We start from the raw sequence: 54,466 nt of genomic DNA, 5'->3' as shown, positions 1-54,466 counted from the left end.
TTCGCCCTCGTCTTCATGCCGCCGGGGTCGGAGCCTGCATCGGGCTCGGTCAAGCCGAAGCAGCCGACCCATTCGCCGGTGGCGAGCTTGGGCAGGTACTTCTTCTTCTGCGCGTCGGTGCCATAGGCCTCGATGGGGTGCATGACGAGCGAGTTCTGCACGCTCATGGCAGAGCGATAACCGCTATCGACGCGCTCGACCTCGCGCGCCACCAGGCCATAAGCGACGTAGCCGAGGCCGGAGCCGCCGAACTCTGTCGACGTCATGACGCCGAGGAAGCCCATCTCGCCCATTTCGTTCATGATCTCGCGGTCGAAGCGCTCGTCGCGGAAGGCGGATTTGACGCGTGGGCTTAGCTTGTCCTGCGCGAAGGCGCGGGCAGCGTCACGGATCATGCGTTCTTCGTCGGTGAGCTGGGATTCGAGGTCGAGCGGGTCTTCCCAGTTGAATTCGGCAGCGGCCATGAAAAACTCCCTTGGATTGGCGCCTAATGAGCAACGCCGGACGGACTTGTCAATTCGGCGAAATGTCGTATCGCCTTGCACTCAGCGCACAAGTGCCGAAAGCGCCTTGAATTCCGCCGTCCCGGCCCTGCCCAGCAGCTCGAATACGACCATTTCGGTATTGACCACCGCCACGCCGTGCTGGCGCATCCGCTCCATGGCGAGCGCATGGGAGGCAGGTGCGCGCGACGCCATGGCATCCGCCACCGCGAAGACGCCGAAGCCTGCGTCGGACAGGTCCGCCGCCGTCTGCATGACGCAGACGTGGGATTCGATCCCGGCGAGGATGACCAGCGGACGGCCCGCCTCATGGTGGGCGATCAGGTGGTCCTTGATCGCCTTGTCCTTCCAGCAGGAGAAGGCGAGCTTCTCGAACACCGGCGCATTGCCGATCTCGGCAGCGAGGCCCGGTACCGTGTGGCCCAGCCCCTTGGGATATTGCTCGGAGACGGTGACGGGCACCTCCAGCGCCCTGGCCGCCTTGAGCAGGATGGCGCAGCGGGACTCCGCCTCCGCGCCCCCCGTCATTGCGGGGAGAAGGCGCTCCTGCATGTCGACGAGGAGCAGGGTGGATTTCGAGGCGTCAACCAGCATCGGCCAGCCCTGCCACCTTGAGCCCGAAGGCATAGACGAAGGCCACTTCCTTCAGCCGGTCAAAACGGCCAGAGGCGCCGCCGTGCCCGGCACCCATGTTGGTCTTGAAAAGCAGGAGGTTGTCATCGGTCTTCAGTTCACGGAGTTTCGCCACCCATTTGGCGGGCTCCCAGTAGGTGACGCGGGGGTCAGTGAGGCCGCCAACAGCGAGAATGTTCGGGTAGGCCTTGGCCTCCACCCGGTCATAGGGCGAGTAGGCCATGATGTTTTCATAGGCCTGCTTCGACTCGATCGGGTTGCCCCATTCGGGCCATTCGGGAGGCGTCAGCGGCAGCGTGTCATCGAGCATGGTGGTGAGCACGTCGACGAAGGGCACCTTCGCCACGACGCCGCGGAACAGGTCAGGGGCCATGTTGGTGACAGCCCCCATCAGCATGCCGCCGGCGGACCCGCCCTGCGCCACGATGTTGCCCTTCTTCGTGTAGCCCTTGTCGATCAGGAACTGCCCGCAGGAGATGAAGTCGCGGAATGTGTTCTGCTTCTTCTCCATCTTGCCGTCGGTGTACCAGCGGCGGCCCTTCTCCTGGCCGCCGCGGATATGCGCGGTGGCATAGATGAAGCCGCGGTTCACCAGCGACAGGATGTTCGTGTTGAAGCCGGCGGGGATCGAGATGCCATAGGAGCCATAGCCATAGAGCCAGACAGGCTCGGAGCCATCGAGCTTCGCATCCTTCCTGTAGAGCAGGGTGACGGGGATCATCTCGCCGTCGTGTGCCGGTGCCATCAGGCGGCGCGTCACGTAATGCGACGGATCATGGCCGCTCGGCACCTCTTGCGTCTTGCGCAGCACGCGGGCGCGGGTGCGCATGTCATAGTCATAGACCTGCGCGGGCGTCGTGGGCGAGGAATAGGTAAAGCGCAGCGTGTCGGTGGCGAACTCGCGCATCTCGCCGAAGCCCAGCGAATAGGCCTCTTCATCGAAGGCGATGGCGTGTTCCTCTCCGCTCGTCATGTTGCGAACGACGATGCGCGGCAGCGCATTCTCGCGCTCCATGCGGATCAACCACTCCTTCAGCACGATGTAGGAGACGATGAAGACGCCGGGCCGGTGCGGGACCAGGTCCTTCCAGTTCTCCTTGGAAGGATCGGCGACCGGCGCGGTGACCAGCTTGTAGTCCTCGGCCCCACCCTCGTTCGTCTTGATGATGAACTGGTCGGCGCGGTGCTCGATGTCATATTCGATGCCCTCGACGCGCGGTGCGACGAGGCGTGGCTTTGCGTCAGGGTTCTCCGCATCGATCAGCCAGATCTCGGAGGTGTCATGGTCGTGGATGTCGATGGTGATCCACTTCTCCGAATTGGTCTTGCCCACGCCGGTGAACTTGCCGGTATCCTTTTCCTCGTAGATCAGCGTGTCGGCGGATTGCTCCGTACCCAGAACATGGCGGAAGGTCTTCAGCGGCCGGTGGTTGTCGTCCTGCAGGGTGTAGAAGAAGCTCTTGCCATCCGCCGTCCATGTGGCTTCGCCCGCGGTGTTCTCGAGGACGTCCTTGTGCTCCGTGCCGGTGGCGGCATCGCGCACGTGGAGTTCATAGAATTCCGAGCCATTGCCGTCGAAGGACCAGGCGATGAGGTTCTGGTCGGGCGACAGGTCGATGCCGCCGAAGCGGAAGTATTCGCGGCCCTTGGCGAGTTCATTGCCGTCGAGCAGCAGCTGCTCCGGGCCTTCCTTGCCCCGGGGCTTGCGGCAATAGCGCGGGTGCTGGCCGCCGGTGACGTAGCTCGCATAATAGTCGTATGCGCCTTCGGGGGCCGGCACCGAGGAGTCGTCCTCCCTGATGCGGCCCTTGAGCTCCGCGAAGAGCTTGTCCTGCAGCGCCTTGGTGTCGGCCATGACGGCCTCGTGATAGGCGTTCTCGCCCTCGAGGAAGGCGCGGATCTCCGCCGGCAGCACGGAGGGGTCATGCATCACCTCCTGCCAGTTGTCGGCCTTGAGCCAATGGTAATCGTCGCGCTTCTCATGGCCGTGCCAGGTTTCGACGCGCGGACGCTTGTCCGCCCGCGGCGGCTTGGGAACAGGATTGGTCATGATCAGGCTTTCTCTTCCGGCTTGAAGCTCATGGCGACGCCGTTCATGCAGTAGCGGAGCCCCGAGGGCTTGGGCCCATCGGGGAAGACGTGGCCCAGGTGGCCGCCGCAATCGGCGCAGTGCACCTCGGTGCGGCGCATGAACCACGAGCGGTCCTCGGTGGTGCCCACCGCATCGGTGGCGAGGGGCGCGAAGAAGCTGGGCCAGCCGGTGCCGGATTCAAACTTTGTGTCGGAGGCAAAGAGGCTCTTGCCGCAGCCCGCGCAGGTGAACACGCCCTTGCGCTTTTCCATGTTGAGGGGGCTGGTTCCGGCCCGCTCCGTGCCGTGCTCGCGCAGCACGCGGTAGGCCTCGGGCGACAGGCTCTCACGCCATTCGGCGTCGGTTTTCTCGATCTTGCTCATCTGGGGCTCTCTTTCGCGCTCCAATGTGGGGGATCGGCGATGAAATGTGAAGCGCTGGCGGGTGCTTCGCAAAATCGTGAAGGCATTTGTTAAGCACGTCCGCCGGGGGCGCCGCTTGAATGATTCCAAAACCTCCAGTTTTAATCAATTCCTCAATGTATCAGCCTCTGAATGGCCACCCAAGAGGAACCGATGCCGCTCGATGCGCCAAACACTGCCGGAGAGCCCGCGCCTTCGCGCGGCACGGCGGACTCGTTCCGCATGCTCACTGCCCGGTTGAAGCGCCAGGCACCGCCGAAGCCCCACCTCGTCCATGCCGAGGCGGAGGAGGTGCCACCGCCGCCCGTGGCGGAGGCGGCGGCACCACTTGGCCCGCGCGAGTCAGCTGCCACGCTGCTCGACATCATCTGGGGTGCCGTCGACCTGCCGCCGCAGGAGCGCAGCATGGCGGGCGACGCGCTCCTGCTGTTGTTGCCAAGGCTGCCGGCCAAGGACCTCGCCATGCTGGCCGAGCGCATCGCGGCGATGGAGCAGCCGCCGCCGCTGCTGGTCGCGCGCCTGTTGCGGGACGCGCGACCCGAGATCGGCGGCGTGGTGCTGGAGCGCAGTGCCCACCTCGACGATGCCGACATCCTGGCGGCCTGCCGCGATGGAGACCCGGAGCGGCTGCGCCTGCTCGCCCGCCGCCGCAGCGTGCCGCCCGCGCTGAGTGACTTCATCGTGCAATCCGGCGACCTGCTGAGCCGCCTCATGCTGCTGCGCAATCCGGGTGCACAGGTATCGTTCCAGTCCTTCCTCCGGCTCTCGCAGATGGCGGGCGAGCACCCCGGCCTTCAGGCGCCCCTTGCGCTGCGCACCGACCTGCCGCTGGCCGTGGCGCTGGACCTGATCTGGCGGCTGCCGACGGAACTGCGCCGGGTGATCATCGCGCGCTTTCTGTCGGACTCGGTGAACCTTGGCCGCATTCTGTCGATTGCATATGCCGCAGGGGATGGGCCTGCCCTGCGCGAGGGCGCCGTGGCGCCCGCCGAGGCGGATGCTGCCTTCGGGCCGCTGCTTGCCGGCAAGCGCGACCTGACGGTCAGCTGTGTCGCGCAGCTTGCCGGCATCGCCGAGGGCACGGTGGAGCGAATCTTTTCCGATGGGGAGGGCGAGGCTTTGGTGGCACTCCTCAAGGCGCTGGGGCTCAGCCGCGCGCACTTCGACGAGGTGCTGGAGCGGCTTCGCGCCTCCTCTGGCCTCCTGAGGGAGGGCCGGCCGCCGGAGGAATTCAAGGCCGTCTTCGACGCCCTGTCCTTCACCAAGGCCAGGGTGCTGCTGATCTACTGGGACTGGTTCACACGCAAGGCTGGCCCCTATGCGGCCCCGGATGACGCGGGCCTTGTTGAACCCGCACCGCTCGCCTAAACATTCAGGGAATAAAGGAAGGCGCGCCGACCATGGAGAACAGACCCACGCTCATCGAACTGGCGTCACAGATCGTGGCTGCCTATGTAGGGCGCAACACGGTGGAGCAGGCGGATCTGCCGAAGCTCATCACCGAAGTGCACAAGGCGCTGGAGCAGGTGGCCGGCGATGGTGCCCGCAAGGATGACAGCCATGAACCGCGGCCCGCGGTCAGCGTCAGGAAGTCGATCACGCCGGACTATCTCGTCTGCCTCGAGGACGGCAAGAAGTTCAAGTCGCTGAAGCGCCACCTGCGCACCCACTTCAACCTGACGCCCGAACAGTATCGCGAGAAGTGGAACCTGCCGGCAGACTATCCGATGGTGGCGCCGAACTATGCCAATTCGCGTTCGAAGCTCGCCAAGAACATGGGCCTTGGCCAGCGCAAGGCACGCTGAGGCTCCACCTCAAGGATTTTTATCCGTCTGACTCTTGCGGATCAGTCGTTCACGATTCATAAACGAGTCGTTGGGCAAGGCATCGATTCGCGAGGGGCGGCGTTGACTATAGGATCGGTCAACATAGCGTTCAGGGCACAGCTCGTGGTGCCGGAACAGCGGCAGCTGTATGACTACTGGCTGTCACGTGCGGAGCGGGGAGGGTTGCCCACCCGCGCCGACATCAATCCGGCTCACATTCCGCGGCTCCTGCCATTCATCAGCCTCATCGACGTGGATGACGCGCTCGAGTTCTCGCGCGTGCGACTGGCGGGCACAAGGCTGCGCGACGTCTTCGACCGCGAGATCACCGGCCTGCGGATCGAGGATCTCGACCTTGGCCCCAAGCGCGACTACTGGCTCACCGCCTATCGCCACACGGCGCTTGATGGAAAGCCCACGCAGGGCATCGTGCGTGGCCCCCGCGTGAACAAGGAACACCTGGTGCAATACTGGATCCGCCTGCCGCTGGGCACCGCTGGCAGCACCGGCATCCGCATGATCCTCGGCCTCGACTATTTCCTGTCCGGCCTCGAGGACGAGCAGCGCCAGGCCAGCGCGGGCTAAGTCACCCACAATTCACGCGACCTCACGGCGGCTGCCTCCGGGCGTGACGCGGGCTGGCTGATTCCCATGGCAGGAAATAAATCAATCCGAGGCATTGATTCCTGTTTTGTTCTCACCTATATTGCAACCTCTGTTAGGAGGAAAGCCCCATGCGTGAGATGTCCGCCCTGTCTGCCACCGCCACCCCGCTGTTCAACGAGGCCGAGAGCCCGCTCACCTGGCTCAGGGCGCGCCGCGGCAAGGATGGGAAGCCCTTGATTTCGGAGGCGCAATACCTCGCCGGCGAGCGGCTGCGCATGGATTTCGAGCGGGCGATGCTGGCCCGCCGCACCACGCTGAACTGGGAGCTTGCGGGCACCGGCTCCCGCGCCGCCGGGGCCTCGGCCGAATTGAGCGACGGGGCGATTGCCGCCCGCCAGCGCTACCACGCCGCACTCGACAGTGTGGGGCCCGAACTTGGCGCGATCCTCGCGCAGGTGTGCTGCCTCTCCGCCGGCATCGAACAGGCCGAGCGCGTGCTGCAACTGCCTGCCCGCAGCGGCCGCGCGGTGCTGGGCCTCGCCCTCACCGCGCTGGCGCGGCACTATGGCCTGGGGGATGCGAAGCGCGGCGGCGCCGCAGCATGGGGGCTTGCAGGCTATCGCCCACAACGCGACGCGGTGGAGGACTAGCCGTGAAGCGCTGCCTGGGCATCGGACTTGATGCGCTGGATCATCGAGGCGAAGCCGTTGGAGCGCTGCTGGGTGAGGTGGCCCGCAAGACCAAGCCTGCCGAGAACCTCGCCCGCATCTGTCGCCAAGATCTCACGCGCCGTCTTGCCGGCATAGATCATGAAGGCGATGGCGATGAGCCCCTTGACGATGAGCGCGTCGCTGTCACCCAGAAAGCTCAGCACCGGATCATCCTTTGCACCGCTGACGGACGACGTGATCCACACCTGGCTGGCGCAACCCTTGACCTTGTTCTCCGCTGAATGGTCGGCCTCGGGCAGTGGCGGAAGGTCGCGGCCAAGCTCGATCACATGGCGGTAACGGTCCTCCCAGTCATCCATGACTTCAAAGTCGGCGAGGAGATCGTCGATGGCGGTCACGGGGTCTGGCCTTCCACTGTTGCGTGCCTGAGATAGGCCGTGGCCAGTGGAAGCTCAACCCTCTTTCGCGGGGCCGCGCCACGGGGGCACGAGATCATCGAGGCTCAGCGTCGACTGGCCCTGCGGATCATCCGTCGCAGGTGGCGGCATGTCGCCCTCGACCGTGATTGCGGCATAGGGGCCGGAGAGCTGCGGACGACCGGTCTTGTCATTCCACGCCCAGCCCCACAGCAGCGAGGCGGAATAGAGCAGCTTGCCTTCCAGCTTGCCGCCCAGATAGCCGGCAACGCCGCAGACGTCCGGCTGGCGGTTGCAGAACGACCAGGCATCGCTCGCCGCCGAACCGGCAGACGCCAGCATGTCGATTGTGGAAGGCGAATCGGGATCGGGGCCCCTTGCCAGCTCCTCCGGCGGCGAGGGCAACAGAAGCCCCGCGGCGCTGAGCAGCATCAATGTTCGGACGATACGCATCCCCGGCCTTGTTCTCCAATCTTTCCACTAGCTTACCACCGGAGTGTTGACTGCGATTGAAAAGACTGGGCTTATTTTGCGTTAAGGAGTGTTCCGCCACGCCCCTGCCGGAAAGGCTGCGTTAACCTCGTCGGGTGCAAGTTCATGGTTCGCGGGAACAAGCGGGTTTGAAGTCGGGTCGGCGTCATGGGTGAACTGGTGGAGAAGGACGGCCGCAGGGTCAGGATCGTGCCGCTTGCCGCATGGACCCTGACGGCCATTATGTCTGCTGCGATTGCCGGCAATGCGCTGTTCGGCCAGAACGCGACATACCGCATGGTGCAGGCCGCCACCGATCCTGCAGTCGAGGCCACGGGCGACCTCGCAAGCGCCGGCGGGCGCACCATCCAGCTGAAATTCGATCCTGTCGTCGAGGCCGTGCAGCGCGAACTGCTGTCGGCCGGCTACTACAAGGGCCCGGTCGACGGCGTTACCGGCCGCAAGACGCGCCAGGCCATAGCCGCCTACCAGCAGGCCATGGGCCTTGAACCCGATGGCCAGCCGACCAGCGATCTGGCAGAGCACATCCGCTTCACGCGTGAAGTTTCCGAAGCCTCGCTGTTCACTGGCACCGTGGCGGCTGCGCCCGATGCCGAGCAGCGCGCCGCCATACGCCGCGTGCAGACGAACCTCGCCGACCTTGCCTACAGCCCCGGCGAGATCAACGGTGAACTGACGAGCGCGACGCGCGATGCCATCATCGCCTTCCAGCGTGACCACCAGATGCCCGAGACCGGCGACGTGAGCGACGAGTTGATGGCCGCGATCTCCAAGGTCAGCGGCCAGTCTGATGTCGACGCCGCCACCGGCACGACCGCCGCAACCACCACGACCACCACGCAGTAAGGCCTTGCGCCTCAAATCCGCGATCTGGGTCTCTGCCTTTCTCCGCCGCTGCATGGTGGAGGGGATCTTCGGTGCCGTGGTGAAAAAGGGTGCTGAAGAGGCAGGTGCCGTGCACGTCATCGTCAATCATCTCGATGGCACGTGCCATCTCTTCGGGCCGGCACCGGGCGAGGCCCATGACGAGATGGGTGATCGCCGCTGGGTTGCCGAGATTGCACCACCCCAGACTCCTGCTGACGCCATGGCGCTGCTGGAGCGGCGCATGCGATTCGATCCTGACCTGTGGATCGTCGAAGTCGAGGATCGAAAGGGCATGGCGGGACTCAGCGCCACACCTTAAGGGCTTGTTAACCATGATGCGCAAGTTTGGGCTCATGGAGTGATCCGCAACCTCAAGGCAGTGCCATGCAAGCCCCTCGGACAAGCGCCGTCATCGAATTCCCCCTGGACCGGGTTCGCCCGTCGAGTGGAGAAACCAATGGCGCAAAGGCTGAGTTGCTGATCTTCACCGGCGTGCGCATCGAGCGCATGTACGACCTGGCCGAGCGCCTGCCGCCTGCGCGCAGCGGCTATGTGTCCAACGCCCGGATGGACATCGATTTCTGGTAACAGCGCGCGCTGTCAGCCTTCCCCCGCCGGCCCCGCAGTACAGCGTGAGCGCCCGACCTGTTCCGCGGCAATGCTCCTGAGGCCGATCTCTGGCGTGGGATACCACACAACAGCAAGACCCCTGGGTTCCGGCGACGTGACGGTCCAGCCTGAATCGATCTCGTCGATCGCTTCCTTCTCGGTGGACTTCAGCAACTGCTCGATGAGGCCCGGCGCGCGCGACAGGTTGACGGTGAAATTGTTGGCGCCGGATTGGCGGTTGTTCACCGAATAGATGGCGTCCGCCTTGTCAGTGTAGATGGTGGTGATCCAGAAGCCGTCCGGCAAATCGGCGGCGAATGTCACGTTGCCCTCGCTCACATCGAAGACGCAGACGCCGGTGACACCGAAGCGCGGCAGGCCGGGCAGCAGCATTGCCTGCTCATCCGGCGACAGGATGAAAAAGCTGTTCCGGCCGTGATCGCGGGCAAGCTGCCGCACCTCGCGCGAGAACCACCAGCCGGGCACGAAGAGCGCGAAGGCAGAATGCGCCACGACGCCGGCAACAATCGCCACGAGAAGCCAGAACAGGTGCCGTCTCATGAGCAGGCCCCGCGCGTGATGCTGAACGGCGGTTCCAGCGCACGCGCCGAGGACGACAGGGCGGAATAGATGAGCGTGAAGCGGCGCTTGTCCGGCGCCTTCAGCCAGTTTCCTGCTTGGGGCGCAGTGGCCGCTGAAATCTTCACGCTGCCATCTGCCTCGTGCACTGCGGTGTCGCTGTCGGCCGTGGTCTGGAGGGCTGCCTTGGCATCGGCGGTTTCGATGATGCCAAGGCTCCACCAGCGCGGCAGCGGCCCCGTTGAGGCGAGAACATAGGTGCAGCTGCCGGTCAGCGGGCGACCGTCACTGTCGGTCTCGGCGGTGGCCTCGCCCAGCTGGCTGGGCGCAGGCGGCAGGCGCCCCTCGAGCAGGTAGTGCGAGCGCACGTAAAAGGCATTGGGCCCCGCCAGGGCGGCCGAGCGGGTCTGCCATGGATCGTCTGCAGCCACGGACTTGACGCCTGCCTGCTGGATCAGCGCGAAGGCACTGATGCAACCGGCGGCAACGCCGACCGTGACATAGACTGTGGCCCAGATGAATCGCCGCATGGCTCAGAAGATACTGTCGAAGAGTGTCTTTTTCTTCTTCTTCTTTTTCTTCTTGGTCTCGTCGCCCTGGATGGGGTTATCGCTTCCACCGAAGAGGTCCTGGATGAAGCTCTTCTTCTTGCGCGGCGAAGCCTGCTGGTCGACGTTGGCCTTGGGCAGCACGAGGGCCTCCCGCCTGGGCGCTGAGGGCTTGGCGGCAGCTGCCGCGGCTGCTGCTGCGGCGGCCGCAGCAGCAGGAGGCGTGGATTCGAACAGGTCGAACATGCCGTTCAGCACGCCGTTCACGTCGCCCGTGCCGGCAGCGGCCTGCTGGCTGTCGGTGTCGGCACCGCGCGCCTGGTCTGTTTCATCGGTGACCGTTTCAGGAGCGATTGGCTGCGGCAACTGGGCAGCGGCAACCGCATAGGATTCGTCATAGGGCACGCCCGCGAAGCCCACCGGCGTGAGGCCGCGTTCGGCCTCCATCATGATGCGCTTCCAGATCGGCGCGGGCAGAAGGCCACCCGTCACTTCCTTCATAGGCGTGAAGTCGTCGTTGCCAAGCCAGACGCCCGCCACGTTGTTGCCGGTGTAGCCGATGAACCAGGCGTCACGATAGCCCTGGTTGGTGCCGGTCTTGCCGCCGACGGGCTCGAAGGCGAGGTCGGCGCGCTTGCCGGTGCCCTGGCGCACCACGGCGTTCAGCATGGTGTTGAGTTCGGCCACCGTCTCCTCCGGGAAGACGCGCTTGGGCCCGACGCCCGGATCCTTGATGCGCTCATACAGCACGTCGCCGTTGGAGCGGCGGATTTCCAGCACGGTATAGGGCTGCGTCGCGAGACCGCCCGAGGCGAAGGAGATGTAGCCCGTCGTCAAGTCGAGGAGCGACAGCGCGCTGGTGCCCAGCACCATGGGCGCCCAGGTTTCGAGCGCGCCCTTGATGCCCGCGAGGTGCGCCGTCTCGATGATGGAGGGTCGGCCGATATCGAGCATCAGCTTCACCGGCACCGAATTGTAGGAGTGCGCGATGGCGTTCAGCAGTGTGGTGCGGCCGGCATATTTGTTCGTGTAGTTGCGTGGCGCCCAATTGCCAACCGCCACGGGCCCGTCGACCACGGTGTCGCTCGGCTTGTAGCCCTTGAGGAGGGCCGCCATGTAGACGAAGGGTTTGAAGGACGAGCCCGACTGCCGCAGCGCATCGGTGGCGCGGCTGAACTGGCTCGCTTCATAATCGACGCCGCCCACGATGGCGCGCACCGCGCCATCAGTTGCCATCACCACGGCAGCGCCCTGGGTGATGTGATACTTGTCGTGGTTGGCCGCCACTTCCTCGTTGATGATGCTCTGCGCAGCTGTCTGGAGCGCCAGGTGGATGGTGGTCTTCACTTCCAGCACGAAGTCGCCGGTCAGCCCCTTGCTGTCGATGATCGACATGGTGTCGCGGTAGGCTTGGTCGAGGAACCAGTTGGGGCTGTCGGAAATCTTCTGCTGGATGGGCGTTGCCGGTTCACGCCTCGCCTGCAGCAACTCGCCCTGCGTGATGAAGCCCGCATCGAGCATGCGGTAGAGCACGGTGTTGGCGCGGGTGCGCGCCAGTTCGAGGTTCTGGTGGGGTGCGTATTTGGTGGGCGCCTTGAACAGGCCTGCCAGCATGGCGGCCTCGGGCAGCGTGATGTCGCGCACCGACTTGCCGAAATAGAACTGCGAGGCGGCCTCGATGCCGTAGTTGCCGCCGCCGAGGTAGGAACGGTCAAGATAGAGTTTGAGGATTTCCTGCTTGGACAGCCGCGCCTCGAGCCACAACGAGAGGAAGGCCTCGTGCACCTTGCGGCGGATCGTGCGCTCCGGCGAGAGGAACAGGTTCTTCGCCACCTGCTGGGTGAGGGAAGAACCGCCCTGCACCACGTTGTTGGCCCGGGCATTCTGGATGATGGCGCGGAAGGTGCCGATCACGTCGACGCCGAAATGATCGAAGAAGCGCGCGTCCTCGGTGGCGAGCACCGCCTTGATCATCTGCGGCGGAATGTCGGACAGCGGGATCGCATCATCCTGGCGGATGCCGCGCCGGCCGATGATTTCGCCATCTGCCGTGGTGAAGGTCACGGCATATTCGCGGCCGCGGTTCCACACGTCGCCCGTGCCGGAGAAGGGCGGCAGCGCATAGGCGAGCAGCAGGAAGCACAAGATCACCCCGAAGGTGACGCCGTCGTCGAGCAGGTCGATGAAGACGCGCTTCAGGCCGCGGATCCGGAACCGCTCCAGGAAGCTTCGGTAGGCCGAGTGCGCGCGCTTGAGGAAATCCCACGCCTCGAACACGGCGGTGCTGACGATACTGTCAGCCCGCCAGAGTCTGCCGGACAGGGATTCACGCGATGGAAGTTTCGACACGCTTCAGACCGACCTCGAGGCTTGCCGCCAGTTAGGGTGCGATTGTGACGAAAACGCGCCGCCCCAACCGGACCGGGAAGAAAGCTACCAACAAGGCACTGAACTTGCCAGCATAAGGTTGACTTTCGGTTTGGGTTCCACTCCAAAGGCCGGATGGCCGACAGCACACCCTTCTGGAAAACCAAGTCTCTCGCCGAAATGAGCCGAACCGAGTGGGAATCGCTGTGCGACGGCTGCGGCCGCTGCTGCCTGAACAAGCTGGAGGACGAGGACACCGGCAAGTTTCTCTACACGCGGGCCGCGTGCAAGCTGCTCGATCTCGGCACCTGCCGCTGCACCGATTACCCCAACCGCCAGGCCAAGGTGCCGGACTGCGTGCAGCTGACGCCGGAGAACGTGGGGTCACTGGGATGGCTTCCCGCCACCTGCGCCTACCGGCTGTTGGATGAAGGCGGCAAGCTGCCGTGGTGGCACCCGCTGGTCTCGGGCACGCAGGACACGGTGACGGAAGCCGGCATCTCGATTGCGGGCGAGGTCTATTCGGAAGAGGGGATCACGGTGGAGGAGCTTGAGGACCACCTGTGGCGGCTACCGAAGGCGAAGCGGCGGGTGGTGAAGTAGGGCCTTCGCCACTGGCACGCCCCTCATCATCGCCGGGCTTGACCCGGCAATCCTTTTCCCGCGGCTGCCAAAAAAGATGCCCGGATTCAAGCCCGGGCATGATGGGGAGGGGAAGGACTGAGCGCCCTTACGTTGCAGCCACCTTCGGCTTCTTGACGTGGCTCGCGGCCTTGATGATCGTCGGGTCTAGGCCTTCGCCGCCCGTTTCGACGTGGGCGAGCAGCATGGTGCGCATGCGCGGGTCCCAGAACTTGCTGATGTGCTCGGCGGCATCGTTCACCGCGGCCTCGGGGCCGGAGCCGTTGAAGAAGGAGGCGATCTGGTTCGCCATCCGGAGCATGTCCTGGTGCTGCATGATTAGTCCCTGTCGAAAAGCATGACGCCGCGGCTTGCGAGTGCGGCCAGTTTGAGGTGCGCCCGCCGCGCCAGCGAAAGCGCCAAGGCGGTGGGGGCGGAAACGGTGGCGAGCGCGCCGATGCCGGCGATGGCGCATTTCTGGACGAGCTCGAAGCTGCAGCGGCTGGACATCAGCACGAAGCCGTTCGAGAGGTCTGCCCCCTCGCGGGCCAGAGCGCCGATCAGCTTGTCCAGCGCATTGTGGCGGCCCACATCCTCGCGGCTCAGGAGAATTTCTCCGTCCACGGAGCACCAGGCGGCCGCATGCACCGTGCGGTTCACGCGGCTCATGGGCTGGTGGGCGGGCAGCTGCTCATAGGCGCGGGCCACGGCCTGGGGCGCAAGCTCCACGGACGGAAGCTTGGAGGAAGGCATGCGGATCGCATCCTTCATGTCCTCGATGCCGCAGAGGCCGCAGCCGGTGCGGCCTTCGAGACTGCGCTTGGCCATGCGGTCACGGTTGATCCTGTCTTCCGGCACGGAGAGGTCGATCGCGTAGCCTTGCTCGGTGGGGAGCACCAGCACCGCCAAGACATCAGAGGCCCTGGCGATGATGCCTTCGGCGATGGCAAAGCCCACAGCGAAATCCTCGAAGTCTGACGGTGTGCCCATCATCACGGCGTAGTTCTGCGAATTGAACTGCACGGCGAGCGGCACTTCCTCCGGCACCTGCCAGACAATTTCCTCGTCACCCGCCAGCGTGTGGAGGATGCCATGGGCGGGGACGGACGTGCGCAAAGCCTCCACGTCCCCCGGATGAACCGGGGGGCGATGAGCCTTCATGGCACGGCGGTCGCTCATTCGGCGGCAACCATCGGGGCGACGCGCTTGTTCTCTTCTTCACGCTCTTCCCACTCCTTCTGCCACTCGGATGGCTGGTTGGAGAGGTTCACCTGAACGGCCGTCACCTTGTATTCGGGGCAGTTGGTGGCCCAGTCCGAATTCTCGGTGGTGATCACGTTGGCGCCCGACACCGGGTGGTGGAAGGTGGTGTAGACCACGCCCTGCGGCATGCGCTCGGAAATCCTGGCCTTCAGCGTGGTGGCGCCGATGCGGCTCGAGATCGACACCATGGTGCCATCCTTGATGCCGCGCACTTCGGCGTCATGCGGGTGGATGTCGAGCACGTCCTCCGTGTGCCACGTCACGTTGTCGGTGCGCCGCGTCTGGGCGCCGACATTGTACTGCGACAGGATACGGCCCGTGGTGAGGATCAGCGGGAAGGAGCGGTTGGTGCGCTCGGTGGTCGGCACGAACTCGGTGACGACGAAGCGTCCCTTGCCCCGCACGAAGCCGCCGACATGCATCAGCGGTGTGCCTTCCGGCGCCTTGTCATTGCACGGCCACTGGACGGAGCCCAGCGTGTCGAGCTTGGCGAAGGAGACACCGGCGAAGGTCGGCGTCAGCTGCGCGATCTCGTCCATGATCTCAGAAGCATCATTGTAATGCATCGGGTAGCCCATGGCGGTGGCGAGCTCGGCCACCACCTGCCACTCCTGCTTGCCCTGCAGCGGCGCCTTGACCATGCGCACGCGGTTGATGCGCCGCTCGGCGTTGGTGAAGGTGCCGTCCTTCTCGAGGAAGGAGGTGCCGGGCAGGAACACGTGCGCGAAGGCGGCGGTCTCGTTCAGGAACAGGTCCTGCACCACGACGCATTCCATCGATTCGAGCGCGTGGTTCACGTGCTTGGTGTTGGGATCCGACTGGGCGATGTCCTCACCCTGCACGAAGATGCCCTTGTAGGTGCCTTCGACGGCGGCATCGAACATGTTGGGGATGCGCAGGCCCGGCTCATTGTCGAGCGAGGTCTGCCACACGGTCTCGAACATCTGGCGCACCGTGTCGTCACCGACGTGGCGATAGCCCGGGAATTCATGCGGGAAAGAACCCATGTCGCAGGAGCCCTGCACATTGTTCTGTCCACGGAGCGGATTCACACCCACACCGTTGCGGCCCACGTTGCCCGTCAGCATGGCGAGGTTCGCCATGCCCATGACCATGGTGGAACCCTGGCTGTGCTCGGTGACGCCGAGGCCGTAGTAGATGGCGCCATTGCCGCCGGTGGCGAAGAGGCGGGCCGCGGCGCGGAGTTCCGATGCGGGAACGCCGGTGATCGGCTCCAGCGCTTCCGGAGAATTGCGATCCTCGCGGATGAAGGCTTCCCAGCGTGCGAATTCCACTGGGTCGCAGCGCTCGGTGATGTAATCGCGCTTCTCGAGACCCTCGGTCAGGATGACGTGGGCCAGCGCGTTGATCACCGCCACGTTGGTGCCGGGGCGGAGCTGCAGGTGATGCGAGGCCTTGACGTGGGCGGACTCGACCAGGTCGATCCGGCGCGGATCGGCGACGATGAGCTTGGCGCCGTTGCGGATACGCCGCTTCATGCGCGAACCGAACACCGGGTGGGCATCCGTCGGGTTGGCGCCGATCAGGAGGAGCACGTCGGTCTCGTCGACCGACTTGAAGTCCTGCGTGCCGGCCGAGGTGCCAAAGGTGCGCGACAGGCCGTAACCCGTCGGCGAATGGCAGACGCGGGCACAGGTATCGACATTGTTGTTCTTGAAACCGGCGCGGATCATCTTCTGCACCACGAAGACTTCCTCGTTGGTGCAGCGCGACGAGGTGATGCCGCCGATCGAGGTGCGGCCATATTTTTCCTGGATCGCCTTGAAGCGCTGGGCGGTGTAGCCGATGGCCTCGTCCCACGATACGACGCGCCACGGATCGGTGATCTTGTCACGGATCATCGGGGTGGTGATGCGATCCTTGTGGGTGGTGTAGCCCCAGGCGAAGCGGCCCTTCACGCAGGAGTGGCCCTCGTTGGCCCCGCCATCTTTGTAGGGCACCATGCGGACGACTTCGTCGCCCTTCATCTCGGCCTTGAAGGAGCAGCCCACGCCGCAATAGGCGCAGGTGGTGACGACAGAGTGTTCCGGCTGGCCCATCTCGATCACCGACTTCTCGGAGAGCGTGGCCGTCGGGCAGGCCTGCACGCAGGCGCCGCAGGAGACGCATTCGGAATCGAGGAAGGCCTCGTCCATGCCCGCCGAGACGTGGCTGTCGAAACCGCGGCCGTCGATGGTCAGCGCGAAGGTGCCCTGCACCTCTTCGCAGGCCCGCACGCAGCGCGAGCAGACGATGCACTTCGCCGGGTCGAAGGTGAAATAGGGGTTCGAGTCGTCCTTGGGCTGATAGCGGATGTTCTGCGAGCCATCGGCACGCTTCTTCGCGATGTGGTTGTCACCCTCATAGCCATAGCGTACGTCGCGCAGGCCGACGGCACCGGCCATGTCCTGCAATTCGCAGTCGCCGTTCGCCGCACAGGTCAGGCAGTCAAGCGGGTGGTCGGAGATGTAGAGCTCCATCACGCCCTTGCGCAGGTTGGCCAGCCGCGGCGTCTGGGTCTTCACCTTGATGCCGGGGGCGACGGGCGTGGTGCAGGAGGCGGGCGTGCCCTTGCGGCCCTCGATCTCGACGAGGCAGAGGCGGCAGGAGCCGAAGGCGTCCAGCATGTCGGTGGCGCAGAGCTTCGGGATCTTGGTGCCAAGCTCCATCGCGGCGCGCATGATCGAGGTGCCTTCCGGCACCGTGATCTGCTGGCCGTCGATCTCGAGCGTCACCATCTTCGTCGAGGTGACTTCGGGCGTGCCGTAGTCGGTTTCCTTGATGAGAGTCATCTGTCGTGGCTCCTTATTCGGCGGCAAGCGCAGCGGGCTTGTCAAAATCTTCGGGGAAATGCTTGATGGCGCTCATGACCGGCATGGGGGTCAGGCCGCCCATGGCGCAGAGCGAACCATCCGTCATGGTCTGGCAGAGGTCGGAGAGCAGTTCGAGGTTGGCGTCACGCTCCTCGCCGGCGACTATTCTGTCGATCACCTCGACGCCGCGGGTGGAGCCGATGCGGCAGGGCGTGCACTTGCCGCAGGATTCAATGGCGCAGAATTCCATGGCGAAGCGGGCCTGGGCTGCCATGTCGACCGTCTCATCGAAGACCACGATGCCGCCGTGGCCGACCATGGCCTGGGCGGCGGCGAAGGTTTCATAATCCATGGCAAGGTCCATCTGAGACGCCGGAACATAGGCGCCGAGCGGGCCGCCGACCTGGATGGCGCGGATGGGCTTGCCCGTGAAGGTGCCGCCGCCGAAGGTTTCGACCAGTTCACGCAGTGTGACGCCGAAGGCCTTCTCGACCAGGCCGCCCTGCCTGATGTTGCCGGCGAGCTGGAAGGGCAGGGTGCCGCGCGAGCGGCCCATACCGTAATTCTTGTAAGCCGTGCCGCCCTTCGCAAGGATGAAGGGGACGGCGGCGAAGCTCAGCACGTTGTTGATGACGGTGGGCTTGCCGAACAGGCCCTCGAGTGCCGGGATCGGCGGCTTGGGGCGCACCGTGCCGCGCTTTCCTTCGAGCGACTCGAGCATGGCGGTCTCTTCGCCACAGATGTAAGCACCAGCACCGCGGCGCACCTCGAGGTGGAAGGTTTTGTCCGTACCCTGAATATTGGGGCCGAGCCACTTGGCGGCGACAGCATTGGCGATCGCCTCCTTCATGGTGGCGATGGCATCGGGGTATTCCGAGCGGATATAGACGTAGCCCCTGGTGGCGCCCACGGCGATGGCGGCGATCGTCATGCCCTCGATGAGCATGAGGGGGTCGCCCTCCATGACCATGCGGTCAGCGAATGTGCCGGAGTCGCCTTCGTCGGCATTGCAGCAGATATATTTCTGGTCGGCCTGTGCGTCATGCACGGTCTTCCACTTGATGCCGGTAGGGAAGCCCGCACCGCCGCGGCCGCGCAGGCCCGACTCGGTGACTTCAGCCACGATGGCCGCGCCTGCAAGGCCCAAGGCCTTCTTCAGGCCATCGAAGCCGCCGTGCTTCACATAATCCGCGACGGACACCGGATCGGTGATGCCGGCGCGCGCGAAGGTGAGGCGCTCCTGATTCTTCAGATAGGGGTGATCCTCGATGTTGCCGAGGCGCAGCTTGTGGGCGCCCGCGGTGGCGATCGGCAGCGAGGCCACGTCCTCCATGGTGACGGGGCCATAAGCGATGCGGCCGTCCTTGGTCTCGACCTCGACGAGGGGTTCGAGGAAGAGGAGGCCGCGCGAGCCATTGCGGATCACTTCATGACCGGCGGCGGCGAGTGCTGCGGCCACTTCGTCAGCGCCGACCGAGCGGGCAGCCGAGTCGCGGGGAACGAAGACCTTGCTCATGAGCGGCACTCCGCGACGATCGTTTCGAACTTCCTTGCGTCAACGCGGCCGACGAGCTTGTCGTCGACCATCACGGCAGGCGACAGCGCGCAATTGCCGAGGCAATAGGCGGCCTCGAGCGTGATCGCGCCATCGGCGGTGGTCTGGCCCAGCTTCACCTTGAGGAAGCGCTCGATCATGGCGACGAGCTCATTGGCACCCATCGCCTGGCAGGCCTCGGCGCGGCACACCTTGATGACGTGGCGGCCGGCGGGCTCACGGCGATAGTCGTGGTAGAAAGTGACAACGCCGTGAACCTCGGCGCGCGACAGGTTCAGCGCCTTGGCCAGCGCGGGAAGCGCGGCCTCGGAGATGAAGCCCTCGTGCTCCTGGAGGTCATGGAGAATTTCCAGCAGCGCATCGGGGCGGTTGCCGTAGCGGAGGGCGATCTCCCGGGCGGCCGTCGCCTCGCGCGGGGAAAGATCGAGAAGGGTGGTTTTCTTGGACATGCAACCCCTATGGCTCAACTGGAGTGTAAATTCCAATTGACGGACGCTATGGGGTCATAGGCAGGGGTTATCACGATCCCCCAAAATGCCGTCACCCCAGCTTTCGCTGGGGTGACGGTTCTTTGGATTGCTTTACAATTACTCAACCAGCGATTTTCCCCACAGCTTGTGTAATTCCCGCCGCCATCATGTCCAGCGCGCGGCCGAAGCGGGGGCGGCCCAGTTCCTTTTCCAGCGGGCAGACGTCGTCATTGCAGCGATGGTCGTCGCGGCAGTGGCCTTCTGTCTGGTTCAGGGGAACATAGCAATTATGGGTTGCGCAATGTGCGTGGCTTCCATCGGGGGACATCTTCATGGACTTTGCTCCTGTTGGGAGCAAACTGGCCGAGGCGGCCTGGTCCGTCCTTGACCCGGATCAAGCCTTGAGGCTGCGGGCGGCGGCGAAGAGGGCGGACACCAGCGGCGAGAGCGGCTCCCGCGGCAGGCCGACGAGGCCGACCTTGTGCTCGACCTTGGGGTTGACCAGCGGGATCGCCCGCACCCCTTCGAGCTTGCCCAGCACGTGGATGAAATAATCCGGCATGATGGAGGACAGGCCCATCGACTTCACCGAAGCCAGCAGGTTCATGATCGAGTTGGTCTCGAGCCGGGGCGAAGGGTGGACATTGGCCACTGCGAAGGCGCGGTCGATGATGCGGCGGTTTTGCATGTTGGGGGTGAGCAGGCAGAGCGGCTCCTGCGCGGCCTCGGTCCAGGTGACCGACTGCTTGTCCGTGTACGGAGAAGATTCGCCGACGAAGAGGCTGTAGTGCTCCTCGTAGAGCGCGTGCTGCATGAGGCCCTCGACCGGCTCGTTGTCGAGGTAGGTGATGCCGACGTCGATGGCGTGTTCGTGCAGGTTCCTCAGGATTTCCTCCGAGGACTGCGAGAGCACGGTGAACTCGACGCGCGGATGCTCGCGCTCCATGGCGCGGGTGAGGAGCGAGACCTTGGGAAGCGCCGAGGGAATGACGCCGAGGACGAGGCGACCAACGAGCTCGCCCTTCTTGGAGCGGATGGTGCCGAGCTCCTGGGTGAGGCCCTGCCAGTTGTCGAGGATGAGATGCGCCCACTTCAGCACGCGCTCGCCCTCGGGCGTGAGCCCGATATAGCGCTGGCCGCGCTCGACGATGGGTACGCCCAGTTCCTGCTCCAACTGGCGGATACGGCCCGACAGCGTGGGCTGGGTGACGTTGCAGGCCTGTGCTGCGCGGGTGAAGTGCTTTTCACGCGCGAGCGCTGCGAGATACTGTAGCTGGCGGATGTCCATCACTGAGGAATAGCCCGGTGGCTTCGGACTTCAAGGACAAAGAAAATTCCTCATGAATGCATTTAGTCCTTGACAGCGCGCGCTCGTTGGGGTATAAAGGCGCATACTCCACAAATGGGTGAGGACATGAGCGGCGACGGTGAACAACCGGCGCCCGCTGCCGTTTGGGCACGGGTGCGGGAAAGATACGAGAATGGCATCGAGGCGCTGGCGACCATCGCGCGCGATGCCGGAATTACGAGGCAGGCCCTTGTCGTGAGGGCGCGGGCCGAGGGCTGGACGCTCAGAGGCTATGTGCAGTCCAGAGCGACAAAGCCCCAGGGCACGCGGGCCACGCTGGCGCGCTTCAAGGCGCTGCTGCAGCAGCGGCTCACTGAATTCGAGGCCCAGATCGGAACGCTCTCGGCGGAGGCGAGTGCCGCCACCAGCGAGCGTGACATCAGGGCAATGAACACACTGGTCAGGACACTGGAGAAGGTTCTTGAACTCGAACGCAAGGAACGCGCCCGGCGCATTGCCAAGCGCAAGCACCACAAGCGCTTCGATGACGCTGAGCGTGAAGCGCTTGCGGAGAAGCTTATGGGACTGCAGCGAGAAATTATCGCCGAGCGAGCGCGCGTGGATGCAGCGCAGGCTGAACCAGCGCGAGACGGAAGCCCTGAACCGCGACTGGCGGATGTGGGGGCGGCTGGGCAAGCAGCTTCCACCTGATGAACCGGACTGGCGCAGCTGGCTGATCCTCGGCGGGCGCGGTGCGGGCAAGACCCGCGCCGGGGCCGAATGGGTGAAGGCGCAGGCGCTGGGAGATTGGACGCATGGCGTGGCGCAGGCACGGCGCATCGCCATCGTCGGACCGACGCTTGATCAGGCGCGCAGCGTGATGATCGAGGGAAAGTCCGGGCTGCTCTCCATCCACATGGAGGAAGAGCGGCCTCTCTATGAGCCGTCGAAGCGGCTGATCACATGGCCCAATGGTGCCGTGGCGCAGGTGTTCTCGGCGGACGAGCCGGAGAGCCTGCGCGGTCCGCAGTTCGATGCGGCCTGGTGCGACGAGCTGGCCAAGTGGCGGCTCGGCGAACAGGTGTGGGACATGCTGGCCTTCGCACTGCGCCTAGGCGAAAGCCCACGCGCGGTGATCACCACGACGCCGCGGCCCGTGCCGCTGCTGAAGCGGTTGCTGGCCGACCCCGCCACGGCGGTGACGCGCACGGCGACCTTCGACAATGCAACGAACCTGGCCAAGAGCTTCATCGCCGACGTGACCGAGCGTTACGGCGGCACGCGGCTTGGCCGACAGGAACTGAACGGAGAGCTGATCGATGACGACCCGGATGCGCTGTTCCGCCGCGCAACACTCGAGGGCGGGCGCGTGAAGGCGGCGCCTGAGCTGAAGCGCGTGGTTGTGGCGGTGGACCCGCCGGCGAGCCACGGCAGGAAGGCCAATGCCTGCGGCATCGTGTGTGTGGGCCTCGGCATCGATGGCGTTGCCTATGTTCTGGACGATCATTCGCTGGAACGCGCCAAGCCCATCCAGTGGGCCGAGCGCGCGGTGGCTCTCTACCACGCGAGGGCCGCGAGCCGCGTGGTGGCGGAGGTGAACCAGGGTGGTGCGATGGTGGAAGCCGTGATGCGCGAGGTGGACGGCACATTGTCCTTCCGTGCCGTGCATGCGACGCGCGGGAAACATGCACGCGCCGAACCGGTGGCTGCTCTGTACGAGCAGGGCCGGGTGCGGCACGTGGGAGCCTTCCCCGAACTCGAAGATGAGATGTGCAGCGCGCTGGGCGAGGGGATGAAGAGCCCGGACCGGCTGGATGCGCTGGTCTGGGCAGTGAGTGACCTGATGCTGCGCCGCAGGGCGGAGCCGCGGGTGCGGGTGGTTTAGTTCGTGCCGTCATCCCAGCGAAAGCTGGGACCCAGCTTTCCGCGTGGCCGATGCCCGAAGCTGGGCCCCAGCTTTTGCTGGGGTGACGGAACTTCAGAGGGATGTTTGTATGTTCGACAGAGTAAAGCGCTTCTTCTCCACCGAAACCAAGCGATCCGCCACGGCGCCTTTGATCGCGCTGCATCAGGCGGGGCGGCCGCAGTGGACGCCGCGAAATTATGCGGCACTCGCGCAGGAGGGGTTTGCATCCAATGCCATCGGCTATCGCGCCGTGCGGATGATTGCGGAGGCAGCGGCCTCGCTGCCGTGGTTGCTCTATGATGGCGACCGCGAGATCGACGCGCATCCGCTGCTGGAGCTTTTGAAGAAGCCCAACCCCGGCCAGCCGGGCCGCGAGTTCGGCGAGCAGCTCTATGGCTTCCTGCTGGTGGCGGGGAATGCCTATGTGGAGAAGGTGGAGATCGACGGTGCACCGCGAGAGCTTCATGCGCTGCGGCCCGACCGGGTGAAGGCGGTGGCTTCCACCAATGGCTGGGCGGAGGGCTATGATTATTCCGTCAACGGACAATCGGTGCGGCTGCCGCGTGATAATGTGCTGCAGCTCAGGCTGTTCAACCCGCTGAACGACCATTACGGCATGTCGCCGCTCGAAGCCGCGCAGCGCGCCATCGACACGCATAATGCGGCGAGCGGCTGGAACAAGGCGATGCTGGACAATTCGGCGCGGCCTTCGGGCGCGCTGGTCTATGCGGCGGCGGATGGGCATTTGACCACGGAACAGTTCGAGCGACTGAAGAAGGAGCTGGAGGAGAGCTACCAGGGCGCGGCCAATGCCGGGCGGCCGATGGTTCTCGAAGGCGGGCTCGACTGGAAGGAGATGGGATATTCTCCGAAGGACATGGAATACAGCGCGGCCAAGGATGGCGCGGCGCGCGAGATTGCCTTGGCGTTTGGTGTTCCACCGATGCTGCTCGGCATTCCCGGCGACAACACGTTTGCCAATTTCATGGAGGCCAACCGCAGCTTCTGGCGGCAGACCGTGCTGCCCATGGCGAGCCGCGTGGGCGAAGCAATGACGGGCTTCCTGTGTGCGGGGAATTTGAGATTGGCGCATGACCTTGACCAGGTGGAGGCGCTGAGCGCTGACCGCGAGGCGCTGTGGGCGCGGGTGGGCAAGGCTGAGTTTTTGACCGACGACGAGAAGCGCGCGGCGGTTGGGTATGGGGCGATGGCCACCTCCTGATCCGTCATCCCGGCAAATATGTGAAATTGGAGTGACAACATCTATGCAGACCCGCCGGGAGATGAGCCGGCTGGGGCAGCCGCTCTGCGCCTGCTCCGGCTCTGGCGTGTTCGTGGGCTATGCGAGCCTGTTCGGCGAGCGGGACCAGTCGGGCGACGTGGTGATGCCCGGTGCCTTCGCGGCCTCGCTGAAGAAGCGCCGTGCATCGGACGTGCGCATGCTGTTCCAGCATGATGCAGCCGAACCCGTGGGCACCTGGATCGACATGCATGAGACGCCGAAGGGCCTGCACGTGACGGGCAGGCTCGATCGCAATGTGCAGCGCGGGCGCGAGCTGTTCTCGCTGCTCGAGAGCAAGGGGCTGGATGGCTTGTCCATCGGCTTCCGCACGGTGAAGGCCAGGCGCGACCGGGCTTCGGCCACGCGGCTTCTGACCGAAATCGACCTTTGGGAAATTTCGCTGGTGACCTTCCCGATGCTCGCGGGAGCGCGGGTGACCGGCGTCAAGTGTGTTGCAAACAGAAAGGGTTAAGTGAATGGAGACGGGACTTGAGACCAAGGTCGCCTTTGGCGACATGATGCAGGCCTTCGAGGCCTTCAAGGACGCGAATGACGAGCGCCTCGATCAGATCGAGAAGCGCATGTCGGCCGATGTGGTGACCGCCGAGAAGGTGGACCGCATCAACCGCGCGGTGGACGAGGCCAAGGCCAGGCTCGACGAGCTGACGCTGAAGTCGCGTCGGCCGCAGCTGTCTGGCGAGACGACGGAGGCGCAGCCCGCGGCGCGCGAGCACAAGGCGGCTTTCGACACCTATGTGCGGAAGGGCGAGTCGCAGGGGCTTTCGGCGCTCGAGGCCAAGGCCATGTCGGTAGGCTCCGGCCCCGATGGCGGCTTCCTCGTGCCGCCGGAAGTCGAAGCCGAGATCGGGCGCAGGCTCTATGCCATCTCGCCGCTGCGCTCCATCGGCTCGATCCGCCAGATCTCGGCGGCGCTCTACAAGAAGCCATTCTCGACCAACGGCCTGGCGAACGGCTGGGTAGGCGAGACGCAGGCGCGGCCCGAGACGGGTTCGATCACGCTGGCCGAGTTGCAGTTCCCGGCGATGGAGCTCTATGCCATGCCGTCGGCCACGCAGACGCTGCTCGATGACGCGGTGGTCAACATCGACCAGTGGCTGGCGGAAGAGGTGCAGCTGGTGTTCGCCGAGCAGGAGGGCATCGCCTTCGTGACCGGTGACGGCGTCAACAAGCCCAAGGGCTTCCTCAGCTACACCAAGGTGGCGGATGCCAGCTGGAGCTGGGGCAACGTCGGCTATCTCGCCACCGGTGTGGCGGGAGGCTTTGCGGCGACCAACCCGTCGGACCGGCTGATCGACCTGATCTATACGCTGAAGATCGGCTATCGCCAGAATGCCAGCTGGGTGATGAACCGCCGCACGCAAGGGCTGATCCGCAAGTTCCGCGACGTGAACGGCAATTATTTGTGGGAGCCGGCCGCCCGGCCCGACGGCAAGGCGACGCTGATGAACTTCCCCGTCACCGAATGCGAGCCGATGCCGGATGTGGCGACCGACTCCTTCGCGCTGGGCTTCGGCGATTTCGCCAGCGGCTACTTGATCGTCGACCGGGTGGGTGTTCGCGTGCTGCGCGATCCCTATTCCGCCAAGCCCTATGTGCTGTTCTACACGACGAAGCGCGTGGGCGGCGGCATCCAGAACTTCGAGGCGATCAAGCTCATGAAGTTCGGTCTCACGTAAATGGCGGCCATATTGGTTGAGGCCCCGGCGAGCGAGCCCGTCTCGCTCGCCGAGGCCAAGGCGCAGCTGCGCGTTGTTCACACTGACGACGACCAGCTGATCGCCTCGCTCATCACCGCCGCCAGGCGCGTCGTCGAGGCGCGTACCGGCCTTTGCCTCATCGCGCAGGAATGGTTGTGCCTGCGCGACGGCTGGCCGGAAGACGGTGTGATCGAACTGCCCGTGGCGCCACTCCTGTCGGTGGAGGAGATCGGCGTGTTCGGCGAGGACGACGCGAAGGCGGTGATCGACCCGGCGCATTTCATGGTGGATGCCGCATCGCGGCCACCACGCGTGATGCTGCGCGGCTCGCGCCTGTGGCCGCGGCCCGGGCGCGCGATCAACGGCATCGGCATCCGCGTGGCGGCGGGCTTCGGCCCGCTCGCCGCCGACGTGCCGCAGCCGCTGCGCCAGGCCATCGAGCTGCTGGTGGCGCATTTCCATGCGCAGCGCGGCGATGAGGCAGGCGGCGGCTTGCCCATCAGCCTGCCGGCACTGCTCGACCCCTATCGCCTGGTGCGGCTGTGAGCAGCGCGGGGCTTGCCCTGCAGGAGGCGATGCGCACGGCGCTGATCGCCGATCCGACGCTGAAGAAACTGCTGGGCGGCGCCTACGTCTTCGACGAGGTGCCGCGCGGGGCACCACCGACTTACGTGGAGTTCACCAGCCTCGACACGCGCGACTGGAGCACCATGAGCGAGGTGGGCTTCGAGCACGTGGTGTCGATCGTGGTGCGCTCCAACAGCCGCAGCCGCAAGCCGGCGCAGGAGATTTCAGCGGCGGTGGAGGCGGTGCTCGATGGCGCGGCCCTGGCCGTTCCGGGCCACCGGCTGGTGAGCGTGCGGCTGGTGTTCTGGAGCGTGATGAAGACCGGACAGACCTACGGCGCGAGCCTTCGCTTCCGCGCCGCCACAGAACCTCTCTAGGAGAACAAGATGGGTGCACAGAAGGGGCGCGACCTGCTGCTGAAACTCGATGCAGCGGGATCGGGGAGCTTTGCCTCCGTTGCGGGGCTTCGCAGCAATGCGATCAGCTTCAATGCCGGGACGGTGGACGTGACGCACCAGGAATCCGCCAATCAGTGGCGCGAGCTGCTGGGCGGTGCGGGGATCAAGTCGGCGTCGATCAGGGGCTCCGGCATCTTCAAGGATGCGGCATCCGATGCGGCGATCAGGGGCCTGTTCTTCGCCGGCACGATCCGCGCCTGGCAGGTGGTGGTGCCGGACTTCGGCACGCTGACGGGGCCGTTCCAGATCGCCAGCCTCGAATTCTCGGGGCGGCATGACGGCGAGGTGACATTTGACGTGAGCCTCGAGTCCGCCGGCGAGATCAGCTTCGAGGGGGCGTGAGATGGCGAACGCACACAGGGGCGAGATCGCGGCCGAGCTTTCGGGCCGCACATATGTGCTGTGCCTGACGCTCGGCGCGCTGGCCGAACTCGAGCATGCCTATGGTGGGGAAGACCTGATCGCCATCGCCCAGCGCTTCGAGGCGGGGAAGATCGGGGCCACGGATGCAATCCGCGTGATCGGCGCGGGGTTGCGGGGCGGCGGCAACGCGATCGGCGACGACGAGGTGGCGGGGATGACGGCAGACGGTGGGGCGCAGGGCTTCCTGACAATCGTCGTGCGGCTGCTGCGCGCCACCTTTGCGGGCCCGCCATGAAATTCCCCTGGGACCAGATGATGGCGATGGGGCTGGGCACGCTGCGCCTTTCGCCACGCGAGTTCTGGGCAGCAACGCCGCGCGAGATCGCGGCGGCATTTCCGACGTCCAAGGGCGCTGCGCTGCCGCGCGGTGTGCTCGAGCAACTGCTTGAACAATTTCCGGATGAAACATGAACGATACACTCGACCAGATGAGCGGCCAGGCCGACACGTTGAAGGGCCAGCTGCAGGATATCGACAGGCTGGCGGAGAGCGTCGGCACCCGCATGGTGACGGCCTTCGCCAGCGCCGCCACGCAAGGAAAGAGCCTTTCCGACGTGCTGAAGGGGCTCGCGATGTCGCTGGCGCGCATGGCGCTGTCGGCGGCGCTGAAGCCGCTGGGCGCCTTGCTTGGCGGCCTCACCGGCGGGCTGATGAAGAACGCAGCCGGCAATGCCTTTTCAGGCGGGCAGGTGATCCCCTTCGCCGAGGGCGGCATCGTCAATTCGCCAACGCTGTTCGCGATGCGCGGCGGCACCGGGCTGATGGGTGAGGCAGGGCCGGAGGCGATCATGCCGCTGGCCAGGGGCACCGACGGCAAGCTGGGCGTGCGCGGTGGCGGCGGCGTGAACGTGACGGTGAACATCTCCACACCTGATGCGCAGGGTTTCCAGCGCTCACAATCCCAAGTCTCCGCCATGATCGCCCGCGCCGTGGCGCGCGGGCAGAGGAACCTGTGACATGAGCTTCGATGACGTGCGCTTTCCGCCGCAGATCTCGCGCGGGAGTTCAGGGGGGCCAGAGCGCCGCACCGAAATCGTGGTGACGGGCTCCGGCGCCGAAGAGCGCAACAGCCGCTGGGCAGACTCGCGGCGCCGCTACAATGCGGGCTTCGGGGTGAAGTCGCTGGACGACATCCACCTCGTGGTCAGTTTCTTCGAGGAGCGGCGCGGGCGGCTTTATGGCTTCCGCTGGAAGGACCACCTCGATTTCAAGTCCGGTGCGCCCGGTGCGGCGGTGAGCCCGCGCGACCAGGCAATCGGCACGGGCGATGGCGCCACCACCCGCTTCCAGCTGGTGAAGCGATATGGCTCGGGCCTGCGCGACTACAGCCGCACCATCACCAAGCCGGTGGCGAGCAGCCTGCGCCTGGGCGTGGGCGGCGACGAGGTGACGGGCTTCAGTGTCGATTCACTGTCCGGTGTGGTGACGCTGGCCGTGGCACCCGCTGCGGGCGTGCCGGTGACGGCGGGCTTTCTCTTTGACGTGCCGGTGCGCTTCGACACCGATGAGCTGCGCATCAACCTTACGCAGTTCGCAGGCGGCGACATTCCGGACATTCCGATCGTGGAGATCCGCGCATGAGGCAGCTTCCGGATGGCATGGCCGAACACCTGGCAAGTGGTGCCACGACGCTGTGCCACTGCTGGCGCGTGGTGCTGAAGAGCGGCGAGGTGATGGGGTTCACCGACCATGACCGTGACCTAGCATTCGGTGGCATCGCTTATGAAGCCTCGGCGGGCTTCGCGGCGACCGAGATCGACTCCTCGCTGGGGCTTTCGGTGGACAATCTCGATGCTTCCGGAGCGCTGTCCTCGCCGCGGCTGAGCGAGGCGCGCCTTGCGATGGGCGACTTCGACAATGCCGCGGTGGAACTGTGGCGCGTCAATTGGCAGGACGTGAGCCAGCGTGTGCTGCTGAAGCGCGGGCACGTGGGCGAGGTGACGCGTGGGCGCGGTTTTTTCACCGCCGAGCTACGGGGCCTGTCAGATGTGCTGAACCAGCCGAAGGGCCGCCTGTTCCAGTATGGCTGCGATGCGGTGCTGGGTGATGCGCGTTGCGGCGTCGACTTGAGTGCCCCGGATTTCAGCACCGAGGTGGCTGTCTTCTCCTGCACCGCGCGGCGGTTGCTGGAGGTGAGTGGCGCTCAGGGCTTCGCGGCGGGTTTCTTCGCCAATGGCACCTGGGCTTTCCTCAGCGGAGCCAATGCCGGGCGGCAGGGGCAGATCAAGTTTCACCGGATCTCGGGCAATGCAGTGCGCATCGAGCTGTGGCAGCCGCTGGCGTTCGCGCCCCGGCGCGGCGACCGGCTGCTGCTGCGGGCGGGTTGCGACCGGCAGTTCACCACCTGCCGCGCCAAGTTCAACAATGCCGCGCGCTTCCGCGGATTTCCGCACATGCCGGGCGATGACTTCGTGGTGGGCTACGCGGTGAAGCAGAAAAAGACCAAGGGCAAGCGCACATGAGCAATGTCGAGAGGATCGTGGCCGCAGCACGCGGCTGGGCGGGCACGCCTTACCTGCACCAGGCGAGTCTCAAGGGCGTGGGCACTGACTGCCTTGGGTTGGTGCGCGGTGTGTGGCGCGAGGTGATGGGCGATGAGCCCGAGGCACCGCCTGCCTATGCGCCCGGCTGGGCGGAGATGGGCGGCGGTGAGGCCATGGCGGACGCAGCGCGACGGCACCTCGCGGAAGTGCCGTGTACGGAGTATCGTGCGGGCGACGTGCTGCTGTTCCGCTGGCGGCCGCCTTTGCCCGCCAAGCACGCCGGGATTGCCGTGTCACAAACGGCAATGGTGCATGCGCAGGAAGGGGCGGTGGTGACCGAGGTGGCGCTGTCCGACTGGTGGATCAGGCACCTGGCTTTCGTGTTCCGCTTTCCGGAGGCGATCTGATGGCGACGGTTGTCATGCAGGCGGTGGGCACCGGGCTTGGGACGCTGCTGGGCGGCCCGCTTGGCGGGCTGCTGGGCCGCGCCATTGGTGCCGCGGCGGGCAGCTTCATCGATGGCAAGCTGTTCGGTGAGAAGAAGACGGTGCAGGGGCCGCGTCTTTCCGACCTGCGGGTGATGGCCTCCTCTGAGGGGGCACCCATTCCGCGCGTGTGGGGTCGGATGCGCGTGGCGGGCCAGGTGATCTGGGCCACTGACTTCATCGAGAAGAAGAAGACGCAGAGCAGTGGCGGCAAGGGCGGCGGCGGCAGCAAGGCGGTGACTTACTCCTATTACGCCAATTTCGCCGTGGCGCTGTGCGAGGGCGAGATCGACCGCATCGGCCGCGTCTGGGCGGACGGCAAGGAGTTCTCGCTGCGTGGCGTGACGGCGCGCATCCACACCGGGAGCGAGACGCAGGAGGCCGACAGCCTGATCACCGCGATCGAGGGGCAGGGCCATGCGCCGGCCTATTGCGGGCTTGCCTATGTGGTGTTCGAGCAACTGCCATTGCAGGATTTCGGAAATCGGCTGCCGCAGCTTTCATTCGAGGTGTTCAAGAGCGCCGGGGGCATGGAGTCACATGTGAAGGCGGTGAGCATCATCCCTGGCTCCACCGAGTTCGGCTATGACACCATGATCGTGACGCGGCAGGCGGACGACGGCGTGACGCTGTCGGAAAATGCCCATGCGTCATCCGAGCAGAGCGACTTCGAGGTGTCGCTCGACCACCTGACGGCGAGTTGCCGGAAAGCGGCAGCGGCTTCGCTGGTGGTGGCATGGTTCGGCAATGACCTGCGCTGCGGCAGTTGCGCGGTGAAGCCCGGCGTCGACAATGCAGAGAAGGACACAGCACCCGATGCCTGGAGCGCCGGCGGCATCAGCCGCGGCGAGGCACATCGGGTGAGCCAGCATGACGGCGGCCCCGCCTATGGTGGAACACCGTCGGACGCTTCGGTGATCCGGGCCATCAGGGAGTTGAAGTCGCGCAAGCTGAGGGTGATGTTCCACCCCTTCCTGCTGATGGACATTCCGCTCGGCAATGGACAGCCCGACCCCTATGGCGGGGCGGAGCAGGCACCCTATCCGTGGCGCGGGCGCATCACCGCTTCGATCGCGGCGGGCCGTGCGGGATCGCCCGACCGGTCGCCTGCCTGCGCGGCGGAGGTGGCCGCCTTCGTGGGCACTGCGCAGGCAGGGCACTTTACGGTAAGTGGCACGACGGTGCGCTACGCGGGGCCACCCGAATGGAGCTTCCGCCGCATGATCCTGCATAATGCCAAGCTCTGTGCGCTGGCGGGCGGTGTCGATGCCTTCCTCATCGGCAGCGAGCTGGTGGGGCTTTCAACATTGCGGCGTGAAGGCAATGCGTTTCCCTTCGTGGCGGCGCTGCAAGGCCTGGTAGCCGAGGTAAAGGCGATACTGCCGGGCACGCGCGTGTCCTATGGCGCCGACTGGACGGAGTATTCCGGTTACCAGCCGCAGGATGGCTCAGGCGACGTGTTCTTCCACCTCGACCCGCTGTGGTCGATGCCGGAGGTGGGCTTTGTCGGCATCGACAACTACATGCCGATGGCCGACTGGCATGACGGCGACGAACATGCCGATCGCCGCGCGGGGTGGGCGTCCATCTATGATGTTGACTATCTGAAGGCCAATATTTCTGGCGGCGAGGGCTTCGACTGGTACTATCGCAATGCCGAGGCGCGCGCCGCACAGCAGCGCATGCCGATTGCCGATGGTGCTTATGGCAAGCACTGGGTGTTTCGCCGCAAGGACCTCAAGGGGTGGTGGGGCAATCATCACTACGACCGGCCGGGCGGCATCGAGGTGGTGCAGCCCACGGGCTGGGTGCCGCAGTCGAAACCATTCTGGTTCACCGAATGCGGCTGCGCGGCCGTCGACAAGGGCGCCAACGAACCCAATGCCTTCATCGACGCGAAGTCGGTCGAGTCACGCTTGCCGCCATTCTCGAGCGGTGTGCGCGACGAGCTGATGCAGGCGCGCTTCGTGACGGCGCTGGACGAATACTGGTCCGCGCCGGCCAATAATCCGCTGTCTTCCGCGGGCGAGCGCATGGTGAATGCCGGGCGCATCTTCCTGTGGGCGTGGGATGCGCGACCCTTTCCGCAGTTTCCGGCGCGCGACGACGTGTGGTCCGATGCGGTGAATTATGAGCGCGGCCACTGGCTGAATGGGCGCGCCGGCATGCTGCCGCTGGGCAGCCTGATCGCCGAGGTGATGGCGGAATATGGCCTCGACGACGTGGACGTCTCAGGCGTTGACGGCCTTGTGGCGGGCTTCCTGATCGACCGGGTGATGTCGGGTCGCGACGCGCTGGAAGGGCTGATGACGGCGCTGGGCCTCGACGCGGTGGAGAGCGGCGGCGTGCTGCGCGTGTTCATGCGCAAGGGCGCCACGGTGACAGCACTTGCTCACAATGGGCTTGCCGAAGTTTCAGCGGAGGCACCGCTCTACAGGATCACGCGCGCACAGGAAACGGAACTGCCGACGGCGATCAAGCTGTCCTATCTCGAATCCGGCCTCGACTATCGGCTGGCGGTGGTGGAGGCCAAGCAGGACGCCGGCTCCACCAGGCGCGACGCGCTGATCGAGCTTGCCGCTGCCGTGGCGCAGGACCAGGCGCAGAAGCGGGCGCAGGTGGTGTTGCAGGAAGCCTGGGCGGGACGCGAGAGCGTGGAGCTGGCGCTGCCGCCTTCATGCCTGGCGCTGGAACCGGGCGATGCGCTGGCACTTGACCTGGCAGATGGCAGCTACCTGCTGCGCATCGAGGAGGTGACGGACGGGCACATGCGGAAGGTTCGTGCACGGAGCTTCGACTTCGCCGTGCAGGAACCGGCCGATGCGCCGGTGCGCGGCGCGACATCCGGCACGGCGGTGATCTATGGCCCGCCGGCCGTGCAGGTGATGGACCTGGCGCTGGCGGAGGATACGGCGAGACCGCATGCGCCCTGGATCGCGACATCGGCTTCGCCCTGGCCGGGTGAGCTGGCGCTCTACAAGCAGAAGGGCGCTGCTTCCTACGCATTCGACAGCCTGATCGACACCGCTGCCAACATGGGAACGCTGCTGACGCCACTTGCCGTGGGGCCGCTCCATGTCCTCGACCGGGGCAACACAGTGACCCTGCGGCTAAGCGCGGGTGCTGTCTTCGCCTGCGGCATGGAGGAATTGCTGCAGGGCGCGAACCTTGCTGCCATAGGCTCCATGGCGACGGGCTGGGAGATCCTGCAATTCGCCAATGCCGAACTCATCGACCAGCAGACGTGGCGGATTTCGCTGCTGCTGCGCGGGCAATTTGGCTCGGCGCCCGAAATGCGGGCACGGCCCGCGGGCGAGCGCTTCGTGCTGCTCGACGAGGCGGTGGTGCAGCCCAACCTGAACCTGGCGCAGGCAGGCCTCGAGCAGGCGTGGCGTCTGGGGCCGGCGCAATATGACCTCGGCCGGGCACATGCCAGCGTGACGCTGCGCACGGCAATGCTGGGCCTCAGGCCTTTCTCACCAGTCAGGCTGCGCGGGCGGCGGCAGGGCGCTGACGTGCTGTTCAGCTGGATCCGGCGAAGCCGGGTGGGTGGCGACAGCTGGGAGGTGGGCGAGGTGCCGCTGGCCGAGGAGCGCGAGGCTTATCGCGTCGAGGTGCTCTCGGGTGCGCAGGTGAGGCGCAGCGTGAGCGTGGGCGACAGCCAGTGGCTCTACCGTGCCGCTGACATCGCCGCAGACCTGGGCGCCGGAGCCTCCGACTTCACGCTGCGCGTGGCGCAGCTTTCAACATCATTCGGCGCGGGCGCCGCATTGCAGGAGACCATCCATGTCTGACACACCCATGCTGGGGCTGCCGCTGCTGGCGGCGGCCCAGGCGCAGAAGCACGTGACGCTGAACGAAGCGCTGCTGAAACTCGACGCGCTGATCCACCTCTCGGTGATCGCGCGCACTCTTGGCACACCCCCTGCCGCGGCGGATGGTGACCGTTATCTGGTGGCCGCAGCGCCCTCCGGTGCCTGGGCCGGTCAACAGGGGCTGGTGGCGCTGGCGCAGGGCGGCGGCTGGGTGTTCATCACCCCGCGCCGGGGCTGGCGGCTGTGGGTGGAGGCGGAGGGCAAGCTCCTCGTCTTCGATGGTGCGCAATGGCGCGAGCCCTTCACCATCACCGAACTCGCCAACCTCGTGCGGCTTGGCGTCAACGCTACGGCCGATGATACGAACCGGCTGGCGGTGTCATCGCCTGCCACGCTGTTCACCCATGCAGGCAGCGACCATCGCCTGAAGCTCAACAAGAATGCGCCGGGCAACACCGTCTCGCTGCTCTACCAGAGCAACTGGTCGGGCCGTGCCGAGATGGGGCTGACGGGAAGCGACGACTTCCGCATCAATGTGAGCGGCGATGGCGCCACGTGGAAACCCGCACTGCTGATCGACCGTGCGTCCGGCGCAGTGAGCCTGCCCAACACGCCGCAGCAGGTGGCGCCGCCTGGCATGCTCTATGCGCAGTCGCTTGTGGCGCAGGGGCCGGGCTTCGCGACGGACACCTATATCGCGGGATCAGGCATCGCCATTCCCGCAGGACGGCTGCAGGCTGGCACGCGCTATCTGCTGAGCTTCGATGTCGCGAAGACGGCGGCGGGTGTTGCGGCGCCCATTCTCACGCTGCGCTTCGGCGCCAGCGGGTCTGTCGCAGACACAGCACTGGGGACAATGACATTTCCGGTGCAGACGGCGGTGGCGGATGACGGGCGCATGACCGTGGAGGTGACGTTCCGCAGCGCCGGCAGCTCGGCGGTGGTGCAGGCGGTGGCAGCGCTGACGCACTCCCTGCCGTCCACCGGGCTAGCCAATGTGGCGGGGCCCGTGCGGCGGGTGACGTCGGCCGCCTTCGATGCCACGGCGGCCAACGCGCTGATTGGCGTTTCGGTCAACGGCGGTGCGGCGGCGGCGTGGACCGTGTCGCTCGCCCAGGCGCGGCTGGAGAACCTTGCATGACGAATATTGAACGCAACGTGGGCGCACTGGAGGCGCGCATGCAGACCGTGGAACAGGAGATCCACGCGATGCGCCAGGACGTGCGCGAAATCCGCGACGCGCTGGTGACGGCGCGCGGCGGCTGGAAGACGCTGACGCTGGTGATCGGCTTCTCGATCACCTTCGGGGCGCTGCTGTCGCGCATCGTGCATGCGCTGCTGATGGACAAGATCTGAAGGAGACGGAGATGCAGGTGATGGAAGAGGGGCTGGCGCTGATCCGGCGTTTCGAGGGATTCAGGGCAAATGCCTACCGCTGCCCGGCGGGAGTGTGGACGATCGGCTACGGCCACACCTCGCAGGCGGGGCCGCCGGCGGTGAGGCCGGGCATGGTGGTGACCGAGAAAGAGGCACGGCGCATTCTTGGCGAGGACGTGGCGCACTTTGCCGATGCGGTGGGCGCGCTGCTGGCGCGCGAGGTGAGTGCGGCGCAATTCTCGGCACTCGTGAGCTTCGCCTACAATGTGGGTGTGGGGGCGTTCCGTTCATCCTCGGTGCTGAGCGCGGTGAATGCCGGGCGCTTCCAGGACGTTCCCGCACGGCTGAAGCTGTGGGTGAAGGGCGGAGGCCGGGTGCTGCCCGGGCTCGAGCGGCGCCGCGCCGCGGAGGCAGAGCTCTTCATGTCCGAGATGCCGCCGCAGGCGGGGCGCGACGTGACGGGTGTTCCGAAGAGCGTCGAAACTGACAGGCAGCTCGGCAGGGCCGGTGCCGTGGTGGGCGGAGCTGGCGTGCTAGCGGGCGCAGCGAGCGCACTGCCGGGCTGGGTGTTCGTGACATTGATCGTGGTGGTGTTGCTGGCGGTGGCGGGGTTCGCCGCCTACCGCTGGCGCAGGCCGGCGACCGGGAAGGTGGCGTGATGCTCCCGGTCGCCGTTGCCGCGCAGCTGGCGCTGGGGCTGGTCCAGGGCCCGCTCGCCAAGATCCTCGATGCCTATGTCTCTGACGTGGAGCTGAAGCGCAAACTCGCCGCCGAGATCGAGCAGCAGACGCTGGGCTATCTCACCCGCACCGCGGAGCGGGGCGCTGACGTGGTGCTGGCCGAGACCAATTCGGAGCATTGGCTGAGCCGCAGCTGGCGGCCACTGCTGATGCTGGTGCTGATGGGCTTCCTGCTGCTCGTCGGTTTCGTGTTGCCGGTTGCCGACCTGATCGTGGGGCACCGCATTGCCTTCGAACCGCGCTGGCAGTTGCTTCCCGAGGGCTTTTGGCAATTCCTTACGGTGGGCGCGGGCGGCTACATCGGCGGCCGGACGCTGGAGAAGGTGGCGGGCTCCGCGAGCCCCGCGCGCCGGGCGGGATTTCCATTCATGCGCGGTTCAGATAGGAAGGGATAGGACGCCTGACATGATGACGGATCGAGCCATGCGCAAGCCATTGACCATCGCGGGAGCCCTGCTTGCCGCCGCCCTGTGGGTTGCACCGGCAGGCGCACAGCAGGTGCCGCCGTCGGATGCCGTGCAGCTGGCGCTGCAGGCGGTGCCGGGGGCTGAGGCCCTGGGCGTGAAGCTGAAGGGCGACCATTATGTGGTGCGGTTGAAGCAGGGCGGCACGGTGATCCAGGTGCTGGTCGATGCGACAACCGGTGCCGTGTCGCAGTAGCGGGGAAACGCATGCGCCTTCTCGTTGTTGAAGATGATCCCGATCTCCGCCGCCAGCTCGTCTCGGCCCTGGTGGATGCGGGCTATGCGGTGGATGCCGCGAAGGACGGCGAGGAGGGGCACTTCCTCGGTGACACCGAGCCCTATGATGCGGTGGTGCTCGATCTCGGCCTGCCGATCATCGATGGCGTGAGCGTTCTCGAAAAATGGCGGCGCGCCGACCGCAAGATGCCGGTGCTGATCCTGACCGCGCGCGACCGCTGGTCCGACAAGGTGGCGGGCTTCGATGCCGGGGCCGACGACTATGTCGCCAAGCCCTTCCACATGGAGGAGGTGCTGGCACGCATCCGCGCGCTGCTGCGCCGTGCGGCCGGGCATGCGTCGAGCGAACTTTCGGTGGGGCCTGTGGTGCTCGATACAAAAAGCTCGCGGGTGAGCGTTGACGGCATGCCGGTGAAGCTCACCTCGCTGGAATTTCGGCTGCTCTCCTACCTGATGCACCACAAGGGCAAGGTGGTGTCGCGTACCGAGCTCGTCGAGCATCTCTATGACCAGGACTTCGACCGCGACTCGAACACCGTCGAGGTGTTCGTGGGCCGCTTGCGCAAGAAGCTGGGCGTCGATGTGCTGCACACCATTCGCGGCATGGGCTACACCGTGACAGAGCCGGATAATGCGGCCTAGCTCGCTGTCGAGCCGGCTCATTCTCTCTTCGCTCGTGGTGAGCGTCGTGCTGCTGGCGGCGACGGGCCTTCTGCTTGCCAGTCTCTTCACCACGGCACTCGAACGCAATTTCGACCAGCGGCTGCGCTCGGTGCTGGATGGGCTTCTCGCCAATATCGAGGTGACGGCGGAGGGTGCGCCCAGGCTGGCGAGCGCCATCGTCGATCCGCGCTTCGCACTTCCATTGTCGGGCTGGTATTGGCAGGTGGTGCCGATGGACAAGGCCACGGGAGTGGCCGATCTCGCGTCAGGCTCGCTGCTTGAACAGCGGCTTGCCGTGCCGCCGGCGTTTGCGGGAAAGCCGGGCGTGCAGGCCTTCTACCTCAAGGACAAGCTGGGCGTGACGCTGCGGGCCATCGAGCAGGTGTTCACGCTGCCCGGCAGCACGCGGGCCTATTCCGTGCTGGTGGCGGGGAACTATGACGAGCTCTCTGCCGAGGTGCGCAGCTTCAACCGCGCATTGATTGCCAGCCTCGTGCTGCTGGCGCTGGGCCTGGCGCTGGCGGTGTTCGTGCAGGTGCGCTTTGGCCTCAGGCCGTTGCGCGCCATGCAGGCCAACCTGCTGGCGATCCGCCAGGGCGAGGCCGAGCAGCTCAAGGGCGCCTATCCCGCTGAACTCATCCCGGTGGCCGAGGAACTGAACCTGCTGATCCAGTCCAATGCCGAGATCGTGGAACGGGCGCGCACCCAGGTGGGCAACCTGGCGCATGCGCTGAAGACACCGCTCAGTGTACTGACGAATGAGGCTGCAGGGCAGGAGAGCCAGCTCGCCGCCAAGATGACCGAGCAGGCGGGGCTGATGCGCGACCAGGTGAGCCTCTACCTCGACCGCGCCCGGCGCGCAGCCCGTGCGCGGGGGCTGGGCGCCGTGACCGAGGTTAAGCCGGTGCTCGACGCGCTGGCACGCACGCTGGAGCGCATCAACCGCGACAAGGGCCTTGCCGTGACCGTCGACTGCGCGGAGGGCCTGAAGTTCCGCGGCGAGCGCCAGGATCTCGAGGAGATGGTGGGCAACCTGATGGACAATGCCTGCAAATGGGCGGCGACGAGAGTTGCTGTGTCCGCCCGGCCAGCACCTGCTGCGGCGGGACGCGGCCTGCTGATGGTCGCCGTCGACGACGACGGGCCCGGCCTGGCGCCGGAAATGCGGGATGCCGCCCTCAGGCGCGGCGAGCGGCTGGACGAAACCAAGCCCGGCTCCGGCCTTGGACTTGCCATCGTCCGGGAGACGGCGGCGATGTACAACGGTGGGGTGCAGCTGGAGAGGGCCGATTTGGGTGGCCTGCGTGCCGCATTATTGCTGCCATCTGCAATCTGAGATTGAGTATCGGCATTTTGAATGGTTCTTCAACAACTGGGATTTGTAATCGTTGCACTTTCTGGCCGAATGCCCTAAAACCATTCACAAGCAACCTTCAGCGAACACCACTTCAGGCTGAACGGGTGTAAACTGGAAGTTGTTTTTCCAATCGTGCCCTTCGTAATGGATCCCCCCGGTCGCGAAGGCACAGCAGAAGGGCGGGCCCCCAAAAAGGCCCGCCCTTCATCGTTTCTGCAATCCTTTTAGATTGCCCGCTCAGGCGACGTCCGCACCCTCGATGACCGGAATGCCACGCTCGCGATAGGGCGTGCGACCGTAGAAGGCGCGGTAGCATTTCGAGAAATGCGAAGGCGATGAAAAGCCGCAGGCCAGCGCCACATTGATCACCGACATGTCCGTCTGCAGCAGCAGCGAGCGCGCCTTCTTGAGGCGGAGCTCGAGGTAATAGCGCTTGGGGCTGCGGTCGAGGTAGCGGCGGAACAGCCGTTCGAGTTGTCGCGTGGAGAGGCCCGCCTGCTTCGCCAGGATCGAGGGCGACAGCGGCTCCTCGAGATTCTGTTCCATCTCCTCGATAATGCCGACGAGCTTGGGGTGCCTGGCACCGATGCGGGCGGGCAGCGACATGCGCTGGTGCTCGGAATGGTGGCGGATGGGCGAATGCAGGATGCCCTCGGCCACGGCGGAGGCCAGTTCCGGCCCGTGCTGACTGGCGATCAGCGTCAGCATCATGTCGAGCGCCGTGGTGCCGCCGGCACTCGTAAAGCGGTCACGGTCGATTTCGAACAACCCGCCGGTGGCATCAAGCTCCGGGAAGGCCTCGGTGAAGCCCGGCATGTTCTCCCAGTGGATAGTGCATTTATAGCCGTCGAGCAGGCCCGCCTCGGCGAGGATGTGGGCGCCGGTGCAGACGGCTCCGATCGAGCTGCCCCTGCGGGCGATCTTGCGAAGCCAAGCCACGAGCCGCTTGTCTGTGTGGCGCTGCACGTTGAGCCCGGCGCAGATGAGGATGGTGGCATCCTCCGGGATCGAAGACAGGTCGCCATCGACCATGGCGAGGATGCCGTTGGACGCGGCCACCGGCTGACCGTCAATGGAATGCATGGTCCACTTGTAGAGCGCCTTCTCGGACATGCGGTTGGCAAGACGCAGCGGCTCGATGGCCGAGGTGACGGGCATCATGGTGAATTCCGGCACCACGACCACGGCCATGTGCTGGGGCAATTGCTTGGGGGGATCGCCGAACATGCGGGCGGAGGCTCCTGTTTGAACCCTTTTTGCGCAAGTTTGAGGCATTGTCCACCAGCGTCATGTCGCAGGTTGAAAACGACACGAGCGGTCCGGCCCGGTCGCATTCGTAATGGCGGGGTCGCAAATATCCGGGCGGGGACGTTGCAGCGGGGGCAATCTCCGCCCACCCTAACGGAGCCAGAATTCGATGAATGCCCCGATCACTGCTGCCGGATCGTCCACCGCCTCCTTCCTGCGCCTCTCGTCTATCGAGATCACGCCGAAGCAGGTGGAGAAGCTGCCGCTGCTGAAGGACAAGCTGATCCCTGGCTGCCGCGTTTTCGTGGCGTTGATCGACGCGGGCGACCTCGACGGGCAGATCGAGGCGGTGAAGCAGCTTAAGGCTGCTGGCTTCCAGCCCGTTCCCCATGTCCCTGCCCGCTTCGTGAAGGATGAGGCAGACCTCCGCTCCCGCATCAAGGCGCTGGCGGACGCCGGGTCTGACACCATGCTGGTGCTGGGCGGGGGGGCGCCCCAGCCCATCGGCCAGTATGACGCGGCGATCCAGCTGATGCAGACCGGCGTGTTCCAGGCGAACGGCGTCAAGTCGCTCGGAATTGCCGGCCACCCCGAGGGCAACCCGGACATCACCAAGATCCACGGCGAAGCGGTGCTGCTGAAGGCGCTGAAGGAGAAGCAGGATTACATCAAGGCCAATGGCCTCGATGGCTTCATCGCCACGCAGTTCCTTTTCGAGGCCGGCCCGGTGACGGAATGGGCGAGGGGCCTGCGCGCCGCAGGCATCGACCTGCCGATCTTCGTGGGCATTCCGGGCCCGGCAACGATCAAGACGCTGGTGAAGTATGCCGCGATGTGCGGCGTGGGCAACTCCGCCCGCTTCATCCGCAAGCAGGCGCTGAACATCACCAAGCTGCTCTCCGTCAACACACCGGATGAATTTGTCGCCGGACTCGCACAGGTGCATTACGGCCAGCCGGAACTGGGCATTGCGGGCCCGCATCTTTATCCGTTCGGCGGCTTCGACAAGCTGTTCGACTGGATCGCGAAGGTGAAGTAGTCCTCCTTCCGCGTCTGAAATGTTCATCATGCCCGGGCTTGAACCGGGCATCTTTTTTTACGGGCCCAAAAAGGATGGCCTGGTCAAGCCCGGCCATGATGAGTGTTGGGGAGTGCCAAAGAAAAATGGCCGGGTCAAGCCCGGCCATGACGAGGAAGAGGGGAAGCACCAAAAGAGGATGGCCGGGTCGAGCCCGGCCATAATGTGTGTTGCGCGTGTTTGTCGGTCCTAAGCCGGAACCTCTTGCGCGCCAAACAGCTTCAGCTTCGCAGGCGCCTTGGCCGTGGCGCAGAGGAAGTTCCAGGTGTAGTGCGCGTAGGAGCGGAACACGTAGATATCGAAGACATTGTCTTCCACCACATCGAGCAGTGCCGCGATTTCGGCGTAGCGCATGCGGCGGCAGCAGCCCTGCACGTATTCCTTGTCGAGCAGGTCGAGCGAGGTGCCCTTCATGATCACTTCGCGGCAGCCATCGCCCTCAAGGCGGATGATGGCGCGCATGTCGGAGACGTCGACCACCAGCGAGTGGATGCCATTGAGCGCATCACGCAAACTCGTCAGTAGTTCATGCGCACGTGCGCGTGAACTGAGGATCAGCCACTGATCGGTGGAGAGCCACAGCACCCTGACGTCACCCCAGGAGGCCGACGTGCGGGGCCTGGTGGGAACATCCACGCCGAGCGCACCCTTGGCGGCGGCCATGAAGGCCGGATCGCTGGTGAGGCCGCGCAGGTCGATCATGCCGCGGTCAGGGATCTCGCGGATCGAGATCGAGAGGCCCTGCGGCTCGGCAACGCCGGCGAGCGGCGAGTCAATGTAGAGCTCAGACATTCAGCTTGGCCCCTTCCTTGTCGTAGAAGACGGTGTCGGTGATCTTGGCGCGCACCACCTTGCCGCCCGGAAGCGGGAAGGAAATGGTCTCGCCCATGCGGGCGCGGCCGTTCTCGATCAGCGCCATGGCGATGGAGCGGCCGAGCGTGGGCGAGCGGTAGGAGGAGGTGACCTGGCCGATCATCTCCATCGGCGGCTTGTCCTTGACCTGTCGCACGGCATAGGCGCCGTCGGGCAGGACGTCGTTCGGGTCCTCGGTGAGGAGGCCCACGAGCTGCTTGCGATTGGGAGCCTTGAGATATTCCTGCTCCAGCGAGCGCTTGCCGAGGAAGTCCGCCTTCTTCTTGGAGACGAGTCCATCGAGGCCGACATCGATCGGCGTCGTGGTGCCGTCGGTTTCGTCGCCGACCACGATATAGCCCTTCTCGGCGCGCAGCACGTGGAGTGCTTCCGTGCCATAGGGTTCAAGGCCGAACTCGGCACCCGCCGCCACGATGTCCTTCCAAAGCCCGAGGCCAAGGTTGGACGGTGTCGCCACTTCGTAGGAAAGCTCGCCCGAGAAGGAGATGCGGTAGACGCGCACCGGCCAGGGGCCGAGCTTGCCCTCGACGAAGGACATGTGCGGCAGCGCTTCATGCGAGATGTCGAAGTTCGGATCGAGCTTCTGCACAACCTCGCGCGCCTTGGGGCCTGCGATGGCGAACTGCGACCAGTTCTCGGTGACGTTGGTGACGAACACCTTGTAGTGAGTCCACTCTGTCTGCAGCCACTCTTCCAGCCACGCCGAGATGCGATCCGCGCCGCCCGAGGTGGTGTGCATGAGGAAGTGGTCATCGGAGAGGCGCACGGTGACGCCGTCATCCGTGAGGAAGCCCAGCTCGTTCATCATCAGGCCGTAGCGGCACTTGCCGAGCTTCAGCGTCGAGAACATGTTGGTGTACATGCGGTCAAGGAACTCGGCCGCATCGGGGCCCTTGATCTCGATCTTGCCGAGCGTCGAGGCATCGAGGAGGCCCACCTTGTTGCGCACGGCGAGGATCTCGCGGTCGATGGACTGGTGATTGGTCTCGCCGTTCCGCGGGTAAGTATAGGCGCGGCGCCACTGGCCCACGGGCTCGAACACTGCACCATGGTCCACATGCCACTGGTAGATGGCAGTGCGGCGGATGGGCAGGAACAGGTCCTTGGTCAGCACGCCGGCGATGGAGCCGAAGGTGAACGGCGTGTAGGGCGGGCGGAAGGTGGTGATGCCAACTTCCGGGATCGTCTTGCCGCTGGCTTCGGCGATGACGCCGAGGCCGTTGATGTTCGACGTCTTGCCCTGGTCGGTGGCCATGCCGAAGGTGGTGTAGCGCTTGGTGTGCTCCACCGACTCGTAGCCCTCGCGCTGGGCGAGTTCGAGGTCGGCCGCCGTCACGTCATTCTGGTAGTCGATGAAGTGCTTGTTGCCTTCATTGTACTTGGCCGTCGCGGGCGCGAACCAGATCGGCTCAAGCGGGCGCTCGTCGGCCTGCACGGCATGAGGGACCGGATGCACGTTGCCGGAGCCAGCAAGCTTCGAGCCCGCGTGAACGGCTTCGGCCAAAATCTGCGACAGGCCGAAGGTGCCGTTGGCCGCACCGATTGCCACGATCTTGTCGTAGTGCTCCTTGGGGCGGAAGGCCTGCAGCTTGTCGTCGAAGTGGATCTTGCCGCCGTTGTGGCACCAGAGGTGAAGCGCCGGGTTCCAGCCGCCGGACATGGCGACGAAATCGGCCTCGGCCTTCGCTTCCTTGATCACCCGGCCCTGGCCCTTGCGGTAGGAGGCGATCTTGACATCGGTGATGTTGAGGCCGCCCCAGCTGGTGTTGACAGCCGAGATGACGGAACCGGTGTCTACGGACACGCCCATCTCACGCGCCTTGTTGGGCAGCGCCCCTTCGGCACGGCCGCGGCTGTCGACGACGCGAACGCCGACGCCTGCACCTTTAAGCACGATGGCCGTCTGGTAGGCGTCGTCATTGTTGGTGAAGACCACGCCGTTGGAGCCCGGTGCCACGCCATAGCGCTCCACCATGCCACGCGCTGCGGATGCGAGCATCACGCCCGGACGATCATTGTTGGCGAATGCGATGGGACGTTCGATGGAGCCCGTGGCGAGGATCACCTGTGTGCTGCGCACCTTCCACAGGCGATGGCGCGGCACGCCTTGGCTGAGGAGGGCCGGATCATGATCCGCCACGCGCTCGAACAGCATGACGAAGTTGTGGTGCCAGTGGCCGACCACGGTGGTGCGGTTCAGCACATGCACGTTCTCGGCGGCATAAAGCTTGGCGCCGGTGGCAGCCGACCAGTCGGTGAGCGACTGGCCGTCGATGGCGCCACCGGAAATGTCGGCAAGGCCGCCCAGCTGCGGGTTCTCGTCGGCTATGATGACCTTGGCGCCGTTGGCCGCTGCGGCCTCAGCCGCGGCGAGGCCGGCAACGCCGCCGCCGATCACCAGCACGTCGCAATGGACGTGGACTTGTTCGTAAGTGTCCGGGTCGCGGCCTTCCGGCGCTTTCCCCAAGCCCGCGGCACGGCGGATGAAGGGCTCGTAGACGTGCTTCCAGAACGACTGCGGCCACATGAAGGTCTTGTAGTAGAAGCCGCCGGGCAGGACGCGCGAGAACTCGTTGTTGATCGCACCGATATCCCAGTTCAGCGACGGCCAGCGGTTCTGAGATACCGCAGCCATGCCGCTGAAGATCTCGATCTGGGTCGCGCGCAGGTTCGGCTCATGGCGCGCACCCTGGCCCACGCCGATGAGCGCGTTCATTTCTTCCGAGCCGAGGCCCACCACGCCGCGTGGTCGATGATACTTGAAGCTGCGGCCGAACACGCGCTGGCCAGACGCCAGCACGGCGGAGGCGACGGTGTCGCCCTGGAAACCGGTGACGCTCTTGCCGTCGAAGGTGAAGGAGACTTTCTTCGAACGGTCGACGAAGCGCCCGCCGGTCGAAAGACGATATGGCTTGCTCATGCCTTGTGCTCCGACTTCAGGCGATTGGCGAAGTACTCGGCCCACTGGCCCTTGGCCTGGGCGATCACGTCGGCGGGCGGCAGCTCGCTGATGCCGTAGAAGGCCTTGAACTCCATGGTCACCGTGTCACGCGCAGCGTGGAACCACTTGCCGCAGCCGCGGTCGCAGCGCCAGCGCTCGAAATGCAGGCCCTTGGGGTTGATGCGGATGAACAGGTAGTTGCGCTGCTCCTCGTCCGTCACGTGTGCCGGATCATGGGTTGCGGGGCGACGGATATGGGCCTGGCCACCGGCGTGGAAATCCGTCTCGTCACCTTCGGCGCCGCAGACGGGACAATTGACGACTAGCATCTCTGATCCTCCTAGTGGGCGACCGCGGCTGCGACGGATTCGTCGATCAGGCGGCCTTCCTGGAAGCGGTTGAGGCCGAAGGGCTCGGCGATGGGGTGGGGCCGGTCATTGGCGATGGTATCGGCGAAGACCCAGCCCGAACCCGGAATTGCCTTGAAGCCGCCCGTGCCCCAGCCGCAGTTGACGTAGAGCCCGTCGACCGGCGTCTTGGAGATGATCGGCGAACGGTCGCCCGTCATGTCGACGATGCCGCCCCACAGGCGCAGCATGCGCAGCCGCGAGATGATGGGGAAGGTTTCGACAAGCGCCGCCACCGTGTGCTCGAGGGCGGGGAAGGAGCCGCGCTGCGAATAGTTGTTGTAGGGGTCGGTGCCGCCGCCGATGACGAGCTCACCCTTGTCGGACTGGCTCATGTAGCCGTGCACCGTGTTGGCCATGACCACGCAGTCGATGACCGGCTTGATCGGCTCTGACACCAGCGCCTGAAGGCACTGGCTCTCGATCGGCATGCGCACGCCCGCCATGTCCATGACGGTGGAGACGTTGCCGGCGGTCACGACGCCAATCTTCTTGGTCTTGATCACGCCCTTGGTGGTCTCGAGGCCGACGACCTTGCCGCCCTCGCGCTGGATGCCGGTGACTTCGCAGTTCTGGATGATGTCGACGCCCATGGCGTCCGCCCCGCGGGCATAGCCCCAGGCCACCGCGTCATGGCGGCCCGTGCCGCCACGCGGCTGGTAATAGGCGCCGAGGATGGGGTAGCGGCAGTTCGGATCGTCGTTGATGATCGGCACGATCTCCTTCACCTCCGCCGGCGTCACCATGCGGCAGTCCAGCCCGGCGAGGCGGTTGGCATGTGCTGTCCGCTGGAAGGCGCGGAACTCGTGCTGCGTCTGGCACAACATGAGAACGCCGCGGGGGGAGAACATCACGTTGTAGTTCAGGTCCTGCGACAGGTCCTCGTAGAGCGAGCGGGCAAGCTCATAGATGGCGATTGAGGGGTCCTGGAGGTAGTTCGAGCGGATGATCGTCGTGTTGCGGCCGGTGTTGCCGCCGCCCAGCCAGCCCTTCTCGACGACCGCGATGTTGGTCATCTTGTGATTCTTGGCGAGGTAATAGGCGGTGGCCAGGCCGTGGCCGCCGGCGCCGACGATGACGGCGTCATATTCCTTCTTCGGGGCGGGCGAGCGCCATGCGCGCTCCCAGTCCTTGTGGTAATTCATCGCGTTGCGGGCGAGCGAAAAGATGGAATAGCGCGGCTTCATGGGTGAATTCCTTGCAACTGGGCCGTTTTCTAACGCAACCGCTGTGGCCGAACAAAGGCTTTTCCGACGCCCACGGGCCGCCGTGCGACAATGCGACCGGTAATTGCCGCAAGGGGATGAATTGCTTTAATAGGCCTTAAGGGAATATCTCATGGATCAACATGATCTGGATCGTTTTTGCGGCCATGACCGCCGCCGTGCTCGGCGCGCTTCTGTGGCCAGTCGTCAAATCCAAGCCCGCCGAGAGCGTGGCCGAGCGCAATGCCTATGACCGGGCGGTGTTCCGCGACCAGCTGGCCGAACTCGACCGTGACGTCGAGCGCGGCACCATTGGCCAGGCCGAAGCGGACGCGGCGCGCAACGAAATCTCGCGCCGCCTGATCGCCGCGGCCCAGGAGCCGGGGCGAAAGCCGGTTTCGAGCTTCGCCTGGATGGCGATTGCCGCCACGCTGATCGTGCCCGCCGTGGCACTGCCGCTCTACCGCAAGGCCGGCAATCCGCAGCTTCCCGACGTGCCGCATGCCTGGCGCATGGAGAATGCCGAGAAGAACGGCGACATGGACGCGCTGATGGCCAAGGTGGAGCAGCATCTCGAGGCCAACCCGGACGACCTGCAGGGCTGGCAGATCCTCGCCCCCGCCTATCGCCGGGATCAGCGCTGGCAGGACGCGGCGGAGGCCTATCGCAACATCGTGCGCCTGTCGCCGCCTGACGCCGCCAACATCTCGGATTATGCGGAAGCAATGGTTATGGGCAACCAGGGCATGGTGCCCGCCCCGGCGCACGTGCTGTTCCAGCAGGCCCTCAAGCTCGATCCCAAGTTCCCCAAGGCGCGCTTCTATGATGCCCTCGCCCTAAAGCAGGAAGGCAAGACGGACGAGGCCAAGGCCGCTTTCGACGCTTTCCTGAAGGACACGCCCGCCGATGCGCCGTGGCGGCCCATGCTGCTGGCGGAAATGCAGGACACCAAGGCCAAGCCTCCGGCGCTTGACCAGCAGACCATGGCCGACGCCTCCAACATGTCAGCCGGCGACCAGCAGGCGATGATCCGTTCCATGGTCGATGGCCTCGACCAGAAACTTGCCGCAAATCCGGATAATCTTGACGGCTGGCTGCGGCTGATCCGCGCCCGCACCGTGCTGGGTGATACGGACAAGGCCAGGGCCGCGTACAAGAAGGCGCTGGAAACCTTCAGCGGCAGCCAGGACGCGCTGGCGCAGATCGGGGCGCTGGGCAAGGAAATGAACCTCGAATGACACGCAAGCAGAAGCGCCTTTCCCTGATCCTCGGTGGCCTCGCCGTCATCGGCCTGGCCGCAGGGCTTGTGCTCTACGCGCTGTCCGACACCATCACCTTCTTCCACACGCCGAGCGACCTCGCCGACACCCATGTGCAGGTTGGCCAACGGATCCGGCTGGGCGGCATGGTGGAGAATGGCAGCCTGAAGAAGGGACCCGGAACGGTAACGAGCTTCGGCGTGACCGACACCATCAAGACCGTGACGGTGAGCTATGACGGCATCCTGCCCGACCTGTTCCGCGAGGGGCAGGGCGTGGTGACGGAGGGCAAGATGCAGCCCGACGGCACTTTCATCGCCGACACGGTGCTGGCCAAGCATGACGAGAACTACATGCCGCGCGAACTCGCCGAAAGCCTGAAGGCCAAGGGCGTGAAACTGGGCAAGGGTGCCGAAGAGGGAACACCGCAATGATCTCCGTCGCCGAGGTTGGACATTTCGCATTGATCCTCGCCGTTGGCGTGGCGCTCTACCAGTTCGTGGTGCCGCTGTGGGGCGCCCAGCGGGGCGACGTTGCGGCGATGCGCTCCGGCATCTCGGCGGCAATCCTGCAGCTGGTGCTGATCGCCATCGCCTTCGCGGCGCTGACGCACGCCTATGTGACCTCCGACTTCTCGGTGCTGAACGTCGTCGAGAACTCGCACTCCGCCAAGCCCATGCTCTACAAGATCAGCGGCGTGTGGGGAAACCATGAAGGCTCCATGCTGCTGTGGGTGTTGATCCTGGCGCTTTATGGCGCGGCGGTTGCGCTGTTCGGGCAGAACCTGCCGCTTGAACTCAGGGCCCGCGTGCTGGCCATCCAGGGCTCGATCGGCCTCGCCTTCCTGCTGTTCATCGTGATGACGTCGAATCCCTTTATCCGCGTCGACCCGCCGCCGATCGAAGGCAACGGCCTGAACCCGATCCTGCAGGACCCGGCCCTGGCCTTCCATCCGCCCTTCCTCTATGCGGGCTATGTCGGCCTCTCCATCGCCTTTGCCTTCGCGGTCGCCGCCCTCATCGAGGGCCGGGTGGATGCCGCCTGGGCGCGCTGGGTCCGGCCATGGACGCTGGTGGCCTGGATGTTCCTCACCGTCGGCATCGCCATGGGCTCGTGGTGGTCGTATTATGAACTCGGCTGGGGCGGCTACTGGTTCTGGGACCCGGTGGAAAACGCCAGCCTCATGCCGTGGCTGGTCGCCACCGCGCTCATCCATTCCGCCGTGGTGGTCGAAAAGCGCAATGCGCTGAAGATCTGGACGGTGCTGCTGTCGATCCTCGCCTTCTCGCTGTCGCTTGTCGGCACCTTCCTGGTTCGTTCGGGCGTCTTGACCTCGGTTCATGCCTTCGCGGTTGACCCGCAGCGCGGCGCCTTCATCCTGATGATCCTCTGCGTCTTCATCGGTGGCTCGCTGGCGCTCTTCGCCTGGCGGGCACCGCAGCTCAAAGCCGGTGGCCTGTTCGCGCCGGTGAGCCGGGAGGGGAGCCTCGTTCTCAACAACCTGCTGCTCTGCGTCGCCTGCCTCGCGGTGTTCGTCGGCACGCTCTATCCGCTGGCGCTCGAAACGCTGACGGGTGACAAGATCTCGGTCGGCCCGCCGTACTTCGACCTGACCTTCGGCCCCATCGTGCTGCCGCTCCTGCTGCTCGTGCCGCTCGGCGCCTTCCTCGCGTGGAAGCGCGGTGACGTGGGCCTCGCCATCAAGCGGCTGTGGGTGGCCCTTGTGTTGGCACTGCTCGTCGGCGTGATCGTCTTCGCGCTCAATGTGAAGGGCCCGTGGCTCGCCCCCGTCGGCATGGCGATTGCCGCCTGGCTCGTCTTCGGCGCCATTGCCGATGTCGCGGCCAAGGTGGCGCTGTTCAAGGTGCCGCTGGCCACCAGCTGGCATCGGCTGGCCGGCCTGCCGCGCTCCGCCATCGGCACGGCGGTGGCGCATGCGGGCGTGGGGATTCTCGTGGCCGGCGTCATCGCCATCTCGCTGTGGCGCATCGAGGTGATCGTGGCGCTGAAGCCGGGCGAGTCGACCCCTGTCGGCAAATACAACGTCACCTTCCAGGGCGAAGGGCCGCTGACCGGGGCCAACTACACCGGCAAGGTCGGAACCTTCCTGCTGAAGGAGGGCGACCGCGAGCTCGCCACGCTGCGCTCCGAAAAGCGCATCTTCAAGCCATCCGGCATGCCCACCACCGAAGTGGGCCTTTACCAGACCTGGCACGGCGACGTTTACGTGGTGATGGGCGACGAGACGACCGGCGGGGCGCGTGCCATGCGCATGTATTACAATCCCTTCGTCAACTTCATCTGGCTGGGCTCGGTGGTGATGTTCCTCGGCGGGCTGCTGTCGATCTCGGACAGGCGCTATCGCGTGGGTGCCCCGAAGCGTGCGGCCCAGCCCCGTGCGGTGGCGGCGGAATGAGGAAGCTCCTCGCCATACTGGCTTTCCTCGTTGCGGTGTCGCCGGCATTCGCGCTCACCCCCGACGAGCAGCTGAAGGACCCGGCCCTCGAAACCCGCGCCCGGGTGATTTCGGCCCAGCTGCGCTGCCTCGTCTGCCAGAACCAGTCGATCGATGATTCCGAAGCACCCCTCGCCAAGGACCTGCGCACGCTGGTGCGCGAGCAGATCTCGGCGGGCAAGACGAATGATCAGGTGCTGGACTATGTGGTCGAGCGTTACGGCCAGTACGTGCTGCTGAAGCCGCGCTTCGAGCCCGAGACGCTGATTCTCTGGGGCACGCCCTTCGCGGTGCTGCTGATCGCCGGAGCGGCGATGATCCTGCGCCGGAAGCGGGCCAGCGTGGTGCCCGAGACGCCGCTTTCCGAGGCCGAGAAGCGCGCTCTTGAACGGGCCATGCAATAGCCTTGGGTCTGCCGCAAGACTTACCGAAGTTTCATCCTCCGGACAGGTCACCGTAAGGAGCGAACACCTAGCTTGGGTTCATCGAAACAACAGAACTCGATGGAGACCAAGGAAATGTCCTCGCCCAAGAACAAGACGCTCGGTGCCTTCGCCGCCGGCCTGATGGCCGCCACGGCCCTCGTCGCCACCGTGTCCGTTCTCCCCTCCACCCCTGCCGTCGCGCAGAACCAGCTGCATGCGGCCGCCATTGACCCGTCCAAGGGCTTTGCCGACCTCGTCGACCAGGTCATGCCTGCCGTCGTCAGCGTGCAGGTGAAGTATGCCAATGTCGCCGCCTCGGAAGATGGCCAGGCCCAGGGCGGCAAGCAGATGCCGGGCGGCATGGAAGACTTCTTCAAGCAGTTCCCGCAGTTCAAGAACATGCCGGGCATGGGCCAGGGCCAGGGTCAGGGCGACCAGGGCGGCGAGGGTGAAGACTCTCACCCGAACGGCGGCATGGCGATGGGCTCCGGCTTCATCATCTCGGCTGACGGTTACGCGGTGACCAACAACCACGTCGTCAAGGACGCCGACCAGGTGTCGGTGACCATGAAGGACGGCACCGAATACAAGGCCGAAGTGATCGGCACCGATCCCAAGACCGACCTCGCGCTGATCAAGATCGACGGCAAGGACAAGAAGTTCGACTACGTCGCCTTCACCAAGGATGAGCCGCGCGTCGGCGACTGGGTGATGGCGGTGGGCAACCCCTTCGGCCTCGGCGGCACGGTCACCACCGGCATCGTCTCGGCACTTGGCCGCGACATCGGCTCTGGCCCCTATGACAACTTCATGCAGATCGACGCCGCCATCAACCGCGGCAACTCGGGCGGCCCCGCCTTCAACCTCGAAGGCGAAGTCGTCGGCATCAACACTGCGATCTTCTCTCCCTCGGGCGGCTCGGTTGGCATCGGCTTCGCCATCCCGGCGTCGACGGCGCAGAACGTCATCGAGAGCCTGAAGGAGAACGGCAAGGTCACCCGCGGCTGGCTTGGTGTTCAGATCCAGCCGGTGACGGAAGACATCGCCGAGAGCCTGGGCCTCAAGGACGCCAAGGGCGCCATCGTCGCCGACGTGACCGAGGACTCGCCCGCGCTTGCCGCTGGTGTGAAGCAGGGTGACACCATCCTGAAGATCGACGGCAAGGACGTCTCCGACTCGCGTGACCTGTCGCGCCGGGTTGCGGGCATCAAGCCGGGCGATGCGGTTCCGCTCACCATCGTCCGCGATGGCAAGACCATGGACATCGAGGTCAAGATCGGCACCATGCCGGACGATCCGAAGATGGCGTCGAAGGACGGCAAGGAAGACGGCGAGAAGTCCGTCTCGCTCGCCAACCTCGGCCTCAAGGTTTCTCCCGCCCAGGACGGCGCCGGCGTGACCGTGACGGAAGTGGCTCCGGGCAGTGCCGCGGCCGACCTCGGCCTCAAGGCCGGTGACACCATCCTCGAAGTGGCCGGCACCGAGGTGCACGCTCCGTCGGATGTGCGCGCCGCGCTGAAGGCCAACGACAAGAAGAAGGTCCTGATGCTCGTCAAGACCGACGAAGGCCAGCGCTTCATCGCGCTGCCGACCGCCAAGGGCTAACGCGCATTCCGGCCAGGCGGCAACGCCTGGCCGGCCAGACCCAGCGCAGACAGGCCCCACGGCAGAGGGCACGCGGACAACGCCCCAACCCCCCGCTCCGCGTCTCGCGTGCCTTTACCGCGGAGGAGGGTGGTCCCCCCCGGACCTCCTCCTCCGCGCCCCCCTTTTCACCGGAGATGGAACATGCAAGTTAGTGAGCACGATTCCCACGTCTGGACAGCAAGCCCCGCCCGCAAAGCCATGCGCATCCTAGTCATCGAAGACGACCGTGAAGCCGCCAGCTGGCTGGTGAAGGGCCTGGCCGAGGCCGGGCACATTGCCGACCACGCCGCCGACGGCGAGGAAGGCCTGGGCCTGGCGCTCGAAGCCGTGCATGACGTGCTGATCGTCGACCGCATGCTGCCCAAGATCGACGGGCTCACCATCATCCGCAAGCTCCGCGAACACAACATCCAGACCCCGGTGCTGATCCTCTCGGCGCTGGCCGATGTGGATGAACGCGTCAAGGGCCTGCGCGCCGGCGGCGACGACTATCTCGGCAAGCCCTATGCCTTTGCCGAACTCATCGCCCGCGTCGAGAACCTCGGCCACCGCGCCAAGGAGGCCCCGCAGGCGACGAAGCTGAAGGCCGCCGATCTCGAGATCGACCTTCTCACCCGCACCGTGACGCGCGCCGGCAAGCCCGTCCTGCTGCAGCCGCGCGAGTTCAAGCTGCTCGAATACCTCGTGCGCAACGCCGGCCACATCGTCACCCGCACCATGCTGCTCGAAAACGTGTGGGACTATCACTTCGACCCGCAAACCAACGTGATCGACGTGCACATCTCGCGTTTGCGCGCCAAGATCGACAAGGGCCATGACGAGCCCATCCTACAGACCGTGCGCGGAGCGGGCTACATGATCCGCGACAAGTGACGGTCCGGGCCAAGCTCCTTCGCACGTCGACCTTCCGCCTCGCGGCGCTCTACCTGATTCTGTTCGCGGTCTCGGTCGCGGCCCTGCTTGGCTACGTCTACTGGAACACCGCGGTGCTGCTGCAGGAGCAGACGGACTATACCATCCAGGCGGAGGTGCAGGCGCTCTCCGACCAGTACCAGCTGCGTGGGCTCAGCGGCATCCTCGACACCGTGCAGCGGCGCAGCGCGGATGATACGGGTGCCGTCTATCTGCTGGCCGCACCGGCAGGCCAGCGCATCGCCGGCAATCTCGATGATCTGCCGGTCGTGCCGAATGGCGACGCCAAGTGGATCGAGTTTCCGCTGACCGTGCAGAATGGCGCCGCGCGCGAGAACCACGTGGCGCGCGCCTTCTTCACTGACCTGCCGGGCGGCTTCAAGCTGGTCGTTGGCCGCGACGTGCAATCGCTCCGGCAATTTGCCACCATCATCCGCCAGACGATCTATTATGCGCTGGCCATCGCATTGGTTCTGGGCCTGGGCGGCGGCCTTCTCATGAGCCGCAACTTCCTGCGCCGCGTTGATGCCATCACCGAGGCGAGTCACTCCATCATGGCCGGCAACATGTCCGGCCGCATGCCGGTGACGGGCTCGGGCGACGAGCTCGACCGCCTTGCGCTGGCGCTGAACGAGATGCTGGAACAGATCGAGAGCCTGATGGGCGCCATGAAGGAGGTCTCCTCCAACGTCGCGCATGACCTGAAGACGCCCTTGACCCGCATCAAGGCCCGCGTCGAGGCCGCACTGCGCTCAGGCTCCGAGGCCGAATATCGTGCCGCACTCGAGAACACGGTGGATGAGTCCGACCGCCTGCTCGACACCTTCAACGCACTGCTGTCGATTGCCCGTGCCGAGGCCGGCCAGGCGCGGAGCGGCCTCGTCGACGTTGACGTCGCCGAACTCATCGCCGACGTCGCCGAGCTCTACGAGCCCATGGCGGAAGACGAGGGCGGCACCCTCACCGCCAGCGCGGCCCCGGGCCTTGCCGTGCAGGGCGACCGCCAGCTGCTCGCCCAGGCCCTCACCAACCTGCTCGACAACGCCCTGAAATATGGCGCGCGTGACGGCGAGAAGCCCGAGATCACGGTGACCGGAACCCTCGAGGACGACAAGGTGGTGATCACCGTCGCCGATCACGGCGCGGGCATCCCGTTGGAAGACCGCGGCCGCGTCACCGAACGCTTCGTCCGCCTCGACCAGAGCCGCAGCAAGCCCGGAAATGGGCTTGGGCTCAGCCTCGTCTCCGGTGTCATGAAGCTCCACAAGGGCACGCTGGCACTTGAAGACAACGCGCCGGGGCTGAAGGCCAGGCTGGTGCTGCCGGTGTGGCGCGCGTAAGACTTCGATCGACTTAGACACGGGACTGCGCCGAGGAAGGTCTTTCCCGCCCGCTCACCATCCGGGCCATAGTCGAAGCTC

At 65.5% G+C, this 54,466-nt stretch carries 58 protein-coding genes and 1 pseudogene (1 of these 59 cut by a window edge); 38 read left to right on the top strand and 21 right to left on the bottom strand.

What is annotated here, in order from left to right; translation table 11 throughout:
* From WCJ41_RS06705 to msrB, 4 genes are all read right to left on the bottom strand, one after another.
* On the bottom strand, window positions 1-464 hold the beginning of the coding sequence (locus WCJ41_RS06705) for an acyl-CoA dehydrogenase (RefSeq protein WP_336905067.1). Its footprint begins 715 nt before the window's first position; 464 of the gene's 1,179 nt are visible here — the first part of the coding sequence; its start codon is at window positions 462-464; the stop codon falls past the left edge of the window.
* Between the two features lie 81 nt (window positions 465-545).
* Window positions 546-1,097: a hydrolase gene (locus WCJ41_RS06700; protein ID WP_336905066.1), complete on the bottom strand. Its 552-nt coding sequence runs from the start codon at window positions 1,095-1,097 to the stop codon at window positions 546-548.
* A complete protein-coding gene (locus WCJ41_RS06695; protein ID WP_336905065.1) occupies window positions 1,087-3,186 on the bottom strand; it encodes a S9 family peptidase in 2,100 nt (699 codons plus the stop codon). Before WCJ41_RS06695 ends, WCJ41_RS06700 begins: the two co-directional genes overlap by 11 nt.
* Window positions 3,187-3,188: 2 nt before the next feature.
* Complete coding sequence (msrB, locus tag WCJ41_RS06690; protein ID WP_336905064.1) at window positions 3,189-3,590, bottom strand: peptide-methionine (R)-S-oxide reductase MsrB; 402 nt, start codon at window positions 3,588-3,590, stop codon at window positions 3,189-3,191.
* Window positions 3,591-3,761: 171 nt separating this feature from the next.
* On the opposite strand from msrB, the gene WCJ41_RS06685 reads away from it, so the two are divergent.
* From WCJ41_RS06685 to WCJ41_RS06670, 4 genes are all read left to right on the top strand, one after another.
* Window positions 3,762-4,997, top strand: coding sequence for a DUF2336 domain-containing protein (locus tag WCJ41_RS06685; RefSeq protein ID WP_336905063.1), 1,236 nt, complete (start codon window positions 3,762-3,764; stop codon window positions 4,995-4,997).
* A 32-nt stretch (window positions 4,998-5,029) separates the two neighbouring features.
* Complete coding sequence (locus WCJ41_RS06680) at window positions 5,030-5,434, top strand: MucR family transcriptional regulator (protein ID WP_336905062.1); 405 nt, start codon at window positions 5,030-5,032, stop codon at window positions 5,432-5,434.
* 102 nt (window positions 5,435-5,536) lie between these two features.
* Window positions 5,537-6,040: a PAS domain-containing protein gene (locus tag WCJ41_RS06675; RefSeq protein ID WP_336905061.1), complete on the top strand. Its 504-nt coding sequence runs from the start codon at window positions 5,537-5,539 to the stop codon at window positions 6,038-6,040.
* A gap of 149 nt (window positions 6,041-6,189) precedes the next feature.
* On the top strand, window positions 6,190-6,711 hold the full coding sequence (locus WCJ41_RS06670) for a DUF6456 domain-containing protein (RefSeq protein ID WP_336905060.1): 522 nt from the start codon (window positions 6,190-6,192) through the stop codon (window positions 6,709-6,711).
* On the opposite strand, the gene WCJ41_RS06665 is transcribed toward WCJ41_RS06670, so the two are convergent.
* Both WCJ41_RS06665 and WCJ41_RS06660 read right to left on the bottom strand, forming a co-directional pair.
* A complete protein-coding gene (locus WCJ41_RS06665) occupies window positions 6,708-7,130 on the bottom strand; it encodes a SufE family protein (protein ID WP_336905059.1) in 423 nt (140 codons plus the stop codon). The genes WCJ41_RS06670 and WCJ41_RS06665 overlap by 4 nt on opposite strands.
* A gap of 54 nt (window positions 7,131-7,184) precedes the next feature.
* A complete protein-coding gene (locus tag WCJ41_RS06660; RefSeq protein WP_336905058.1) occupies window positions 7,185-7,601 on the bottom strand; it encodes a hypothetical protein in 417 nt (138 codons plus the stop codon).
* Window positions 7,602-7,787: 186 nt separating this feature from the next.
* Here WCJ41_RS06660 and WCJ41_RS06655 point away from each other — a divergent pair, with 186 nt between their 5' ends.
* The 3 genes from WCJ41_RS06655 to WCJ41_RS06645 all read left to right on the top strand — a co-directional run bounded on the left by WCJ41_RS06655 (window position 7,788) and on the right by WCJ41_RS06645 (window position 9,095).
* Window positions 7,788-8,486: a peptidoglycan-binding domain-containing protein gene (locus tag WCJ41_RS06655; RefSeq protein WP_336905057.1), complete on the top strand. Its 699-nt coding sequence runs from the start codon at window positions 7,788-7,790 to the stop codon at window positions 8,484-8,486.
* A gap of 4 nt (window positions 8,487-8,490) precedes the next feature.
* Window positions 8,491-8,826 carry a DUF1491 family protein gene (locus tag WCJ41_RS06650; RefSeq protein WP_336905056.1) on the top strand — a complete coding sequence of 112 codons (336 nt, stop codon included), beginning with the start codon at window positions 8,491-8,493 and terminating at the stop codon, window positions 8,824-8,826.
* A 65-nt stretch (window positions 8,827-8,891) separates the two neighbouring features.
* A complete protein-coding gene (locus WCJ41_RS06645) occupies window positions 8,892-9,095 on the top strand; it encodes a hypothetical protein (protein WP_336905055.1) in 204 nt (67 codons plus the stop codon).
* Window positions 9,096-9,107: 12 nt separating this feature from the next.
* On the opposite strand, the gene WCJ41_RS06640 is transcribed toward WCJ41_RS06645, so the two are convergent.
* Genes WCJ41_RS06640 through WCJ41_RS06630 form a run of 3 tightly spaced genes read right to left on the bottom strand, consistent with a single transcriptional unit; the run spans window position 9,108 to window position 12,592 of the window.
* Window positions 9,108-9,677: a hypothetical protein gene (locus tag WCJ41_RS06640; protein ID WP_336905054.1), complete on the bottom strand. Its 570-nt coding sequence runs from the start codon at window positions 9,675-9,677 to the stop codon at window positions 9,108-9,110.
* Complete coding sequence (locus WCJ41_RS06635) at window positions 9,674-10,225, bottom strand: DUF1214 domain-containing protein (RefSeq protein WP_336905053.1); 552 nt, start codon at window positions 10,223-10,225, stop codon at window positions 9,674-9,676. Before WCJ41_RS06635 ends, WCJ41_RS06640 begins: the two co-directional genes overlap by 4 nt.
* Before the next feature lie 3 nt (window positions 10,226-10,228).
* On the bottom strand, window positions 10,229-12,592 hold the full coding sequence (locus WCJ41_RS06630) for a PBP1A family penicillin-binding protein (protein WP_336905052.1): 2,364 nt from the start codon (window positions 12,590-12,592) through the stop codon (window positions 10,229-10,231).
* Between the two features lie 153 nt (window positions 12,593-12,745).
* Here WCJ41_RS06630 and WCJ41_RS06625 point away from each other — a divergent pair, with 153 nt between their 5' ends.
* Window positions 12,746-13,213: a YcgN family cysteine cluster protein gene (locus WCJ41_RS06625; RefSeq protein WP_336905051.1), complete on the top strand. Its 468-nt coding sequence runs from the start codon at window positions 12,746-12,748 to the stop codon at window positions 13,211-13,213.
* A gap of 127 nt (window positions 13,214-13,340) precedes the next feature.
* On the opposite strand, the gene WCJ41_RS06620 is transcribed toward WCJ41_RS06625, so the two are convergent.
* The 7 genes from WCJ41_RS06620 to WCJ41_RS06590 form a co-directional block, all read right to left on the bottom strand.
* Window positions 13,341-13,568, bottom strand: a complete 228-nt coding sequence (locus WCJ41_RS06620) for a formate dehydrogenase subunit delta (RefSeq protein ID WP_336905050.1) — start codon at window positions 13,566-13,568, stop codon at window positions 13,341-13,343.
* Between the two features lie 2 nt (window positions 13,569-13,570).
* Entirely contained in the window at window positions 13,571-14,410 is an 840-nt protein-coding gene (gene fdhD, locus WCJ41_RS06615; protein ID WP_336905049.1) for a formate dehydrogenase accessory sulfurtransferase FdhD, read from the bottom strand.
* On the bottom strand, window positions 14,407-17,286 hold the full coding sequence (gene fdhF, locus WCJ41_RS06610) for a formate dehydrogenase subunit alpha (RefSeq protein ID WP_336905048.1): 2,880 nt from the start codon (window positions 17,284-17,286) through the stop codon (window positions 14,407-14,409). The genes fdhD and fdhF overlap by 4 nt, the downstream gene beginning before the upstream one ends.
* A gap of 13 nt (window positions 17,287-17,299) precedes the next feature.
* Complete coding sequence (locus tag WCJ41_RS06605) at window positions 17,300-18,823, bottom strand: NADH-quinone oxidoreductase subunit NuoF (RefSeq protein WP_336905047.1); 1,524 nt, start codon at window positions 18,821-18,823, stop codon at window positions 17,300-17,302.
* On the bottom strand, window positions 18,820-19,311 hold the full coding sequence (locus WCJ41_RS06600; RefSeq protein WP_336905046.1) for a formate dehydrogenase subunit gamma: 492 nt from the start codon (window positions 19,309-19,311) through the stop codon (window positions 18,820-18,822). The genes WCJ41_RS06605 and WCJ41_RS06600 overlap by 4 nt, the downstream gene beginning before the upstream one ends.
* A gap of 142 nt (window positions 19,312-19,453) precedes the next feature.
* A complete protein-coding gene (locus WCJ41_RS06595; protein WP_336905045.1) occupies window positions 19,454-19,666 on the bottom strand; it encodes a hypothetical protein in 213 nt (70 codons plus the stop codon).
* A 60-nt stretch (window positions 19,667-19,726) separates the two neighbouring features.
* Window positions 19,727-20,620, bottom strand: coding sequence for a LysR family transcriptional regulator (locus WCJ41_RS06590; protein WP_336905072.1), 894 nt, complete (start codon window positions 20,618-20,620; stop codon window positions 19,727-19,729).
* Window positions 20,621-20,746: 126 nt separating this feature from the next.
* Here WCJ41_RS06590 and WCJ41_RS06585 point away from each other — a divergent pair, with 126 nt between their 5' ends.
* The 22 genes and pseudogenes from WCJ41_RS06585 (at window position 20,747) to WCJ41_RS06480 (ending at window position 38,574) form a co-directional block, all read left to right on the top strand.
* Window positions 20,747-21,331: a hypothetical protein gene (locus WCJ41_RS06585; RefSeq protein ID WP_336905044.1), complete on the top strand. Its 585-nt coding sequence runs from the start codon at window positions 20,747-20,749 to the stop codon at window positions 21,329-21,331.
* Complete coding sequence (locus tag WCJ41_RS06580; protein ID WP_336905043.1) at window positions 21,243-22,505, top strand: terminase family protein; 1,263 nt, start codon at window positions 21,243-21,245, stop codon at window positions 22,503-22,505. The genes WCJ41_RS06585 and WCJ41_RS06580 overlap by 89 nt, the downstream gene beginning before the upstream one ends.
* Window positions 22,506-22,614: 109 nt before the next feature.
* Complete coding sequence (locus tag WCJ41_RS06575; protein ID WP_336905042.1) at window positions 22,615-23,748, top strand: phage portal protein; 1,134 nt, start codon at window positions 22,615-22,617, stop codon at window positions 23,746-23,748.
* Window positions 23,749-23,791: 43 nt separating this feature from the next.
* Window positions 23,792-24,256, top strand: a pseudogene (locus tag WCJ41_RS06570) (HK97 family phage prohead protease); the annotation flags it as partial.
* A gap of 28 nt (window positions 24,257-24,284) precedes the next feature.
* Window positions 24,285-25,505: a phage major capsid protein gene (locus tag WCJ41_RS06565; protein ID WP_336905041.1), complete on the top strand. Its 1,221-nt coding sequence runs from the start codon at window positions 24,285-24,287 to the stop codon at window positions 25,503-25,505.
* On the top strand, window positions 25,506-26,072 hold the full coding sequence (locus WCJ41_RS06560) for a head-tail connector protein (protein ID WP_336905040.1): 567 nt from the start codon (window positions 25,506-25,508) through the stop codon (window positions 26,070-26,072). It begins immediately after the preceding gene.
* Complete coding sequence (locus tag WCJ41_RS06555) at window positions 26,069-26,470, top strand: DUF3168 domain-containing protein (RefSeq protein ID WP_336905039.1); 402 nt, start codon at window positions 26,069-26,071, stop codon at window positions 26,468-26,470. Before WCJ41_RS06560 ends, WCJ41_RS06555 begins: the two co-directional genes overlap by 4 nt.
* A gap of 9 nt (window positions 26,471-26,479) precedes the next feature.
* On the top strand, window positions 26,480-26,893 hold the full coding sequence (locus WCJ41_RS06550; RefSeq protein ID WP_336905038.1) for a phage major tail protein, TP901-1 family: 414 nt from the start codon (window positions 26,480-26,482) through the stop codon (window positions 26,891-26,893).
* A 1-nt stretch (window position 26,894) separates the two neighbouring features.
* Complete coding sequence (locus WCJ41_RS06545) at window positions 26,895-27,209, top strand: gene transfer agent family protein (protein WP_336905037.1); 315 nt, start codon at window positions 26,895-26,897, stop codon at window positions 27,207-27,209.
* Window positions 27,206-27,385, top strand: a complete 180-nt coding sequence (locus WCJ41_RS06540; protein ID WP_336905036.1) for a phage tail assembly chaperone — start codon at window positions 27,206-27,208, stop codon at window positions 27,383-27,385. The genes WCJ41_RS06545 and WCJ41_RS06540 overlap by 4 nt, the downstream gene beginning before the upstream one ends.
* Window positions 27,382-27,930: a phage tail tape measure protein gene (locus WCJ41_RS06535; RefSeq protein ID WP_336905035.1), complete on the top strand. Its 549-nt coding sequence runs from the start codon at window positions 27,382-27,384 to the stop codon at window positions 27,928-27,930. Before WCJ41_RS06540 ends, WCJ41_RS06535 begins: the two co-directional genes overlap by 4 nt.
* A gap of 1 nt (window position 27,931) precedes the next feature.
* On the top strand, window positions 27,932-28,555 hold the full coding sequence (locus WCJ41_RS06530; RefSeq protein ID WP_336905034.1) for a DUF2460 domain-containing protein: 624 nt from the start codon (window positions 27,932-27,934) through the stop codon (window positions 28,553-28,555).
* Window positions 28,552-29,436, top strand: coding sequence for a DUF2163 domain-containing protein (locus WCJ41_RS06525; RefSeq protein ID WP_336905033.1), 885 nt, complete (start codon window positions 28,552-28,554; stop codon window positions 29,434-29,436). Before WCJ41_RS06530 ends, WCJ41_RS06525 begins: the two co-directional genes overlap by 4 nt.
* Complete coding sequence (locus WCJ41_RS06520; protein ID WP_336905032.1) at window positions 29,433-29,864, top strand: NlpC/P60 family protein; 432 nt, start codon at window positions 29,433-29,435, stop codon at window positions 29,862-29,864. The genes WCJ41_RS06525 and WCJ41_RS06520 overlap by 4 nt, the downstream gene beginning before the upstream one ends.
* The gene (locus WCJ41_RS06515) at window positions 29,864-33,736 is read left to right on the top strand and encodes a glycoside hydrolase/phage tail family protein (RefSeq protein WP_336905031.1); all 3,873 of its coding nucleotides are present in this window, start codon (window positions 29,864-29,866) and stop codon (window positions 33,734-33,736) included. The genes WCJ41_RS06520 and WCJ41_RS06515 overlap by 1 nt, the downstream gene beginning before the upstream one ends.
* Window positions 33,729-34,898 carry a DUF2793 domain-containing protein gene (locus WCJ41_RS06510; protein ID WP_336905030.1) on the top strand — a complete coding sequence of 390 codons (1,170 nt, stop codon included), beginning with the start codon at window positions 33,729-33,731 and terminating at the stop codon, window positions 34,896-34,898. Before WCJ41_RS06515 ends, WCJ41_RS06510 begins: the two co-directional genes overlap by 8 nt.
* Window positions 34,895-35,113: a hypothetical protein gene (locus WCJ41_RS06505; protein ID WP_336905029.1), complete on the top strand. Its 219-nt coding sequence runs from the start codon at window positions 34,895-34,897 to the stop codon at window positions 35,111-35,113. The genes WCJ41_RS06510 and WCJ41_RS06505 overlap by 4 nt, the downstream gene beginning before the upstream one ends.
* Window positions 35,114-35,124: 11 nt before the next feature.
* Entirely contained in the window at window positions 35,125-35,793 is a 669-nt protein-coding gene (locus tag WCJ41_RS06500; protein WP_336905028.1) for a lysozyme, read from the top strand.
* A complete protein-coding gene (locus tag WCJ41_RS06495) occupies window positions 35,793-36,269 on the top strand; it encodes a 3TM-type holin (protein WP_336905071.1) in 477 nt (158 codons plus the stop codon). Before WCJ41_RS06500 ends, WCJ41_RS06495 begins: the two co-directional genes overlap by 1 nt.
* Window positions 36,270-36,279: 10 nt before the next feature.
* Entirely contained in the window at window positions 36,280-36,534 is a 255-nt protein-coding gene (locus WCJ41_RS06490; protein WP_336905027.1) for a PepSY domain-containing protein, read from the top strand.
* A gap of 11 nt (window positions 36,535-36,545) precedes the next feature.
* Window positions 36,546-37,217 (top strand): response regulator transcription factor, encoded by a 672-nt coding sequence (locus WCJ41_RS06485; protein WP_336905026.1) that lies wholly within the window; start codon window positions 36,546-36,548, stop codon window positions 37,215-37,217.
* Window positions 37,207-38,574: an ATP-binding protein gene (locus tag WCJ41_RS06480; RefSeq protein ID WP_336905025.1), complete on the top strand. Its 1,368-nt coding sequence runs from the start codon at window positions 37,207-37,209 to the stop codon at window positions 38,572-38,574. The genes WCJ41_RS06485 and WCJ41_RS06480 overlap by 11 nt, the downstream gene beginning before the upstream one ends.
* A gap of 258 nt (window positions 38,575-38,832) precedes the next feature.
* Here the strand turns inward: WCJ41_RS06480 and WCJ41_RS06475 are convergent, their stop codons facing one another.
* Window positions 38,833-39,822 carry a GlxA family transcriptional regulator gene (locus WCJ41_RS06475; protein ID WP_336905024.1) on the bottom strand — a complete coding sequence of 330 codons (990 nt, stop codon included), beginning with the start codon at window positions 39,820-39,822 and terminating at the stop codon, window positions 38,833-38,835.
* Window positions 39,823-40,012: 190 nt separating this feature from the next.
* On the opposite strand from WCJ41_RS06475, the gene WCJ41_RS06470 reads away from it, so the two are divergent.
* Window positions 40,013-40,882: a methylenetetrahydrofolate reductase gene (locus WCJ41_RS06470; protein ID WP_336905023.1), complete on the top strand. Its 870-nt coding sequence runs from the start codon at window positions 40,013-40,015 to the stop codon at window positions 40,880-40,882.
* 228 nt (window positions 40,883-41,110) lie between these two features.
* On the opposite strand, the gene WCJ41_RS06465 is transcribed toward WCJ41_RS06470, so the two are convergent.
* The 4 genes from WCJ41_RS06465 to WCJ41_RS06450 are packed head-to-tail and all read right to left on the bottom strand — an operon-like array spanning window position 41,111 to window position 46,329.
* Window positions 41,111-41,713 (bottom strand): sarcosine oxidase subunit gamma family protein, encoded by a 603-nt coding sequence (locus tag WCJ41_RS06465; RefSeq protein ID WP_336905022.1) that lies wholly within the window; start codon window positions 41,711-41,713, stop codon window positions 41,111-41,113.
* Window positions 41,706-44,714 carry a sarcosine oxidase subunit alpha family protein gene (locus WCJ41_RS06460; RefSeq protein ID WP_336905021.1) on the bottom strand — a complete coding sequence of 1,003 codons (3,009 nt, stop codon included), beginning with the start codon at window positions 44,712-44,714 and terminating at the stop codon, window positions 41,706-41,708. The genes WCJ41_RS06465 and WCJ41_RS06460 overlap by 8 nt, the downstream gene beginning before the upstream one ends.
* Entirely contained in the window at window positions 44,711-45,064 is a 354-nt protein-coding gene (locus WCJ41_RS06455; protein WP_336905020.1) for a sarcosine oxidase subunit delta, read from the bottom strand. Before WCJ41_RS06455 ends, WCJ41_RS06460 begins: the two co-directional genes overlap by 4 nt.
* 11 nt (window positions 45,065-45,075) lie before the next feature.
* The gene (locus tag WCJ41_RS06450; RefSeq protein ID WP_336905019.1) at window positions 45,076-46,329 is read right to left on the bottom strand and encodes a sarcosine oxidase subunit beta family protein; all 1,254 of its coding nucleotides are present in this window, start codon (window positions 46,327-46,329) and stop codon (window positions 45,076-45,078) included.
* A 161-nt stretch (window positions 46,330-46,490) separates the two neighbouring features.
* Between WCJ41_RS06450 and ccmI the strand changes: the two genes are divergently transcribed.
* The 7 genes from ccmI to WCJ41_RS06415 all read left to right on the top strand — a co-directional run bounded on the left by ccmI (window position 46,491) and on the right by WCJ41_RS06415 (window position 54,385).
* Complete coding sequence (gene ccmI / locus WCJ41_RS06445; protein ID WP_336905018.1) at window positions 46,491-47,585, top strand: c-type cytochrome biogenesis protein CcmI; 1,095 nt, start codon at window positions 46,491-46,493, stop codon at window positions 47,583-47,585.
* Window positions 47,582-48,040: a cytochrome c maturation protein CcmE gene (ccmE, locus tag WCJ41_RS06440; RefSeq protein WP_336905017.1), complete on the top strand. Its 459-nt coding sequence runs from the start codon at window positions 47,582-47,584 to the stop codon at window positions 48,038-48,040. Before ccmI ends, ccmE begins: the two co-directional genes overlap by 4 nt.
* The gene (locus WCJ41_RS06435) at window positions 48,037-50,022 is read left to right on the top strand and encodes a heme lyase CcmF/NrfE family subunit (protein WP_336905016.1); all 1,986 of its coding nucleotides are present in this window, start codon (window positions 48,037-48,039) and stop codon (window positions 50,020-50,022) included. The genes ccmE and WCJ41_RS06435 overlap by 4 nt, the downstream gene beginning before the upstream one ends.
* A complete protein-coding gene (locus tag WCJ41_RS06430) occupies window positions 50,019-50,465 on the top strand; it encodes a cytochrome c-type biogenesis protein (protein WP_336905015.1) in 447 nt (148 codons plus the stop codon). The genes WCJ41_RS06435 and WCJ41_RS06430 overlap by 4 nt, the downstream gene beginning before the upstream one ends.
* 99 nt (window positions 50,466-50,564) lie before the next feature.
* Window positions 50,565-52,091, top strand: coding sequence for a Do family serine endopeptidase (locus tag WCJ41_RS06425; RefSeq protein WP_336905014.1), 1,527 nt, complete (start codon window positions 50,565-50,567; stop codon window positions 52,089-52,091).
* Window positions 52,092-52,331: 240 nt separating this feature from the next.
* Window positions 52,332-53,006 carry a response regulator transcription factor gene (locus WCJ41_RS06420; RefSeq protein ID WP_336905070.1) on the top strand — a complete coding sequence of 225 codons (675 nt, stop codon included), beginning with the start codon at window positions 52,332-52,334 and terminating at the stop codon, window positions 53,004-53,006.
* Window positions 53,003-54,385, top strand: a complete 1,383-nt coding sequence (locus WCJ41_RS06415) for a HAMP domain-containing sensor histidine kinase (RefSeq protein WP_336905013.1) — start codon at window positions 53,003-53,005, stop codon at window positions 54,383-54,385. Before WCJ41_RS06420 ends, WCJ41_RS06415 begins: the two co-directional genes overlap by 4 nt.
* The last annotated feature ends 81 nt before the right edge of the window (window positions 54,386-54,466 follow it).

Source organism: Aestuariivirga sp., from assembly GCF_037139295.1.
Taxonomy (GTDB): Bacteria; Pseudomonadota; Alphaproteobacteria; order Rhizobiales; family Aestuariivirgaceae; genus Aestuariivirga.
Note: the sequence above shows the minus strand (reverse complement) of the source record. Positions and strands in the feature narration are given on the sequence as shown.

Bases quoted from the DNA above. Each gene is read 5' to 3' on its own strand.
- fdhF (WP_336905048.1), bottom strand. From the start codon at position 17,286: ATGACTCTCATCAAGGAAACCGACTACGGCACGCCCGAAGTCACCTCG.
- WCJ41_RS06565 (WP_336905041.1), top strand. From the start codon at position 24,285: ATGGAGACGGGACTTGAGACCAAGGTCGCCTTTGGCGACATGATGCAG.
- WCJ41_RS06435 (WP_336905016.1), top strand. From the start codon at position 48,037: ATGATCTCCGTCGCCGAGGTTGGACATTTCGCATTGATCCTCGCCGTT.
- WCJ41_RS06670 (WP_336905060.1), top strand. From the start codon at position 6,190: ATGCGTGAGATGTCCGCCCTGTCTGCCACCGCCACCCCGCTGTTCAAC.
- WCJ41_RS06525 (WP_336905033.1), top strand. From the start codon at position 28,552: ATGAGGCAGCTTCCGGATGGCATGGCCGAACACCTGGCAAGTGGTGCC.
- WCJ41_RS06470 (WP_336905023.1), top strand. From the start codon at position 40,013: ATGAATGCCCCGATCACTGCTGCCGGATCGTCCACCGCCTCCTTCCTG.
- WCJ41_RS06625 (WP_336905051.1), top strand. From the start codon at position 12,746: ATGGCCGACAGCACACCCTTCTGGAAAACCAAGTCTCTCGCCGAAATG.
- fdhD (WP_336905049.1), bottom strand. From the start codon at position 14,410: ATGAGCGACCGCCGTGCCATGAAGGCTCATCGCCCCCCGGTTCATCCG.
- WCJ41_RS06655 (WP_336905057.1), top strand. From the start codon at position 7,788: ATGGGTGAACTGGTGGAGAAGGACGGCCGCAGGGTCAGGATCGTGCCG.
- WCJ41_RS06550 (WP_336905038.1), top strand. From the start codon at position 26,480: ATGGGTGCACAGAAGGGGCGCGACCTGCTGCTGAAACTCGATGCAGCG.
- WCJ41_RS06560 (WP_336905040.1), top strand. From the start codon at position 25,506: ATGGCGGCCATATTGGTTGAGGCCCCGGCGAGCGAGCCCGTCTCGCTC.
- WCJ41_RS06585 (WP_336905044.1), top strand. From the start codon at position 20,747: ATGAGCGGCGACGGTGAACAACCGGCGCCCGCTGCCGTTTGGGCACGG.
- WCJ41_RS06635 (WP_336905053.1), bottom strand. From the start codon at position 10,225: ATGCGGCGATTCATCTGGGCCACAGTCTATGTCACGGTCGGCGTTGCC.
- ccmE (WP_336905017.1), top strand. From the start codon at position 47,582: ATGACACGCAAGCAGAAGCGCCTTTCCCTGATCCTCGGTGGCCTCGCC.
- WCJ41_RS06685 (WP_336905063.1), top strand. From the start codon at position 3,762: ATGGCCACCCAAGAGGAACCGATGCCGCTCGATGCGCCAAACACTGCC.
- WCJ41_RS06515 (WP_336905031.1), top strand. From the start codon at position 29,864: ATGGCGACGGTTGTCATGCAGGCGGTGGGCACCGGGCTTGGGACGCTG.
- WCJ41_RS06530 (WP_336905034.1), top strand. From the start codon at position 27,932: ATGAGCTTCGATGACGTGCGCTTTCCGCCGCAGATCTCGCGCGGGAGT.
- WCJ41_RS06485 (WP_336905026.1), top strand. From the start codon at position 36,546: ATGCGCCTTCTCGTTGTTGAAGATGATCCCGATCTCCGCCGCCAGCTC.
- WCJ41_RS06600 (WP_336905046.1), bottom strand. From the start codon at position 19,311: ATGTCCAAGAAAACCACCCTTCTCGATCTTTCCCCGCGCGAGGCGACG.
- WCJ41_RS06495 (WP_336905071.1), top strand. From the start codon at position 35,793: ATGCTCCCGGTCGCCGTTGCCGCGCAGCTGGCGCTGGGGCTGGTCCAG.
- WCJ41_RS06520 (WP_336905032.1), top strand. From the start codon at position 29,433: ATGAGCAATGTCGAGAGGATCGTGGCCGCAGCACGCGGCTGGGCGGGC.
- WCJ41_RS06510 (WP_336905030.1), top strand. From the start codon at position 33,729: ATGTCTGACACACCCATGCTGGGGCTGCCGCTGCTGGCGGCGGCCCAG.
- WCJ41_RS06660 (WP_336905058.1), bottom strand. From the start codon at position 7,601: ATGCGTATCGTCCGAACATTGATGCTGCTCAGCGCCGCGGGGCTTCTG.
- WCJ41_RS06450 (WP_336905019.1), bottom strand. From the start codon at position 46,329: ATGAAGCCGCGCTATTCCATCTTTTCGCTCGCCCGCAACGCGATGAAT.
- ccmI (WP_336905018.1), top strand. From the start codon at position 46,491: ATGATCTGGATCGTTTTTGCGGCCATGACCGCCGCCGTGCTCGGCGCG.
- WCJ41_RS06545 (WP_336905037.1), top strand. From the start codon at position 26,895: ATGGCGAACGCACACAGGGGCGAGATCGCGGCCGAGCTTTCGGGCCGC.
- WCJ41_RS06505 (WP_336905029.1), top strand. From the start codon at position 34,895: ATGACGAATATTGAACGCAACGTGGGCGCACTGGAGGCGCGCATGCAG.
- WCJ41_RS06420 (WP_336905070.1), top strand. From the start codon at position 52,332: ATGCGCATCCTAGTCATCGAAGACGACCGTGAAGCCGCCAGCTGGCTG.
- msrB (WP_336905064.1), bottom strand. From the start codon at position 3,590: ATGAGCAAGATCGAGAAAACCGACGCCGAATGGCGTGAGAGCCTGTCG.
- WCJ41_RS06490 (WP_336905027.1), top strand. From the start codon at position 36,280: ATGATGACGGATCGAGCCATGCGCAAGCCATTGACCATCGCGGGAGCC.
- WCJ41_RS06695 (WP_336905065.1), bottom strand. From the start codon at position 3,186: ATGACCAATCCTGTTCCCAAGCCGCCGCGGGCGGACAAGCGTCCGCGC.
- WCJ41_RS06620 (WP_336905050.1), bottom strand. From the start codon at position 13,568: ATGCAGCACCAGGACATGCTCCGGATGGCGAACCAGATCGCCTCCTTC.
- WCJ41_RS06605 (WP_336905047.1), bottom strand. From the start codon at position 18,823: ATGAGCAAGGTCTTCGTTCCCCGCGACTCGGCTGCCCGCTCGGTCGGC.
- WCJ41_RS06590 (WP_336905072.1), bottom strand. From the start codon at position 20,620: ATGGACATCCGCCAGCTACAGTATCTCGCAGCGCTCGCGCGTGAAAAG.
- WCJ41_RS06535 (WP_336905035.1), top strand. From the start codon at position 27,382: ATGAACGATACACTCGACCAGATGAGCGGCCAGGCCGACACGTTGAAG.
- WCJ41_RS06465 (WP_336905022.1), bottom strand. From the start codon at position 41,713: ATGTCTGAGCTCTACATTGACTCGCCGCTCGCCGGCGTTGCCGAGCCG.
- WCJ41_RS06580 (WP_336905043.1), top strand. From the start codon at position 21,243: ATGCAGCGCAGGCTGAACCAGCGCGAGACGGAAGCCCTGAACCGCGAC.
- WCJ41_RS06425 (WP_336905014.1), top strand. From the start codon at position 50,565: ATGGAGACCAAGGAAATGTCCTCGCCCAAGAACAAGACGCTCGGTGCC.
- WCJ41_RS06475 (WP_336905024.1), bottom strand. From the start codon at position 39,822: ATGTTCGGCGATCCCCCCAAGCAATTGCCCCAGCACATGGCCGTGGTC.
- WCJ41_RS06460 (WP_336905021.1), bottom strand. From the start codon at position 44,714: ATGAGCAAGCCATATCGTCTTTCGACCGGCGGGCGCTTCGTCGACCGT.
- WCJ41_RS06455 (WP_336905020.1), bottom strand. From the start codon at position 45,064: ATGCTAGTCGTCAATTGTCCCGTCTGCGGCGCCGAAGGTGACGAGACG.
- WCJ41_RS06540 (WP_336905036.1), top strand. From the start codon at position 27,206: ATGAAATTCCCCTGGGACCAGATGATGGCGATGGGGCTGGGCACGCTG.
- WCJ41_RS06680 (WP_336905062.1), top strand. From the start codon at position 5,030: ATGGAGAACAGACCCACGCTCATCGAACTGGCGTCACAGATCGTGGCT.
- WCJ41_RS06595 (WP_336905045.1), bottom strand. From the start codon at position 19,666: ATGAAGATGTCCCCCGATGGAAGCCACGCACATTGCGCAACCCATAAT.
- WCJ41_RS06575 (WP_336905042.1), top strand. From the start codon at position 22,615: ATGTTCGACAGAGTAAAGCGCTTCTTCTCCACCGAAACCAAGCGATCC.
- WCJ41_RS06500 (WP_336905028.1), top strand. From the start codon at position 35,125: ATGCAGGTGATGGAAGAGGGGCTGGCGCTGATCCGGCGTTTCGAGGGA.
- WCJ41_RS06645 (WP_336905055.1), top strand. From the start codon at position 8,892: ATGCAAGCCCCTCGGACAAGCGCCGTCATCGAATTCCCCCTGGACCGG.
- WCJ41_RS06430 (WP_336905015.1), top strand. From the start codon at position 50,019: ATGAGGAAGCTCCTCGCCATACTGGCTTTCCTCGTTGCGGTGTCGCCG.
- WCJ41_RS06640 (WP_336905054.1), bottom strand. From the start codon at position 9,677: ATGAGACGGCACCTGTTCTGGCTTCTCGTGGCGATTGTTGCCGGCGTC.
- WCJ41_RS06700 (WP_336905066.1), bottom strand. From the start codon at position 1,097: ATGCTGGTTGACGCCTCGAAATCCACCCTGCTCCTCGTCGACATGCAG.
- WCJ41_RS06480 (WP_336905025.1), top strand. From the start codon at position 37,207: ATGCGGCCTAGCTCGCTGTCGAGCCGGCTCATTCTCTCTTCGCTCGTG.